This is a genomic window from Candidatus Omnitrophota bacterium (assembly GCA_028707125.1).
Taxonomy (GTDB): domain Bacteria; phylum Omnitrophota; class Gorgyraeia; order Gygaellales; family JAQTUX01; genus JAQTUX01.
Window position 1 is genome coordinate 1 of sequence record JAQTUX010000001.1, and the last position, 55364, is coordinate 55364.

The 55364-nt window shown below is 49.4% G+C and carries 64 protein-coding genes, 3 tRNA genes, 1 other RNA gene and 1 riboswitch (1 of these 69 running past the window's edge); of the genes, 5 read left to right on the forward strand and 63 right to left on the reverse strand.

The features are described from left to right. Positions 1–993 precede the first annotated feature (993 nt). The 21 genes from PHR44_00005 to PHR44_00105 form a co-directional block, all read right to left on the reverse strand. Positions 994–1068, reverse strand: a tRNA-Gln gene (locus PHR44_00005). Between the two features lie 5 nt (positions 1069–1073). Then, entirely contained in the window at positions 1074–1268 is a 195-nt protein-coding gene (locus tag PHR44_00010) for a hypothetical protein (GenBank protein MDD4909059.1), read from the reverse strand. After that, on the reverse strand, positions 1265–2581 hold the full coding sequence (gene gltX / locus PHR44_00015; protein MDD4909060.1) for a glutamate--tRNA ligase: 1317 nt from the start codon (positions 2579–2581) through the stop codon (positions 1265–1267). Before gltX ends, PHR44_00010 begins: the two co-directional genes overlap by 4 nt. Next, positions 2578–3111 (reverse strand): 2-oxoacid:acceptor oxidoreductase family protein, encoded by a 534-nt coding sequence (locus tag PHR44_00020; protein MDD4909061.1) that lies wholly within the window; start codon positions 3109–3111, stop codon positions 2578–2580. Before PHR44_00020 ends, gltX begins: the two co-directional genes overlap by 4 nt. Positions 3112–3146: 35 nt before the next feature. Beyond that, on the reverse strand, positions 3147–3875 hold the full coding sequence (locus tag PHR44_00025) for a thiamine pyrophosphate-dependent enzyme (protein ID MDD4909062.1): 729 nt from the start codon (positions 3873–3875) through the stop codon (positions 3147–3149). Beyond that, positions 3872–4915 (reverse strand): 3-methyl-2-oxobutanoate dehydrogenase subunit VorB, encoded by a 1044-nt coding sequence (locus PHR44_00030; protein ID MDD4909063.1) that lies wholly within the window; start codon positions 4913–4915, stop codon positions 3872–3874. The genes PHR44_00025 and PHR44_00030 overlap by 4 nt, the downstream gene beginning before the upstream one ends. Further along, entirely contained in the window at positions 4908–5117 is a 210-nt protein-coding gene (locus tag PHR44_00035) for a 4Fe-4S dicluster domain-containing protein (GenBank protein ID MDD4909064.1), read from the reverse strand. The genes PHR44_00030 and PHR44_00035 overlap by 8 nt, the downstream gene beginning before the upstream one ends. Beyond that, positions 5114–6976 carry a 1-deoxy-D-xylulose-5-phosphate synthase gene (gene dxs / locus PHR44_00040; GenBank protein ID MDD4909065.1) on the reverse strand — a complete coding sequence of 621 codons (1863 nt, stop codon included), beginning with the start codon at positions 6974–6976 and terminating at the stop codon, positions 5114–5116. The genes PHR44_00035 and dxs overlap by 4 nt, the downstream gene beginning before the upstream one ends. 5 nt (positions 6977–6981) lie before the next feature. After that, positions 6982–7227 carry an exodeoxyribonuclease VII small subunit gene (xseB, locus tag PHR44_00045; GenBank protein ID MDD4909066.1) on the reverse strand — a complete coding sequence of 82 codons (246 nt, stop codon included), beginning with the start codon at positions 7225–7227 and terminating at the stop codon, positions 6982–6984. Then, a complete protein-coding gene (gene xseA, locus PHR44_00050) occupies positions 7220–8437 on the reverse strand; it encodes an exodeoxyribonuclease VII large subunit (protein MDD4909067.1) in 1218 nt (405 codons plus the stop codon). Before xseA ends, xseB begins: the two co-directional genes overlap by 8 nt. Beyond that, on the reverse strand, positions 8418–8786 hold the full coding sequence (locus PHR44_00055; GenBank protein ID MDD4909068.1) for a PilZ domain-containing protein: 369 nt from the start codon (positions 8784–8786) through the stop codon (positions 8418–8420). The genes xseA and PHR44_00055 overlap by 20 nt, the downstream gene beginning before the upstream one ends. Before the next feature lie 14 nt (positions 8787–8800). Next, on the reverse strand, positions 8801–9580 hold the full coding sequence (locus PHR44_00060; GenBank protein MDD4909069.1) for a TIGR00282 family metallophosphoesterase: 780 nt from the start codon (positions 9578–9580) through the stop codon (positions 8801–8803). Between the two features lie 60 nt (positions 9581–9640). Further along, positions 9641–11194, reverse strand: coding sequence for a ribonuclease Y (rny, locus tag PHR44_00065; GenBank protein ID MDD4909070.1), 1554 nt, complete (start codon positions 11192–11194; stop codon positions 9641–9643). A gap of 35 nt (positions 11195–11229) precedes the next feature. Next, complete coding sequence (locus PHR44_00070) at positions 11230–11787, reverse strand: 5-formyltetrahydrofolate cyclo-ligase (GenBank protein ID MDD4909071.1); 558 nt, start codon at positions 11785–11787, stop codon at positions 11230–11232. Continuing rightward, positions 11756–12160 carry a Fe-S cluster assembly scaffold protein NifU gene (nifU, locus tag PHR44_00075; protein MDD4909072.1) on the reverse strand — a complete coding sequence of 135 codons (405 nt, stop codon included), beginning with the start codon at positions 12158–12160 and terminating at the stop codon, positions 11756–11758. Before nifU ends, PHR44_00070 begins: the two co-directional genes overlap by 32 nt. A 3-nt stretch (positions 12161–12163) precedes the next feature. Next, positions 12164–12820, reverse strand: coding sequence for a methylenetetrahydrofolate reductase C-terminal domain-containing protein (locus PHR44_00080; GenBank protein ID MDD4909073.1), 657 nt, complete (start codon positions 12818–12820; stop codon positions 12164–12166). Further along, the gene (locus PHR44_00085) at positions 12792–14147 is read right to left on the reverse strand and encodes a replication-associated recombination protein A (protein ID MDD4909074.1); all 1356 of its coding nucleotides are present in this window, start codon (positions 14145–14147) and stop codon (positions 12792–12794) included. The genes PHR44_00080 and PHR44_00085 overlap by 29 nt, the downstream gene beginning before the upstream one ends. 121 nt (positions 14148–14268) lie before the next feature. Beyond that, positions 14269–14427, reverse strand: a non-coding RNA gene (gene ssrS, locus PHR44_00090) — 6S RNA. A 96-nt stretch (positions 14428–14523) separates the two neighbouring features. After that, positions 14524–16683 (reverse strand): ATP-binding protein, encoded by a 2160-nt coding sequence (locus PHR44_00095; GenBank protein MDD4909075.1) that lies wholly within the window; start codon positions 16681–16683, stop codon positions 14524–14526. 6 nt (positions 16684–16689) lie between these two features. Then, positions 16690–17706: a class I SAM-dependent methyltransferase gene (locus tag PHR44_00100; GenBank protein ID MDD4909076.1), complete on the reverse strand. Its 1017-nt coding sequence runs from the start codon at positions 17704–17706 to the stop codon at positions 16690–16692. Between the two features lie 108 nt (positions 17707–17814). After that, positions 17815–18087, reverse strand: coding sequence for a response regulator (locus tag PHR44_00105; GenBank protein ID MDD4909077.1), 273 nt, complete (start codon positions 18085–18087; stop codon positions 17815–17817). 89 nt (positions 18088–18176) lie between these two features. Here PHR44_00105 and PHR44_00110 point away from each other — a divergent pair, with 89 nt between their 5' ends. Continuing rightward, positions 18177–18392 (forward strand): helix-turn-helix transcriptional regulator, encoded by a 216-nt coding sequence (locus tag PHR44_00110; protein MDD4909078.1) that lies wholly within the window; start codon positions 18177–18179, stop codon positions 18390–18392. A 14-nt stretch (positions 18393–18406) separates the two neighbouring features. Here the strand turns inward: PHR44_00110 and radC are convergent, their stop codons facing one another. The 3 genes from radC to PHR44_00125 are packed head-to-tail and all read right to left on the reverse strand — an operon-like array spanning position 18407 to position 20909. Further along, a complete protein-coding gene (gene radC / locus PHR44_00115) occupies positions 18407–19093 on the reverse strand; it encodes a DNA repair protein RadC (protein MDD4909079.1) in 687 nt (228 codons plus the stop codon). Between the two features lie 53 nt (positions 19094–19146). Continuing rightward, positions 19147–20556: a ComEC/Rec2 family competence protein gene (locus PHR44_00120; protein ID MDD4909080.1), complete on the reverse strand. Its 1410-nt coding sequence runs from the start codon at positions 20554–20556 to the stop codon at positions 19147–19149. Further along, positions 20553–20909 carry a ComEA family DNA-binding protein gene (locus tag PHR44_00125; GenBank protein MDD4909081.1) on the reverse strand — a complete coding sequence of 119 codons (357 nt, stop codon included), beginning with the start codon at positions 20907–20909 and terminating at the stop codon, positions 20553–20555. Before PHR44_00125 ends, PHR44_00120 begins: the two co-directional genes overlap by 4 nt. Before the next feature lie 55 nt (positions 20910–20964). On the opposite strand from PHR44_00125, the gene PHR44_00130 reads away from it, so the two are divergent. Further along, positions 20965–21369 carry a type II secretion system protein gene (locus PHR44_00130; protein ID MDD4909082.1) on the forward strand — a complete coding sequence of 135 codons (405 nt, stop codon included), beginning with the start codon at positions 20965–20967 and terminating at the stop codon, positions 21367–21369. Here PHR44_00130 and leuS read toward each other — a convergent pair. Next, positions 21366–23813: a leucine--tRNA ligase gene (leuS, locus tag PHR44_00135; protein MDD4909083.1), complete on the reverse strand. Its 2448-nt coding sequence runs from the start codon at positions 23811–23813 to the stop codon at positions 21366–21368. The genes PHR44_00130 and leuS overlap by 4 nt on opposite strands. Beyond that, positions 23810–24658 (reverse strand): deoxyribonuclease IV, encoded by an 849-nt coding sequence (locus PHR44_00140; protein ID MDD4909084.1) that lies wholly within the window; start codon positions 24656–24658, stop codon positions 23810–23812. Before PHR44_00140 ends, leuS begins: the two co-directional genes overlap by 4 nt. A 97-nt stretch (positions 24659–24755) precedes the next feature. On the opposite strand from PHR44_00140, the gene PHR44_00145 reads away from it, so the two are divergent. Further along, positions 24756–25322: an ORF6N domain-containing protein gene (locus tag PHR44_00145; GenBank protein ID MDD4909085.1), complete on the forward strand. Its 567-nt coding sequence runs from the start codon at positions 24756–24758 to the stop codon at positions 25320–25322. Between the two features lie 128 nt (positions 25323–25450). Here PHR44_00145 and PHR44_00150 read toward each other — a convergent pair. After that, positions 25451–25523, reverse strand: a tRNA-Ala gene (locus PHR44_00150). Positions 25524–25596: 73 nt separating this feature from the next. Next, positions 25597–26019: a peptidoglycan-binding protein gene (locus PHR44_00155; protein ID MDD4909086.1), complete on the reverse strand. Its 423-nt coding sequence runs from the start codon at positions 26017–26019 to the stop codon at positions 25597–25599. Positions 26020–26120: 101 nt separating this feature from the next. Between PHR44_00155 and PHR44_00160 the strand changes: the two genes are divergently transcribed. Together PHR44_00160 and PHR44_00165 are read left to right on the forward strand one after the other, a co-directional pair. Further along, positions 26121–26203, forward strand: a tRNA-Leu gene (locus PHR44_00160). Positions 26204–26216: 13 nt separating this feature from the next. Then, positions 26217–26909 (forward strand): LAGLIDADG family homing endonuclease, encoded by a 693-nt coding sequence (locus tag PHR44_00165; GenBank protein ID MDD4909087.1) that lies wholly within the window; start codon positions 26217–26219, stop codon positions 26907–26909. 49 nt (positions 26910–26958) lie between these two features. Here PHR44_00165 and PHR44_00170 read toward each other — a convergent pair whose 3' ends face one another. From PHR44_00170 to PHR44_00340, 35 genes are all read right to left on the reverse strand, one after another. After that, complete coding sequence (locus PHR44_00170; protein ID MDD4909088.1) at positions 26959–27300, reverse strand: DUF190 domain-containing protein; 342 nt, start codon at positions 27298–27300, stop codon at positions 26959–26961. Beyond that, positions 27301–27696: a fluoride efflux transporter CrcB gene (crcB, locus tag PHR44_00175; protein MDD4909089.1), complete on the reverse strand. Its 396-nt coding sequence runs from the start codon at positions 27694–27696 to the stop codon at positions 27301–27303. 19 nt (positions 27697–27715) lie between these two features. Continuing rightward, positions 27716–27780: riboswitch (Fluoride riboswitch) on the reverse strand. Between the two features lie 66 nt (positions 27781–27846). Further along, positions 27847–28935, reverse strand: a complete 1089-nt coding sequence (gene arsB, locus PHR44_00180; protein MDD4909090.1) for an ACR3 family arsenite efflux transporter — start codon at positions 28933–28935, stop codon at positions 27847–27849. A gap of 9 nt (positions 28936–28944) precedes the next feature. After that, a complete protein-coding gene (locus tag PHR44_00185) occupies positions 28945–29634 on the reverse strand; it encodes an aromatic aminobenezylarsenical efflux permease ArsG family transporter (GenBank protein ID MDD4909091.1) in 690 nt (229 codons plus the stop codon). Next, positions 29631–30059, reverse strand: a complete 429-nt coding sequence (locus PHR44_00190; GenBank protein MDD4909092.1) for a nitrophenyl compound nitroreductase subunit ArsF family protein — start codon at positions 30057–30059, stop codon at positions 29631–29633. The genes PHR44_00185 and PHR44_00190 overlap by 4 nt, the downstream gene beginning before the upstream one ends. After that, entirely contained in the window at positions 30060–30296 is a 237-nt protein-coding gene (locus PHR44_00195; protein MDD4909093.1) for a thioredoxin family protein, read from the reverse strand. It lies immediately after the preceding gene. A gap of 13 nt (positions 30297–30309) precedes the next feature. Continuing rightward, positions 30310–31110, reverse strand: a complete 801-nt coding sequence (gene arsM, locus PHR44_00200) for an arsenite methyltransferase (GenBank protein MDD4909094.1) — start codon at positions 31108–31110, stop codon at positions 30310–30312. A 9-nt stretch (positions 31111–31119) separates the two neighbouring features. Continuing rightward, the gene (locus PHR44_00205; GenBank protein ID MDD4909095.1) at positions 31120–32226 is read right to left on the reverse strand and encodes a permease; all 1107 of its coding nucleotides are present in this window, start codon (positions 32224–32226) and stop codon (positions 31120–31122) included. 21 nt (positions 32227–32247) lie between these two features. Continuing rightward, a complete protein-coding gene (locus PHR44_00210) occupies positions 32248–33834 on the reverse strand; it encodes a DUF1957 domain-containing protein (GenBank protein MDD4909096.1) in 1587 nt (528 codons plus the stop codon). A 36-nt stretch (positions 33835–33870) separates the two neighbouring features. Then, positions 33871–34518 carry a DUF4912 domain-containing protein gene (locus PHR44_00215; protein MDD4909097.1) on the reverse strand — a complete coding sequence of 216 codons (648 nt, stop codon included), beginning with the start codon at positions 34516–34518 and terminating at the stop codon, positions 33871–33873. 15 nt (positions 34519–34533) lie between these two features. Beyond that, positions 34534–36561 (reverse strand): DUF1926 domain-containing protein, encoded by a 2028-nt coding sequence (locus tag PHR44_00220; protein ID MDD4909098.1) that lies wholly within the window; start codon positions 36559–36561, stop codon positions 34534–34536. An 8-nt stretch (positions 36562–36569) separates the two neighbouring features. After that, on the reverse strand, positions 36570–37796 hold the full coding sequence (locus PHR44_00225; GenBank protein MDD4909099.1) for a hypothetical protein: 1227 nt from the start codon (positions 37794–37796) through the stop codon (positions 36570–36572). A 45-nt stretch (positions 37797–37841) separates the two neighbouring features. After that, on the reverse strand, positions 37842–38030 hold the full coding sequence (locus tag PHR44_00230) for a DUF2934 domain-containing protein (protein MDD4909100.1): 189 nt from the start codon (positions 38028–38030) through the stop codon (positions 37842–37844). Positions 38031–38179: 149 nt separating this feature from the next. Then, the gene (locus PHR44_00235) at positions 38180–38443 is read right to left on the reverse strand and encodes a 50S ribosomal protein L27 (protein MDD4909101.1); all 264 of its coding nucleotides are present in this window, start codon (positions 38441–38443) and stop codon (positions 38180–38182) included. A gap of 21 nt (positions 38444–38464) precedes the next feature. Further along, positions 38465–39139, reverse strand: coding sequence for a GDSL-type esterase/lipase family protein (locus PHR44_00240; protein MDD4909102.1), 675 nt, complete (start codon positions 39137–39139; stop codon positions 38465–38467). 40 nt (positions 39140–39179) lie between these two features. Next, complete coding sequence (locus tag PHR44_00245) at positions 39180–40640, reverse strand: radical SAM protein (protein MDD4909103.1); 1461 nt, start codon at positions 40638–40640, stop codon at positions 39180–39182. Between the two features lie 17 nt (positions 40641–40657). Continuing rightward, positions 40658–41578, reverse strand: a complete 921-nt coding sequence (locus PHR44_00250; GenBank protein ID MDD4909104.1) for an amidohydrolase family protein — start codon at positions 41576–41578, stop codon at positions 40658–40660. After that, a complete protein-coding gene (locus tag PHR44_00255) occupies positions 41575–42351 on the reverse strand; it encodes an SDR family NAD(P)-dependent oxidoreductase (protein MDD4909105.1) in 777 nt (258 codons plus the stop codon). The genes PHR44_00250 and PHR44_00255 overlap by 4 nt, the downstream gene beginning before the upstream one ends. Positions 42352–42353: 2 nt before the next feature. Beyond that, entirely contained in the window at positions 42354–42800 is a 447-nt protein-coding gene (locus tag PHR44_00260; protein MDD4909106.1) for an SRPBCC family protein, read from the reverse strand. Positions 42801–42817: 17 nt separating this feature from the next. Further along, complete coding sequence (locus PHR44_00265) at positions 42818–43615, reverse strand: cyclase family protein (protein MDD4909107.1); 798 nt, start codon at positions 43613–43615, stop codon at positions 42818–42820. Between the two features lie 3 nt (positions 43616–43618). Beyond that, on the reverse strand, positions 43619–43852 hold the full coding sequence (locus tag PHR44_00270) for an acyl carrier protein (protein MDD4909108.1): 234 nt from the start codon (positions 43850–43852) through the stop codon (positions 43619–43621). Between the two features lie 10 nt (positions 43853–43862). Continuing rightward, on the reverse strand, positions 43863–45098 hold the full coding sequence (locus tag PHR44_00275; protein MDD4909109.1) for a beta-ketoacyl-[acyl-carrier-protein] synthase family protein: 1236 nt from the start codon (positions 45096–45098) through the stop codon (positions 43863–43865). Next, a complete protein-coding gene (locus PHR44_00280; protein ID MDD4909110.1) occupies positions 45095–46357 on the reverse strand; it encodes a beta-ketoacyl-[acyl-carrier-protein] synthase family protein in 1263 nt (420 codons plus the stop codon). The genes PHR44_00275 and PHR44_00280 overlap by 4 nt, the downstream gene beginning before the upstream one ends. 6 nt (positions 46358–46363) lie before the next feature. After that, positions 46364–46948: a TIGR04076 family protein gene (locus tag PHR44_00285; GenBank protein ID MDD4909111.1), complete on the reverse strand. Its 585-nt coding sequence runs from the start codon at positions 46946–46948 to the stop codon at positions 46364–46366. Further along, positions 46933–47934 (reverse strand): ketopantoate reductase family protein, encoded by a 1002-nt coding sequence (locus tag PHR44_00290; protein MDD4909112.1) that lies wholly within the window; start codon positions 47932–47934, stop codon positions 46933–46935. Before PHR44_00290 ends, PHR44_00285 begins: the two co-directional genes overlap by 16 nt. Further along, complete coding sequence (locus PHR44_00295; GenBank protein ID MDD4909113.1) at positions 47931–48392, reverse strand: hypothetical protein; 462 nt, start codon at positions 48390–48392, stop codon at positions 47931–47933. The genes PHR44_00290 and PHR44_00295 overlap by 4 nt, the downstream gene beginning before the upstream one ends. Continuing rightward, complete coding sequence (locus PHR44_00300) at positions 48376–48645, reverse strand: hypothetical protein (GenBank protein ID MDD4909114.1); 270 nt, start codon at positions 48643–48645, stop codon at positions 48376–48378. The genes PHR44_00295 and PHR44_00300 overlap by 17 nt, the downstream gene beginning before the upstream one ends. A gap of 9 nt (positions 48646–48654) precedes the next feature. Further along, positions 48655–50091, reverse strand: a complete 1437-nt coding sequence (locus tag PHR44_00305) for an aldehyde dehydrogenase family protein (protein MDD4909115.1) — start codon at positions 50089–50091, stop codon at positions 48655–48657. 34 nt (positions 50092–50125) lie between these two features. Beyond that, positions 50126–51121, reverse strand: coding sequence for a class II aldolase/adducin family protein (locus PHR44_00310; protein MDD4909116.1), 996 nt, complete (start codon positions 51119–51121; stop codon positions 50126–50128). Then, entirely contained in the window at positions 51118–52059 is a 942-nt protein-coding gene (locus PHR44_00315; GenBank protein ID MDD4909117.1) for an S-methyl-5-thioribose-1-phosphate isomerase, read from the reverse strand. The genes PHR44_00310 and PHR44_00315 overlap by 4 nt, the downstream gene beginning before the upstream one ends. A gap of 21 nt (positions 52060–52080) precedes the next feature. Continuing rightward, positions 52081–52434, reverse strand: a complete 354-nt coding sequence (locus tag PHR44_00320; GenBank protein MDD4909118.1) for a DUF86 domain-containing protein — start codon at positions 52432–52434, stop codon at positions 52081–52083. Next, positions 52428–52727 carry a nucleotidyltransferase family protein gene (locus tag PHR44_00325; protein ID MDD4909119.1) on the reverse strand — a complete coding sequence of 100 codons (300 nt, stop codon included), beginning with the start codon at positions 52725–52727 and terminating at the stop codon, positions 52428–52430. Before PHR44_00325 ends, PHR44_00320 begins: the two co-directional genes overlap by 7 nt. Positions 52728–52876: 149 nt before the next feature. Then, positions 52877–53731, reverse strand: a complete 855-nt coding sequence (locus PHR44_00330) for a hypothetical protein (protein MDD4909120.1) — start codon at positions 53729–53731, stop codon at positions 52877–52879. Between the two features lie 270 nt (positions 53732–54001). Beyond that, positions 54002–54745: a hypothetical protein gene (locus tag PHR44_00335; protein ID MDD4909121.1), complete on the reverse strand. Its 744-nt coding sequence runs from the start codon at positions 54743–54745 to the stop codon at positions 54002–54004. A gap of 16 nt (positions 54746–54761) precedes the next feature. Beyond that, positions 54762–55364, reverse strand: partial view of a class I adenylate-forming enzyme family protein gene (locus tag PHR44_00340; GenBank protein ID MDD4909122.1) — the 3' end only. The gene runs 834 nt beyond the window's last position; only the last 603 of its 1437 coding nucleotides appear in the window; its start codon lies off the right edge, out of view — the gene reads right to left on this strand; the stop codon is at positions 54762–54764.

Below are 55364 nucleotides of genomic sequence, written 5' to 3' on the forward strand. Positions count from 1 at the left end.
CTTACGCAGGTAGGCCTTGAACTACATAGGCGCGGGCTAAAAACTCTAAACGGCAAGGAATGGCGCAGGCAGGTTATCTCAAGGATCTTAAAGAATCCCTTCTATAAGGGCTACATCCAGTACAGCGGAGAGTATCATAAAGGCACTCATCCTCCAATTGTAGAAGAGTGGCTATGGGAAAGGGCCAACAAGATATTAAACGCAAGACTCCCCGGCCACAACTTTGTGCAGAAGGAAAGATTCTACGAATACCTACTTGCAGGGATCATCAGATGCGGCGATTGTGGCAGCCATATGGTCTGCAATTTCTCGGGCGGCCGCGGCCGGAGAAAGTTCTTTTATTATGAATGCAGCCGCGCTAAGCAAGCCCTGGGATGCAAGGCTGCGCGCATCTCCGCAACCACTTTTGACAAAGCCATAATCGATTATTTCAGGCGGGCATCCAAGGACAAAAGCATTATTATAAAAGCCCTTGGCGACGCAATGCTCGAGTCGCAGGCAAAGCTTGAAAAGATAGAGGCAGACCTTAAAGAAAAGGAAACCAGGCTAAACGGGTTCCGGCACCAGGCAAATAAGCTGCTGGAATTAGCCCTGGGTAATGCCGTCACCAAAGGCTCCACCTATAAAGACAAGATGAATGACCTGGAAGCCGAGATCGCAAAACTTGAAGACGAGATAGACAAGCTGCAGGCCCAGAAGCGAGTTGCCAGCATAAACGCCTGCTCCGGTGAGCTCGTATACCGAACCATGGGCTTTGCCATACAACACCTCGAAGATGCCTCTCCGGAAACCCAGAAAAGCCTCATACAAGCCCTGATCAAGGATATCTACGTGTATAGCGACCGGCTGGTAATCAATATGTATGTTGACGAACCTCTTGAAGGCATCCTCCCTACCGAAATAGCCTCTATAAACGAAAAGCGCCCTACAGAAGCCTGTAAGGCGCTTGCATCCACTGTATCGCTACCCGAAGTTTCGGATAGTTGTCAACAATGGCTGCCCCGCATGGACTCGAACCATGATAGTCAGATCCAGAATCTGAAGTCCTACCGATTAGACGACAGGGCAAAAACCTACCAGTAATTTTCCTGGAACCACTTGTCTGCCTTATTAAGCGCCTTTACCACGGCAGTTCCGTCGCTGACAGCGCCTTCCACTGTCCCGCCTACTGTGGTGGCTACGCCGGTAGCAAACCCTCCCAGGGTGCGGCAGCCGGACAACAAAAGAACAGCGCAAACGACAGAAATACAGATCAATACGCGGGTCATCTTTTCCCCTCCCATCTCTCTATCCAATACTGCAGACGCTTAAGCGTCTTTTCCCTGCCTAAAAGGGCTATGGTCTCAAACAGGCCCGGCCCTACTGTTTTTCCGGTCAGGGCAAGCCGGACAGGATGCACCAGCGCCCCCGCCTGTATGTTCAATTCTGCCACAAGCGCTCTAAATGCCTGCTCTATTGCCGCGTCGGTGAAATTATCCAGCCCTGCAAAGCGCTGGCAAAGCAAAGAAAACTCTTTTGATAGACCACTGCTAAGGTATTTCTCTACGCCCTCTTTATTAAAGTCGATTTTATCCGTAAAGAAGTAGTCCGCCCAATCAAGGAAATCGGGCAGGACATCCATACGCGGTTGAAATAATTTTACTAAAAAAGCCAGTTGTTTTCTATCAAAATCTGCTTCTTTTATAAACCCCTTCTCGATCAACAGGGGGATAATAAACTCCGTAAGCTTTTCCGGGTCCTCTTTCTTAATATATTGGCTGTTTATCCACTTTAGTTTATTGATGTCAAACGCGGCCGCTGTCTTATTGGCGTTTTTCAGAGAGAAGCTTTTTATCGCGTCCTTTATGCCTATGACCTCCTGATTATTTCTGGGAGACCAGCCGAGGAGTAAAAGGTAATTAACGATACCGGCGGGCAGATAGCCCATCTTCCTGTAATCACTGATAGCGGTAGCGCCCGTGCGCTTGGAAAGCCGGCCCCCTTCCATTCCCAGTATGAGCGGCAGATGAGCGAATTTAGGCAGCTTGAAACCTGATGCCTCATACAGCACTATCTGTTTCGGCGTGTTGGAAATATGGTCATCCCCCCGGATTATATGCGTAATATTCATAAGCGCGTCGTCTATAACGCAGGCGAAATTGTATGTGGGGCTGCCGTCTGATTTTATCAGCACCTGGTCTTTTATCAATGAGGCGTCAAATTCGATCTCGCCCCTGATAACGTCGTACATCTTGATGGGCTGCGGCTGGAGCTTAAATATTATCGCCTCACCGTCTTTGTATGCCTTGCCTTCCTTTAGCAGCTTTTCAGCGTATTCCCTGTAGATATTGAACCTCTGGCTCTGATAGTAGATCTCATCCCAGTCCATACCCATCCACTTTAAGCTGTTCAGTATCTCATCAAGATATTCCTTTTTTGAACGCTGGGTATCGGTGTCTTCTATCCTCAATATGAACTTGCCGCCTCTTGACTTGGCGAAGACCCAGTTAAAAAGGGCTGTCCTTGCCCCGCCTATATGGAGGTAGCCTGTCGGCGACGGGGCAAATCTTACCCTGACTTCCGGCTGAATATTTTCGTTCATCCTAAAGACATCCCTTTTCTCAAGGCCTTCTCATTTATCTCTATCAAATCTTCTCTGCCCTTTGGGGCAAGTTCTTTAAATGTCTTAAGCACCGAATCAAGAGAGACCGCCTTGTTTTTTGCCAGATACGCCCCGAGGGCGACCATATTAGCCACCTTGACGTTACCCATATCCGCGGCAATGGCTGTAAAAGGTAATTTTACCACATTGATGTGCTTTTCGGCAACGGATCGATCGACAAGCGTGCTGTTTATAATGATCGTCCCGCCGCGAGAGACCCTCTGTTTGAACTTTGCGAACGACGGCTGGTTAAATACAAACACCGCGTCTGCCGACTCAAACAAGGGAGAGGAGATCGGATCGTCGGAGATCGTCACCAGGCAATGGGCTGTTCCGCCGCGGACCTCCGCGCCGTAAGAAGGGAACCAGCTGACCCTTCTGCCTTCATTCATTGCCGCGATGGCGATGACCTTACCCAGAAGCATTATCCCCTGTCCGCCGAAACCGGCAATTATTATGCGTTCAGTCATATTATATTCCCCACACGTAAGTGTGGGGTCCACCCCTATTTTATCCTTCCTAACGGAAACTCCTTCGTCATTACCTCGTCTATCCATTTCAAAGCCTCAGCCGGAGACATTCCCCAATAAGTAGGGCAAGGCGAAAGCAGCTCAACCAGCGAAAACCCCACGCCGTCAATCTGGTTCTGAAATGCCTGCTTTATTGCCTTCTTCGCCTTTATTATGTTGGACGGCGAAGATAAGCCGACCCTCTCTATATATTTTACCGGCTCAAGCACTGCCAGCATTTCGCTTATCTTCAAGGGATAGCCGCTTGTCCTAACATCCCTGCCCTGGGGGGTAGTCGCGGTCTTCTGCCCGGCGATGGTCGTGGGCGCCATCTGGCCGCCGGTCATTCCGTAAATCGCGTTATTCATAAAGATCACGGTGATGTTCTCTCCCCTGTTTGCCGCGTGAATTGTTTCGGCTGTGCCTATGGCTGCCAGGTCTCCGTCGCCTTGATAAGTAAACACTATATTTTGCGGCCTTACCCTTTTTATGCCGGTGGCCACTGCCAGCGCCCTTCCGTGCGCTGCCTCTGAACAGTCAAAATCCCAATAATCGTAAGCAATCACGGCGCAGCCAACGGGCGCCACGCCTATTATTTTCTCTCTTATGCCCAATTCATCTACAACTTCAGCGATCAGCTTATGCGCCATCCCGTGCCCGCATCCGGGGCAGTAGTGAGTGGTGACGCCGCGTAATGACTTAGGATGAGAATATATTTTTGTCATACAATATCTTTCACTTTGTTTATGATCTGCTCCTGGGTGGGTATCCCTCCCCCGGAGCGCCCAAGGAACTCAACCTTTGCCTTCCCATTCACAGCCAGCCGCACGTCCTCTACCATTTGCCCGTAAGACATCTCTGTCACTAAATACCTTGCCCTCTTCGCTGGCCTGAAAGCCTCAACCGGAAAAGGCCAGAGCGTTATAGGACGGATAAGGCCCGCTTTTATCTTATCCTTCCTTAACTGTTTAACCGCCTCTTCGGCGATACGCGCCATTGTGCCGTAGGCGACCAGTATAATACGGGCATCATCAACGTATTTCTCCTCCCACCTGGTTTCTTTGCCTTCTATCTTTTTATATTTTCCCTGCAGTCCTAAATTAAATTTCTCCAGATCTCCTTCCTTCATATAAAAAGACCTCGCGATATTCGGCTTCCTGCCCTTACATCCGGTCAATGCCCAGGGCTTCTCGACATTTTTCACTTTGCGCTTTTTGCTTTTTGCTTCCAACGGCTCCATCATCTGCCCGATTATCCCGTCTCCCAGTATCATGACCGGCATGCGGTAGATGTCCGCCAGATCAAATGCCAGCGTTGTCAGGTCAAACGCCTCCTGGACAGAATATGGGGCCAGCACTATAAGCCGGTAGTCGCCGTGCCCGCCGCCTTTTGTGGCCTGAAAGTAATCCGACTGCGCGGGCGCTATGTTGCCCAGGCCCGGCCCTCCGCGCATTATATTGACGATCACCGCGGGCAATTGCGCTCCGGCAAGATATGATATGCCCTCCTGCTTCAAGCTTATGCCGGGACTGGAAGATGAAGTCATGGCGCGCTCACCCGCCGCTGAAGCGCCGAAGACCATATTTATCGCGGAAATCTCCGATTCTGATTGGATAAAAATGCCGCCTGTTTCCGTAATCCGCTTCGCCATATAGGCGGTAAGTTCATTCTGCGGAGTGATCGGGTAGCCGGCATAAAACCCGCAGCCCGCCTGGACAGCCGCCTCGCCGATCGCCTCGTTACCGGAAATCAGTATCTTATTCATCTTTATCGATCTCAATGCAGGCATCGGGACAGATCAACACGCAAGATCTACAGCCGGTACAATTACCGCCGCCAAATACGGCGTGTCTGACCCCCATCTTATTTAATGCCTTTGACAATTTAAGCGACTTGGCCGGGCAAAACACCACGCACAGGCCGCAGCCCTTGCATTTCTCCCGGTCTATCCTGACGTTGAATTTCACAGGTACCGCCTTATCTGTTCTGTTATGCCGGCCTTGTCCAGTTTAAAGCCGGCAAGCAATTCTTCTCTGCCGGCATGAGCGATAAATTCACAAGGCAGGCCGATATTCCTGACCGCGCATTCTGACTGCCCTCCTATTGCCCGCGCGAGGCGCGCGCCGAATCCGCCTTCGGCAATTCCCTCTTCAATAGTAAATACCTTTGCCGCGCCCTTTATTTGCCCTGCGTAAAATTCCGCGTTGATCGGCTTGGCAAAACGCGCGTTGATCACCTTAACGCTTACGCCCGAGCTCTCCAGATCAAGCGCTGCTTCATATGAAACAGCGGCCATGCTGCCCAACGCTATGATGACGACATCTCTGCCCTGCTTGACAACCTCGGGCATGCCTAACTTGATCTCTTTTTCTTCTAAAGCATATCGCGTTGCCGGTGCCGCGCTCTTAGGATACCTTATCGCCACGGGGTGACCGAAACCCACCGCGAACTCAAGCATCGCTTCCAGTTCCGCGGCGTCCTTCGGCGCCATAACCGCCATACCGGGCACGCTGCTAAGATAAGAGATGTCAAATATGCCTTGATGCGTCACTCCATCGCCTCCTACAATACCCGCCCTGTCCAGCGCGAACACAATACTTAGATCCTGCAAAGCCGCGTCCATGATCAACTGGTCAAACGCCCTCTGTAAAAACGTGGAATATACCGCCACAACCGGGATCAGGCCCTTCTTAGCCAACCCGGCGGCAAAACATACGGCGTGCTCCTCGGCAATGCCTACGTCAAAAAACCTTTTGGGGTATTTATCCCTGAAACGGTCAAGGCCGGTGCCCTCGGGCATTGCCGCTGTAATGGCGACTATCCTGTTGTTACGGCCGGCGATATCAATGAGTTTCCCGCTGAATACTTCCGTGTAATTCGGCAGGCCGCTTTTCTTGGCCGGCTCTCCCGTAGCAATATCAAAAGGCGGGGCGCTATGGAAATTGACCGGCTTATCTTCCGCCGGCTTAAACCCCTTTCCCTTCTTGGTAATAACATGGAAAACTATCGGCCCTTTCAAATTCAGGATATTTTTGAACGCGGGTATGAGCGTATTAAGATCGTGGCCGTCAAAAGGGCCGAAGTACCTGAAGCCCATTTCTTCAAAAAACGCGCCCGGTATGAATATGCCCTTTATCCCTTCTTCCAGCTTATCGGCAAGTTTAAGCAGGCGCCTGCCCCCTTTTACCCTGTTCTTCAGGAAATCCTCAAGGGAATCCCTGAAGCGGTTATACAACGGCAAGGAGATTATTTTATTCAGGTAAACGCTTAAGGCGCCGACGTTGGGGGCGATGCTCAATTCATTAGTATTAAGCACGACAATTATGTCTTTACCAAGATGGCCCGCGTTGTTCAGACCTTCAAAGCACGGACCTCCGCTTAAAGAGCCGTCGCCGATAACAGCGACCGCCTTGGCAGGCGCGCCGTCGCCCTTGATATCCCTGCCGCAGACAACTCCCAAGGCAAGCGAGATCGCCGTAGAGGAATGCCCGGTGGTAAAGGCGTCGAATTCGGATTCATTCCTGCAGGGAAAACCGCTTAAGCCGCCCTTTTGCCTGAGTGTGTCAAATCTTTTGTTCCTTCCCGTAAGGATCTTGTGAGGATAGGACTGATGGCCTACGTCCCATATTATGATATCATCCGGGGTGTTAAGACAATAATGCAGGGCGATAGCCAATTCCACCGCTCCTAAACTTGAAGCAAGGTGGCCTCCCCGCCTGGATACCACCTCTATTATCCGGCGGCGGATCTCCTGCGCCAATTCAGGAAGGTCCTTAAGCGGAAGCTTCCTTAGTTCTTGTGGCGAATTGATCTTTTCCAGCAACATCTTGCCTATTTAGCCTCTTCTTCTTCGTAATCGTCTTCTATCTTTTCGGCCGTCAGTTTCCCTTCTTTCTTTATCAGCATCTCCGCCTTCTTCTGAGCCGACTCAAGCATCTTGGAGCATTCCCTGGCAAGGCGCACGCCCTCCTCATACTTCTTAAGCGACTCATCCAGCGTGAGTTTACCGTCCTCCAATTCCGCCACTATCTTTTCAAGTTTTTTGAATGATGCCTCAAATATGTCTTTTTCAGCCATTGCTATTGATCTCCTCCACTCTACTTACCAGCGACCCCTTACCCAAAAGCGTCTTGACCTGTTCGCCCCTGCTTACCTGCGCCGCGTCTTTTATTATACCGCCGTCCGCGTTCAGGCTCAAACTATAACCCCTGGAAAGTATTGCCGTGGGATTAAGCGTTGAAAGCTTCCCTGAAAAAAGCTTAAGCCGCTCTCTCGCCATATCCAGGCGGTGCCCTATCTTCAAACGTATGTTTGATATTATATTATCGAGTTCCTGCTGGTATTCCAGGATCTTATCCAGAGGGTGCCTCAACGCCCTGCTTGAGGCAAGTTCCGCGAGCCTGTGCTTCAAAGAATATATTCTCTCATTCAGGGCGGAGCTAAGCCGCAGCATATTGTTATGTATCTCTTTGAGCAGCTGGTTCTTTCTGTTAACTATGAACTTTGCCGCCGCGGACGGGGTTTCCGCGCGCAGGTCTGAAACAAAATCGGCTATAGTCCAATCGATCTCATGGCCTACGGCGGAGATCACGGGTATTCTGGAAGCGGCGATCGAGCGCGCCACCGCCTCTTCGTTGAACGCCCAGAGATCCTCTAAGCCGCCGCCGCCTCTGCCTACTATCAATACATCCACATTCTTATATTGGTTAAATTCTTCTATGGCGCTGACAATGTCGGCCTTTGCCCCGTCGCCCTGCACTATCGTGGGGCGGATGATCACGCGAAGGAACGGCGCCTCTCTTTTGAGGATCTGCATGATGTCCCTTATGGCGGCGCCGGTGCCTGAAGTGATTATGCCTACGGAAAAAGGCATAAGCGGAATCGGCTTCTTGCGGGACTCCTCAAACAGCCCTTCCTGATAGAGCTTTTTCTTTAACTGTTCAAAGGCAAGCTGCAGCGCGCCTATGCCTTTGGGTTCGGCCTTGTTTATGATAACCTGGTACTGCCCGCGTTTTTCGTAGACGCTCACCCTGCCGAAACAGACGACCTTTATGCCGTCCTCAAGCTTGAATTTCATCCCATCGGCGGCATTACGGAAGATCACCGCCTGAATAACGGAATTCTCATCCTTAAGCGTAAAGTACATATGGCCTGAAGAGTGGTGCGTAAAATTGGAGACCTCGCCTTCTACCCAGACCTCAAGAAACGTATTCTCAATTATTATCTTGATGTCCCGCGTTAACTCCGTTACCGTGTATATATGCGCCTTATCCTTCGTCTGCGTCATTCATATGCTCCTTGACAATACCCTCGATCCGCGCCTTATCGGCCCCGCTCAAACCTGTAAACTCAATGCCTGTGTCAAACTGCTCTGACTTTAAGGGCCTGGCCGATGTCTTCTTGATGACCCACATTATTTTCCCCTCGCATTTTATCGGTGTCAGGCCGTTATTTATGAATATCTCGAGCGAAACCTCGGTAAAACGCTCAAAGCCCTTCTCCAGGATAACGCAGACGCCTCCCACGCCTATGTTCTCCGTCTTCGTATTGAACGGCGCCCCCTGCTGCTGCGTTACTACGATCTTGCAGGGATAATTGACACGGGGAAACTCGCGTTTATCTACGCCTTGCCACATTATGCCACCTCCGTCTATAATTTTTCCTGGACGCGTTTTATGCTTCGCGCCTTGCCTGTATTTTCGTCTATATCGATCAGGACTCCGTGAAGCTGAATATTGCCTTCCGCCACATTCAAATGCACGGGCATTGCCGTAAGGAACCTCTCCAGCACGTCCTCAACCCGCCTTCCCAGCACGGAATCAAACGGGCCGCACATACCTGCGTCGCTGATATAGGCCTCTCCCTTGGGCAATATGGTCTCGTCGGCGGTCTGGACATGCGTATGCGTGCCTACAACCGCGCTCGCCATCCCGTCTAGAAAGTAACCCATGGCGATCTTCTCTGAGGTGGCCTCGGCATGGATGTCCACTACGATCATATTTGTTTCTTTGGACGCGGCCGCGACTAATTCTCTGGCCGCGGCAAAGGGGCAGTCAAGGGCGGGCATGAACACCCTGCCGGCGATGTTGATCACAGCGACCTTTTTGCCGCCGCCGGCATCAAAAATGCCCATTCCGGCTCCCGGCGCGCCTTTAGGAAAATTTGCCGGCCTGAGCAGCCGCCTTTCCATATTGAACGCCTCTAACGATTCTTTCCTGCGGAAGATATGGTCTCCGCCGGTCAATACGTCAATGCCGCAAGAGAGCAACTCCGCAATGGTTTTAGGTGTCACGCCGGATCCGCCAGAAGCGTTTTCGGTATTGGCGATAACAAAATCAATGCCGCGACTCTCCTTTAGCCGTGGCAAAATCTCTTTGACCGCTTTTCTGCCCGGCGAACCAACGATATCTCCTATAAAGAGTATATTCATCTTCCTCTACTACAGGCTTACGCCTGTAGAATAGTCATTCCCCACACGTAAGTGTGGGGTCTACTTCGCGTACTCGATCGCCCTTATTTCGCGTATCACGGTCACCTTGATCTGCCCGGGATATTCCATGCCCTCTTCCACCTTCTTGCGTATATCGCGCGCCATGGTAACCGCGTCGGCGTCGGAGATCTTATCCGGCTGCACGATGATCCTGACTTCCCTTCCCGCCTGTATGGCGTAGGACTTTTCCACTCCTTTAAACGCGTTTGCTATTGTCTCAAGCTGCTCAAGGCGCTTGATGTATGTCTCCAGCGTCTCTCGCCTTGCTCCGGGGCGCGCCGCGCTTATGGCATCGGCGGCGGCAGCCAGGACCGCGTAGATACTCTTGGGCTCTACCTCCTCATGATGCGACTCAATAGCGTGTATTACCTCCTGCGACTCGCCGTATTTCCTGGCTAATCTCCCTCCTATGCCGGCGTGGGTGCCTTCTACCTGATGGTCAACCGCCTTGCCGATATCATGCAGCAGGCCGATGCGCCGCGCCAGGCGGAAATCAGCGCCTAATTCCGAAGCCATAACGCCAAGCAGATAAGCCACTTCTTTTGAATGCTGCAAGGCGTTCTGCCCGAAACTGGTGCGGTATTTGAGGCGGCCAAGGAGTTTCACGAGTTCCGGATGAAAGCCGTGCAGGCCCAGTTCAAAAAGCACCTTCTCTCCCTCCTCGCGTATCCTCTCTTCTATTTCCTTCTTCGTCTTCTCCACTACCTCTTCGATCCTGCCCGGGTGGATCCTTCCGTCGGCGATAAGCCGCTCAAGCGAAACGCGGGCTATCTCCCTTCTTACCGTATCAAACCCGGAGAGGGTAACCGCTTCGGGCGTATCGTCTATTATAACGTCTACGCCGGTGGCCATCTCCAGCGCCCGTATGTTGCGGCCTTCCCTGCCTATGACCCTTCCCTTCATCTCGTCGCTGGGCAGGTTTACCACGCTTACGGTCGACTCTGCCGTATGCTCGGCGGCGCAGCGCTGTATCGCCAGGCTTATTATCTCCTGCGCCTTCTTATCTGAGATACCGCGGACCTCGTCCTCCGCCCTTCTTATGATCGCGGCCTTCTCATTGCCTATTTCCTCATCCATGCGCCTGAGCAGCACCTGTTTTGCTTCTTCCGCTGAGAGCGAAGAGATCTTCTGCAGGCGTTCCTTTTCCTCTGCCACGAGGGAGGTAAGCTGGCCCTCCTTTGCCTTCAGGCCATCCTCCATCCTCCTTATGTTATCGTGCCTCGCGTCTATCTCTTTCTCTTTTTTCTCAAGCAGGCCTACCCTGCGCTCCAGGTTCTCTTCTTTCTGGGAGAGCCGTTTTTCCATCTGCGCGAGCTCTTCCTTGCGGGCCTTTGTCTCGTTCTCAAAGTCCTGCCTCATGCGGAAGAGGAGGTCCTTTGCCTCGATCTCAACCTCGCGCTTTCTGTTCTGCGCCTCCTTCCTGGCCGACTCAATTATCTGCTTTGACTGCATCTGCGCTTCCTTGAGCTGCTTTTCCGTGATCATTTTCCTTAGAAAATAACCCAGGCAGGCAGAGATAACCGCCACTACCAATGAAATTATTATGGTCAACATTTATAAACCTCCATTAAATAACTATGTGTCTTTGATTAAGCGAAGATGACTCTGTCTACGGGCACATCCAGGCTTTTCAGGTGGGGGATACTTTTATGGAGTTGGAAAGAAAAAGCGAGGCCTATCTTGCAGGCCTTAGGAGGAAGCCCCTTAAGGAAACGGTCGTAGAACCCCATGCCTCTGCCCAGGCGCATTCCCCGCTCGTCGAACGCCAGCCCCGGAACAACTACCAGGTCTATCAGTTCCTCGGGGATCTCTCTGGGGCGCGCGGGTTCCTTTACACAATAAAGACCGTTCTTTAATCTCTCGTTCAAGCCCATCAATACGGGGCGTAGTGTATTCCTCTTGTTATCGCAAACAGGCACTGCCACTATCTTGCCTGCCTTCCCTGCCTCTTTGATCATCTCAGAAGTATCCACCTCTCCGTCAAAGGTCACGTAGAACATTACCACCTTTGCCTTCTTAAACAAAACCGAATTAAGCAGCCTTGACTTAATAACCCTGCTTTTCTTCTTTCGTTCTTCCTCCTTCTGATTGGAAAGTTTTTTAAGCATCTCTTTTCTAAGACGCGCTTTCTCTTGGCTTACCTTCATTTCTCTTTCTGTAGTCTTCGATCGCGGACCTTAAGGCCTCTTCGGCTAATACAGAGCAGTGCATCTTGACCTTGGGCAGGCCGCCCAACGCCTCTGCCACCGCCTTATTGGAGATCAGCAGCGCGTCCTCTATTGTCTTGCCTTTGACCATATCCGTTACCATGGAGCTGGTGGCTATGGCCGCGCCGCAGCCAAAGGTCTTGAACTTCGCCTCAACTATAACGCCGTCTTTCACCTTGATATACAACCTCATCACGTCCCCGCAGATAGGATTCCCCACGTTCCCCACGCCGTCGGCGTCGGGGATCTCTCCCACATTATGCGGGTCGGTGAAATGCTTCATTACTAAGTCCGAATATTGCCCTTCCGCCATAATTCAGCCCTTCATAAGCGTCAACGCCCGCGGCCTGTTGGAAAGCGAATAGTCCCTGGCAGGCTGCCTTGCCTTCATCAAATCCAGTTTTTTCTTTTTATCAAGTTCCTTGTATATCAACACCCAGGCGCAGTCCCTTTCCCTGTCTAATTCGCATTTGCCCTCGTCAACTCCGCCGCAGGGGCCGTTTAAGAGCCCTTTAGAACAGCGCGTAACAGGGCAGATGCCGCCTGTTATATCCAATACGCATTCGCTGCAGGCCGAGCAATACTCCTGAAAGTCATTCTTCGCGTCTACGGCGGCGATAAATTTCGTATCGCATCCGGGCAGGTAATCCTTGCCCAGCCGGTCGTTCTCCTTTGCCGACTGAACGCCCAGGCCGCAGGCGGCCACCAGCACGGCATCGGAGCCGCTTATCTCTTTTCTGTTTTTGGCAAAGACCGTCTTTATCTGCGAGGCGATGCAGGGCGCGTCGGGAATGGCCATGCCTGTTACCTGTTTGCCGAACGACTCCAATTTCTGTTTCAACTCAAGCAGCTCTTTTTCTCCGCCGGTCTTACAAGTCGTGGCGCATTCGCCGCAGCCGATAAGAAACACGCGTCCGCGATCCCGCAGCATTTCCTTTATCTTATCATCGCTCTTTCGCGTTGTTACTATCATCTTTGATCCTTTTCTCCAGCTCTTCCAGCCGCTTCTTTATCTTCGCCTCAAACCCTATATCCGTAGGCAGATAATACCTTTTTTTATCGGGCACATACTCCTGTTTTACGTAGTGCCCCTCATAACTGTGCGCGTACTTGTAACCCTCGCCGTGCCCAAGCTTTTCCGCCCCGGGATACGAGGCGTCTTTAAGGTGTTGAGGTACTTCTTTAAGGGCGTTCTTTTCTACGTCTGATAAGGCGGATTCTATGCCCATATAGGCGGCATTTGATTTTGGGGCGCAGGCAACATATACGGCTGCCTGTGCCAAAGGTATGCGCGCCTCGGGCAGCCCTACGAATTCGGCGATCTGCAGCGCCGCCGCCGCGACAACGAGCGCCTGCGGGTCGGCGCAGCCCACGTCTTCACTGGCGCAGATACATATCCTTCTGGCGATAAAACGCGGGTCCTCTCCGGCATAAAGCATCTTTGCCAGCCAGTATAAGGCCGCGTCAGGGTCGGAGCCGCGCATTGATTTTATGAACGCCGATGCCGTATCATAGTGGCCGTCTTCCGCGTTATCGTAGAGAACGACCTTCTTCTGGATGGACTCCTCGGCATTCGCCAGCGTGAAATTTACGCGGCCGGCCTTGTCCTTTTTCGTGGTCAAGGCACCGATCTCCAAGGCGTTGAGCGCGCGCCTGGCGTCCCCATCAGATACCCTTGCCAAAAAGTCAATGGCCCGTGTTTCGGCCTTAAATTTCAGAGAGCCAAAACCCCTTTCCTTATCAGTAATTGCGTTATTTAGTATAGCGGAAATCTCCTCCTTAGTCAAAGGTTTTAACTCGAACACAAGAGAGCGGGAAAGCAGCGCTGAAACGATGGAGAAAAACGGGTTATGCACCGTTGCCCCGATAAGTATTATATTACCGTCTTCCACATCCGGCATAAGCACATCCTGCTGGAGCTTGTTAAAACGGTGTATCTCGTCAATGAAAAGCACGGTCCTTTTAGGGGCGCTGCCAAGGCGCGCCTTGGCGCGGGCGATTATCTTCCTGAGGTCATCAACCCCTGAGGTAGTGGCGTTAATTGAAACAAAGTCGCTTTTTGTGGCATTGCTTATGCAGTAGGCGAGGCTGGTCTTGCCTACCCCGGGAGGGCCGTAAAGTATGATAGACACCAGCCGATCCGCCTCTATGGCGCGGCGCAGCAGCTTGTCCTTGCCCAGTATGTGGGACTGCCCCGCGAATTCATCCAGCGACCTCGGCCGCATGCGCACTGAAAGGGGCTGCTTCCTGGATATCTTGGGGGCCTGTTCGAGGAATAAGTCGAATGTGTCGGAAGGCATGATGTTTATCCCCGTCTCGTAAGATGTGCCAAAATTTTCTTCGATAATTTTGGCACACTCGGCGGGATTAATTCGCACAGCGGCTTACGTCACTATAGTTCCGTAAGCCGCGTGCTCATTAAAAATCCCCGCACTGTGCCGTCGGGATGGAAGCGTTGAACCTGATCGTTTCAGGTGGGCGCTCTCTCAACAAACCCTCGGGCCTGCTGAAGTCTAAGCACCCTTTATGTTGGTGTTGGCTCAACTATTTTCCGCATCCCGGCGAACACGGCAGGGATTTATTTACTCTCCTTTAATGTATCGCCATAGTAAGTATACCACATTCTAAGCAGAAATTCAATGCCCACGCCTATTTTACCGTCCCGCGGCCGAGCGGTCAAGAGAATAAATCGCCTCCCGTCTTCGCGGCCATTGGCAGGTTTATTGTGAACAGGGTGCCCTGGCCGTATTCGCTTGAAACCCCTATCCGTCCCTTATGGGCGGCTATTATCTTCTGTATCGCGAATAACCCCAGGCCGCTGCCTTTCTGCGTGGTCGCCTTGGTGGTATAAAAAGGCAAAAAGATGTGTTTCTTCCTCTCTTCGTCCATCCCTATGCCGTTATCTTGTATCTGGATCGTTATATATTGATCCGACTTGAACATCCTTATGATTATCTTCCCTTTGTAATCGTTAAAACCCTTCAATTCATTCCTGGCTATGGCGCCCTGCTTTACCTTAAGCGCGTCCATCGCGTTATCTATAAGATTGAAGAGCGCGTCCTGAAATAAGGCGGGGTCGCCTTCGATCCGAGGAAGGCCGTTTTCTATATGCTTCTCTATGGTCTCAACTGTTACGACGGCCCTGATCCTGGCCATCTCAACGGCGCGTTCGATCGCCTCCCTCGGATCGAATTCCCCCGCCTGCTTCAACTGCCGCGGCTGGGAGAAATCCAGGAAGTCGTTGATGATCTTTCCGCCGTGTTTGGCGTTATCCTGAATGCGGTTCAGGGCATACGATATGTCTTCAAATATCTTCTTTAATTCGCTTTTGGTAGACCTTTCAAAGTTGGTGAGCTTTATCGTGTCTATCGTATCCGATGTCGCCAGCATTATGGCGTGAAAGCGGTTATTGATCTGATGGCTCATCCCGCTGGCCATAACGCCCATTGAACGCATACGCTCGGCGGCGAACAACTGCGCCTGGCTCCTCTGCGATTCTTCTATAAACTCGGTATTCTCAATTGCCAAAGCCGTCTGATTGGCAAGCATGCCGAAAACCGTAATATCGTCCTGCGTGTAGATGGCCCCCGATGCCTTGGGCCCCAACACAAGAAAACCAAGAGATTTGTTCTTTACGAAAGAAGGGACAATAAGCCCGCACCTGATGTTGAATTTACCGTCCATGTCTCTGTCTATCTCCTCGGCAAACAGGGGCCGGCGCCTGACCTGAAGGTATTTGATCAAAGGCGCCTCAAGCGGCAGTTCCCGCGGGAAATCGGGGAAAAACCCTTTGACCGTATAGGGGTATTTCTGAATAAACCGCCCTTCCTCTTCCTCTGCCAGGTATATGCAGGCAAAGTCCACCTTTACCGCCCTGGCAACCTTGTAAACAATTACTTTAAGCAGGCGCTCTAAATCCTTTATCAGGGTCATCGTGGCGGACAGCCGCCTGAGAACTTCCTGATAGCGGTGCTGTTCTCTAAAGATAACTCCTTCCGCGTGGCGGCGAAAGCAAGTATAAACGAAGGGGCCGAGGGTGGCAAGAAACAACGTTACCCAGGCCGCCTGTTTCCATAAACCGTATCTATAACCCAGCAAAAAAGGGATGCCAAGGACTAAAATATAGACAAACAGGAATATGCCGGCACGGGTAACAGCAATCCTGATATCCATAAGTTGATGGCGGAATATAGCGTAAGACGTTATTATAATATAAATACTGGCTAAAATGTTTCCATAAGGCAATATTGGGATATCATACCAAAGCGGATAATTAGTCGCGCCGCCGCCCCATCCAATGGCGGTTGCCAATAAGAGATATTTTAGTTGATTCCGTTTAAACCCGGTGGCTGTCTTATAGGATTTTACTATTAGAGCTACGCCGTATAAAACAATCGATATCCAGATGGCGAAAAATGGATGAAATAATATGCCGGCGTTCGGCCAAAATCGGAAAACAGTTTTTTCTTCCACGCCGGGGATAAAATACGGAGAAAAACATGCCGCCAGAGAAACAACGGCAAACATATAAGCAAGCTTGATAACCCTCCTTTTCTCGAGGGAAATCCCTATCAGCTCCAATATATAATGCAAATAAAATACAGGAATAAATAGTGCCCCTGCCATTAAACCGCGGCAATACATAAGCGCCCTTAATTCATTGTCGGCAATTTGCCAGGCAAAATAGAAATAACTCCAGACGCTTATGCTGAAGCAAAATAAAGCGTAGGCGATCCTCAGGGTATCTTTTAGCGTTTTTATGCGGCTCAAAATAAAAAGCCCCAGAACAGTGCTGGTTATGCCGTTGATCAATCCGCTTAAAGCGAAGAAACTCATATCAAATTATTCATTTTTATTCAATGCGATTATGTATTGCATTATCCCCTGTTGTTCATACCGGATATCAAGATCGCTTTCTTCAAATCCCGCGCTAATGAATATCCTCTTGAATTCCTCCTCGTCGCGATAAACAAGATCCCAATCTCCTCCCCATTCCATAAAATGCACGGATGGATTGCTGTATTTATCCCTCACATTCGCGATAACCATATTCCCTTTGGGTAAAAGAAACCTCTTGAGGCCCCGGACTACATATACAGCGGTCCTTTCGCTAAAGTAATCAAAAAGCCCCGCGGAATAAATAAGGTCGTATTTCCCGCGAACATCTTTATCTTTCCTGGCGGTTATCCTTAAGGCATTCTCCCTGAGAAAATTAACATTGGTAAATCCGCTTAAGGCATCCCTCGCGAAATGTATGGCATTGATATCATTGTCATAGCAATCGAATATCGCTTTCTTGCACAATCCCTCATTTGAAAACAGGATCTCTCTCAATTCACGGCACGGCCCGGAGGCAAGATCCATAATCCGCAGCTTACAATCCTGCCGTCTTTTAATAAAATCGATGATCAGCCGCTTAAAATCCTCCTTTCGGTTTCTTACCGCTACCGATATGGCCGACATTTGAAAATAGTTATCAAATAGGCGATCAAATCCGGTTGTGGCGGGATTATTCTCATAGATATCTTCTATGATCTTGAAATCTCCGGTATAGCCAAAAGGTTTCCTGATGCTCCAATCGCAATAAACCCCTCTTGCGAATATCTGCCTGAATCTCTTAATAAACAACCGCTTAAGCTTGTAAACTTTATCTTCATTTCCCGCGGCCAGATTGGATCTTTCAAAATTCATGATATCCCGGAAAACCTTGTTGATCTCCGAGTTGAACTCGCTCTGAAACCTGCCCCATTCATTGGGGCGCAGGGATAGATACGACTCGATCTCCCGCGCCCTCTTTTTATAGAGCTTAACGCTTGCCCTGAACGGCATCTCTATTTCCGATCTCAAAACAAGGCTCATTTCTCTAACCCTAACCCCAGGTTAACGGCGTCAAAAAAACTATCCAGGTCAAACGGCTTATGCAGGAAAGCGATACAACCCAGTTTTCCCGCTTCGCCCTCTGTCTTTTTATCCGTGAAACCCGTGATAAAAATAACCGGGGGGGATATTCTTTCCCCGCCCCTTCAACGTATCCCTGATCTGGCTGACCGTATCAACGCCGCTCTGCCCCGGCATACGGATATCGGAAATGATCAGGTCAAAATCGCTTTCTTCGGCAAGAATGAGGGCGTCGTCGTACCTCTTAGCGATCAGGACCTCCAGGCCGCTTTTCTCAAGCAATTTACAAAACGTCTTCGTGATCAGTTCCTCGTCATCGATCACCAGGATTTTCTTTCGCATCCGCGGGCCCTCCTTACCCTGTTCCTGCGGATATTATATCACCTTACTGGTAAGGTGTAAATAATATTTGTTTATGTTAGAGTAATAATATGGAAAGAGACATCAAGGCGAGTTATTCTCAGCGGCTGCGGTCGTTAAGAAAGCAATACGGCTACACCCAGCAGGAGCTTGCCGAGAAGGCAGACATAGAATATAAGCACATCCAGCGCCTGGAAAGCAAGAGGCCCTGCGACGTAAAACTCTCCACGCTGGAAAAGATAGCCAGGGCATTCAATATCTCCCTTCCTGAATTACTGGATTTTTAACCGCCCCCGCCCCTTCAGAGCATTCCCTTATCCGCGAAACTGAAATAAGCGTCCTTACCTATTATTATGTGGTCAAGCACCATGATCTGAAGCGCGGCGCCTGATTGCGCCAACCCCGACGTAAACTTCTTGTCTTCGCTGCTGGGATTGACATGGCCTGAGGGGTGGTTATGCACGCAGATGATCGCCGCCGCGTAATGCTGCAGCGCCTTATGAAAAACCTCCCTTATCAGGGGCCGCACGTTATTCACGGTGCCTTCCGCTATCTCCACAATGTCGGTTATACGGCTCTGCGAATTAAGGAATACGGCCTTGACCACCTCTTTTTTCAGGCTTCCCATGCGCGGCGTTAAAATATCCGCTATGTCTTTTGAAGACCTGATCTTAAGGCTGCTTCTGTCCGCCCCCTGCTCCTTAAACCTTCTGCCTATTTCGATCGCGGCTTTGATCCGCGCGATTTTGGCGGCACCCAGCCCTTTAAATTCCTTCCAGCGGGAAAAATCAACGTCGGCCATATCGCGGAATACGCCGAATTGCTTCAGGATCGCTCTTGCCAGGTCTATCGCGCTCTTCCCCTTCACCCCTGAGCCCAAAATGACGGCCAAAAGCTCTGTGTCGGTCAGTTTGTGTTCGCCGTAGCGCAAAAGCCGTTCCCGCGGCCGGTCGTCCTCAGGCCACGAGTTAATCCCCTGTTCAGCCATTTTTACCCTCTACTATATAGACGTAAAAAGCGGCGTTTTACTTGCAAAAAAGTTTAAGAAAAATAGGCGTGGGGAATCCCTGATAGACAGGAGTTAAATATGAGGAGGGCTGATATCAGCAGCTCGCATGTCGCGGCTACGATGCCACAGAGGGCGGGGATCATAAAACTGAAGGCAAGAAGCAGGAATCCCGAGGCAACAACGATACTCAAATAAGGCACGACAACCATATTGGCAAAAATGGCTATGGGCGAGACAATGCCGAAATAATGCCAAACCGGCAGGGCAGTGCCCAGCCAGGCAGCCAGGGATACGCAAAACGCGAGTATTGGAAACTTCACTATCCTCTTCTTCAATAACACCTCCGGAAATAGCCGGCGTATCCTGGGAGACAGCCAGACAATGGAAAGCACGCTTATAAACGAGAGTTGAAACCCTATGTCAAATAACTGGTTAGGATTTATAAGCAGTATGATAAACGCGGCGATGGCAAGGGAATTATAAATATTCACCTCCCGCTCCAGCACATAACCCAAAAGCATAACCTCCGCCATCAGCGTTGCCCTGACAACCGAAACCCTGGCACCGGTAAGCAGGCAATAAAATGCCAGCAGGGACATCGTGATAATGAAACGCGGCTTTCTGGATATCCTAAGGGACTTAAGCAGCGATAAAAAGATGAAAGCGGCTATCCCTGTATGCAGGCCCGATACCGCGAGTATGTGGACTGTGCCGGTCCTCATAAACAACTCATTGACCTGCCGCGGCGGCGCCCTTCTTTCGCCAAGCAGCATCGCGCTGTACAGATTGGCTGAGACCGGAGAAAGATAATCGTTCAATATAGCGATCAGCCTGTTTTTCAAAGATACGGCTGCCTGCTTTATAATGCTGCCCCGGTTATGTGAAATCACTTTGATCCCCGATCCCGTATTAACAGTCGCTATTGAATATATGCCATTCCGCCTCAGATACGCCCGGTAATCAAACCTTCCGTCACCGAAGTTATACGGCCAGTCGATCTTGCCTGTTATTGAGACCTCGTCGCCAAAACGCGCGTTCATATCGGCGGGCATCCTTACCAGAGCCTTGCCTGCGACAGCAAATTCCCTGCTATTGAATATAATCCTTTTAGCATCCAACACAAAGGCCTGCCTTTTATTGCCGATCTCGCGCGGCTCTTCCGCGACTATGCCTACTATATCTATGGCTTCGGTAACGTAATTAAAATTGCTGACGTGATTATGGGGCAGGACTTTTGTGTTGGCGTAAAGCAGCGCGCCCAGGAAGAAAAACAGCGCCTGCGCCGGAACGGCTGAATATGCCCGGCGCCTGAAGAACACGAAATTAGCGGCTAAGGCGGCGGCTGTCAATATTAAGAACGCGGATAGAGGAAGGGGAAAAAAATGCGCGGCAAGAATACCGGCGATCAAAGAAACGGTTATGCCGATCAAGGGATACTTCATTCCATTACGATAAGATCCTTGAACCTCGCGTACTTACCGGGCCCTACGCCTTTTACCTTTCTGATGTCCTCCTCAAAGAAAAACGGCCCCTGCGATTTACGGTATTCGATTATCCTTTCTGCCAACGCCGGCCCTATGCCGGGCAAGGATATCAGCTGCTCCCTGGTGGCAATATTTATGTTTATCTTTTCCCGCGCGCGCTGTGTCCGCGACTCTGGCGGCTTTGAGAAGATCACGCCGCGGGGGATTTCAGGAGAGAGGCCCTTTACAAAAATACTTATCAGCAGCCCCGTCAAGATCACGGCGCCGATAAATAATAAAATTCCCCGTTCCTGGCGGGTAAGATTCAGCATATCTGGTAATCTTCAAATATTTATGTTATTATAACATACGCAACGGAGGAGAAAAATGAAAATAAGGCGCGGTTTTACGCTAATCGAAGTTTTAATAGTTGTAATGGTCATTTCTATCGTGGCGGCGCTGGCCATACCCAATATACTAAGGTCAAAATTGACCGCCAATGAATCGGCCGCCCAGACAACGCTGAAGACCATCGCGGTTGCCTGCGAGAACTACGCGACGGCAAACAACGGCCTTTACCCCGCATCTGAAACACAACTCCTTGAAGCGGAGCCGCCATATCTGAACGGCTCATACGACGGGCAGACGATCCAGGGGTATAAATACGCCTTTAATCTCACGAACGCGAGTTATCTTGTCATTGCCTCGCCTGCCAGCTGCGGGGCGAACGGCTCAAAGACCTATACGATCGTAACCGGCGGGATCCTTACGGGGGCGGACTGCGGCGCCTAAACCACTATATTGACTAATTTTCCGGGGATAATTATAATCTTCTTGAGGGGGGAATCTTTGACCCACTGCCTTACCTTCTCATCAGATAAAACGGCTTTCCTTAAATCCTCTTCGCTGATATCCGGGCTCACTTCAACTTTAGAACGCACCTTGCCGTTCACCTGCACTATTATCGCCGCGATATCCGCCTTAAGCATGCCTTCCTCATAGGAAGGCCAGCCCGACTTAAAAACACTGCCTTTCTCGCCTAGCATCTGCCACATCTCCTCTGCCAGATGCGGGATAAACGGCGCCAGCAGACATACCAGAGCCCTTACAGCGGCTGATTCTGTCTTGCTCTTTATCTCCACCTTATCGCCCACGCTTTTATATATCTCATTGACCAGTTCCATGCAGGCGGCGATACAGGTGTTGAATTTAAAACCGCCCTCCATATCATCGGTTATCTTCTTTATTACGCTGTGCGTCTTGCGGGCCAGATCCTTGTTATCCGGTCCTGCCTTGACGCGCGCCTGGCTTGAGGCCTCGACTAATCTCCAGAGCCTGCTCACAAATCTGCTGGAACCTTCTATGCCCCTGTCATCCCACTCAAGCTCTGCCTCAGGAGGCGCGGCAAACAAAATGAATAGCCTTAAGGTATCTGCCCCGTATTTCCCGATCACTCCGTCGGGGTCAACAACGTTACCGCGCGACTTGGACATGACCTCGCCTTCTTTCAAGACCATGCCCTGCGTAAGCAAGTTAACGAACGGTTCATTAAAATCTATCAGCCCCAGGTCCTTGAAAAATTTAGTGAAAAAACGGGAATAAAGAAGATGCAGTATGGCATGCTCTATGCCTCCGATGTACTGGTCAACCGGCATCCAGTGTTTGGCCTCGCCCTTGTTGAATATCTCTTTTTTGTCTTTTGGCGAGCAAAACCTCAGGAAATACCAGGAAGAATCAAAGAATGTCGCCATTGTGTCGGTCTCGCGGCGGGCAGCCGATCCGCATTTGGGGCATTTTACCTCAACAAAACTCTTCACCTTTCCTAACGGCGAACCGCCCTCGCCGCTGATCTTGACCTTCCTGGGCAGCTCAACCGGCAGGTCCTTCTCGGGAACCGGTACAATGCCGCATTTTGAGCAGTATATAATCGGGATGGGCGTGCCCCAGTAGCGCTGGCGGGAGATCAGCCAGTCGCGCAGGCGCCAGTTTACCACGCGCCTGCCAATGCCTTTTTGTTCCATCCATTCCGCGATCTTTACCTTTGCCTCGTTGTTGGGCAGTCCGTCAAACTGCGCTGAATTTACCTGAACACCGTCGGCCTCGTATGCCTCAGAAAGATCTTCTGCTCTGATATTCTGATCCTCTGATCCTCTGATAACTATCCGCATGGGCAGATTGTGTTCTTTAGCAAATAGAAAATCCCTCTGATCATGCGTAGGCACCGCCATGATCGCGCCTGTGCCGTATTCCATAAGCACATAATCGGCGATCCATATAGGTATCTCCTCGTTGTTCACCGGATTTATGGCGTAGGCGCCTGTGAATACGCCTTCCTTTTTTACGTCCTGCGAGGCGCGCGCGACCTTCGTCTCTTTGGCTACCTTACTAATAAAGTCAAGATCCTGCTTCTCCTGCTGCCTGCCTTTTATGAGCTGTTTTACCAATGGATGCTCCGGAGCAAGCACGATGTAGGTCGCGCCGAAAATAGTATCCACGCGCGTGGTAAATACCGGGATCGTCTGGCCGCTGTCTTTTGCCTTGAAATATATCTCAACCCCCTCTGAACGGCCGAGCCAGTTTTTCTGCATCGCCACAACCCGCTCCGGCCATCTGCTCAACTGGTTTAAATCCTCTAATAATCTCTCCTGATATTCGGTGATCTTCAGATACCACTGCTCAAGCTCCTTCTGCGCCACTTCATTCTTGCAGCGCCAGCATCCTCCGTCTATCACCTCTTCGTTGGCAAGGGTTGTCTCGCAGGACGGGCACCAGTTTACGCTTGAGGCCTTCCTGTAGGCAAGCCCGCGCTCAAACATCTTCAGAAATATCCATTGGTTCCAACGGTAATATTCCGGCAGGCAGGTGGAGATCTCCCTGCCCCAATCGTAGGAGAAGCCCATGCGCTTAAGCTCCGCCTTCATCCACTCAATACATTTAAGCGTCCAGGCCTCCGCGTCGGTATTGTTTTTTATGGCGGCGTTCTCCGCGGGCTGGCCAAAGGCGTCAAAGCCGACAGGATGCAGGACGTTAAAGCCGCGCATCATCTTGTAGCGGGCGATCACGTCGGCAATGGTGTAGTTGCGCACGTGGCCCATATGGATCTTCCCCGACGGATAAGGAAACATCTCCAGGCAGTAATATTTCTTCCTTTTACTATCCGGCCTTACGGAATATGTCTTATCCCTCTGCCAGCGCCTCTGCCATTTTTCTTCGATCTTTTTAAAATCGTATTTCATAGCGAAACCAGCCTGCGCACCGCCTCTACGTTGCGCCTGTCTTCCCCTTCTTTTCTTTTTGGAGTTTCCAATATAAACGGCACATCTCTCAACTTGGGATGATTGACGATCCTGGCAAAGCCCTCCAGGCCTATCCTGCCCTTACCTATGTGCTCATGCCTGTCGTAATGAGAGCTCAGCTTATCCTTCGTATCGTTAAGGTGTATCAATTTTATCTTGCGCGGGCCTATCAGGGAATCAATTTCTGAAAGCATCATTTCCAACCCCTCTTCGCTGGCGATATCGTATCCGGCGCAATAAGCGTGACAGGTATCAACGCATAAGCCGACGCGGCTTTTCTGCGCCACAGATGATATAACCTCTGCCTGATGTATGAACTTATACCCCAGCCAGCTGCCTGAACCCGACGTGTTCTCGAGCAGTATGGTTACGCCCGTATCCTCGGTGGACTCAAGTATCCTGTTTATGCCCCTGATAAGCCGCTTCAGGCCCCGCCTCTCCCCTGACTTCTTATGGCTGCCCATATGCGTAACAAGATACTGCGCGCCCAGGGCCTCTGCTTCGCGAATATCCGCTATATATGTCTTTATCGACTCGTAAAAAAGCTTATTAAAAGGTGAGGCCAAATTCGCCAGATACGGTATATGCACAAAAACCGGCCTGATCCGGCTCTGCTTGACCCTCTTCCTGAACTCCTCTATATCCTCTTTAGCTATGCTGCCGCGGCGCCATTCGCGGGGCGAGCGGGAAAATATCTGCATCGTGTTGATTTTAAGCGCGTTGGCCCTGTCAACCGCCTCGTAAATCTTCCCCGCGATAGAAACGTGAACCCCCAGCCGCAGCATTATGGAACAATTATATCACGCCGTCACAAGAAATCTTAAACTTTTTTGCAAGTAAAACGCTGATTCTTACGTCTTATATAGTAGAGGGGGTGAAAAAATGGTTGATTATGCTACAGAGGCTGTTTCTGGAATGATCCTGGAAGCAAGAGGCCAAAAGGTAATGCTGGACAAGGATTTAGCGGTGCTTTATGGTGTAAAGACAAAAAGGCTGAATGAACAAGTCAGAAGAAACAAAGACAGATTTCCCGAAGATTTCATGTTTCAGCTTACAAAAGAAGAGGCCCTGAACTTGAAATCGCATTTTGCGACTTCAAGTTTAAGGTCGCAATTTGCGACCTTAAACAGTATTAAACCGGAGGACTCTAAAAGAGGCAAACATATCAAGTACCTACCACTAGCCTTTACAGAACAGGGTATTGCTATGCTCTCAAGCGTGCTCAATAGCAAACGAGCAATACAGGTTAATATATTGATTATGAGGGCATTTGTTCAGTTGAGACGCGTGCTTCTAACTCATAAGGAATTGGCGGTAAAGATTGAGGCATTGGAAAGGAAATACGCGGAACATGATAAAACCATCAAATCAATATTTGAAGCAATTAAACAATTATTGGAACAACCTGGGGAGAAAGAGAAAAGAAGGATTGGTTTTCATGATACTTAACGAACCCGTTGCCTTGTGCGGATGAAAGGCACTACGCTCGCTATTTTGCTTGTTGGATAGGTCCTTCGTCGCTCGCTTACGCTCGTTCCTCAGGACCATTTTTCCCGATGGGTAAACTAGAGGAAAAATGGAGCTGGAGGGATTTGAACCCTCGACCCCTTGCATGCCATGCAAGTGCTCTCCCAGCTGAGCTACAGCCCCAAAAATTCTACCTGTATAAAATGCCGGAATTTTTGGATTAAATAAAGCGGAACTAAGATTTAAGAGCTAAGAACTAAGATAAATTCAGATACTTTACCAGCTTGTCCCAGGTGCGGCTGCCCATTACTCCGTCGGCATTCAGGCCGTTTGCCTCCTGGAATTTCTTTATCGCCTCTTTGGTGGCCGTGCCTATCTGGCCGTCTATCGGGCCTGTATAGAAGTTGGCGTTCTTTAATGCCTGCTGGATTTCCGCTGCCGTGGGCATTTTTATAACTACCTCCTTCTCTATTTTGGGCACGGCAGTCAATTCTTTCTCTATGGCCCCTATCTTGTCTTTTAAGGCGATATTCTCTGCTTCCATCTCTTTTATCCGCGCCTGCAGCGAGGCCATTTGCTCCGATTGCGCGGCAAGCTGCTCCTCTTTTTTATTATCCAAAGTAACACAACCAGACATCAATAAAGCCAAAATAAACAGGAAAAAAGCGCTCTTTTTCATCGATCTCCTTTCTTTGAAAAGCTTATTATATCTATTTTTTACCTGTTTGACAAACGGTATTTTCAATGCTATATTCCTATTTATCTCGTATATTTTATGTTGCCGAAGTGGCGGAATGGCAGACGCGGTAGCCTCAAAAGCTATTGAGGGCAACCTCATGAGAGTTCAAGTCTCTCCTTCGGCATTAACAAAATAACATGGCAGAAAATAAAACAACCTACCAATGGAGCCCAGAATTAGCCTATATTGTAGGCCTGATAACTACTGACGGTTCCCTCTCTTGTGATAGGCGCCATATTACTATGGTATCGCGTGACTTACAACTGCTTAAAACTTTTCGTAAGTGCCTCAACCTAAGAAACCGGATAAGCAAACGCAAACAATACAAAAACCGCCCAAACCCTAATTATCAAGTCACCTTCGGTAATGTATCTTTTTATCACTGGCTACAGAAAATTGGATTAATGCCTAATAAAACCTATAATCTCAAGGAACTTTTAGTGCCAAAAAATTACCTTGCAGATTATCTTCGCGGGTTTATAGATGGTGATGGTTCAATTTTTACTTATGCCGATCGATATATGTGCTATAAAGGAAAACACTATACATACAAACGCCTTTATGTCGCATTTAATTCCCTAAGTAAAATACATCTATCTTGGATAAAATCCAACTTAGAAGTACTGTTGGGATTGAAGGGCGGATTCGCTAAGTGGAGCAATAAACATAGCACCGCGCCTCTCTGGACTCTGCGGTATGCTAAAAATGATTCGCTTAAATTGCTTCCCTGGATTTATTATAAAGAGGATTTACCTTGCCTTAAACGCAAAAGAAAAATTGCCGACAGATTCTTAAGAAACTTGCGAGTTAATTCCGATTTACAAAATTAATCCTGATTCTCTCCCTCGGCACTAAATTGGGTAAGGCAGGCTGATAAATTCATTTACCCTGGCTGTGTCTGTATTTTATTACTCTTACTTTCTCCAACGTAACCAGCCCCTCCGTTACCGCTTCATCAAGGAAAGGGATAAGTTTATTAAGGTTTTCTTCGGTATCTACCAGTTCAACGACTATCGGCAGATCTTCAGAGAGGCGTAATAGCTTTGCCGTATGCATGCGGCTGTCCGCGCCAAAACCCATAATTCCACGGATCACCGTAGCGCCTGCCAGATTAAGTTCCCTCGCCTTAAGGACGATCTGCTCATAGAGCGCTTTGCCCTTGTATTGATCCGTCTCTCCGACAAAGATACGCAATAACATCCCTTCTTCAGGCAGTTTCATTTACGCCACCCCCTTCAGATTAGCCATCAGGAACCTGGCCGCCGCAAAACCGGCAAAGACCAAAGCTATGCCGATAATATTGGATGCCAGGATATTGATAACGGCGATCTTGAATTCGCCATCCCGGATCAGATTAAAATTTTCCAAACTGAACGTTGAAAAAGTGGTGAACCCTCCGAGGATGCCGATAAATATGAACATTCTTACGGTCGGCGCGACTGCCAACCGCTCAAAAATACCCCATAAGAATCCGATCACCAGAGAACCCGCGAGATTTACTACGAGCGTGCTTACGGGAAAGACTCCGTTTGAAAATCTGTAGTCAATGCCGGAAGCGATATACCTGAGAAGCGTCCCCGCGGCTCCGCCTAAAGCGATAAAAAATAACCTCAACATAAGTTGACCCCTCCTTCTTTATCCGGTAGGAGTTATCAGCCCTGTTGAGGCGGTTAAGAGGCAAACCCCATTGCCTGCTTTTGAATGCCTTGGAAAAAATCAGATATCGCTCATTATTATATTATTTCTTTTCCGGATCGCAATACAAATTTAACAACCTGTGGCAAACCACTCCCTTGTTCTAAGGCAGACCCTGACCAGCAACAACATGACAGGCACTTCTATAAGCACGCCGACTACGGTTGCCAGGGACGCCCCGGACGACAAGCCGAATAATACCGTAGACGTGGCTATAGCCACTTCAAAATGATTGCTGGCGCCGATAAGCGCGGACGGGGCAGCGTCCCGATATCCCAACTTCAGCCATTTCGCCAGCAGATATGTGATCGCGAATATCAGGCAGGTCTGTATGAGGAGCGGCACGGCGATAAGAAAAATAACCTGCGGCTGGCTGATAATCAAATCACCCTTAAATGAGAATAAAAGTATCAGCGTAACCAGCAGCGCTGCTATGGATACCTCTGTCAAATAATGTATAAATCTTTCCTCAAACCATTTAAATCCCTTTTTGGCAATAATCCATTTGCGCGAATAATACCCTAAAAGCAGGGGCAGGCCCACATAAATTACTACCGATAACACTATTGTCTGCCAGGGTATGGGCATCTTATTCACCCCTAAAAGCCAGCCGCCCAGCGGGGCATAGAGGAAAAGCATGGTCAGCGAATTGATCGCCACCATAACCAGCGTGTGGCCGCCGTTGCCTCTGGATAGATGGCCCCAAATAAGCACCATCGCGGTGCAGGGGGCGATGCCCAGCAGTATGCAGCCGGAGATATACGAACGGTAAAGTTCAACTCGCGAGCCGTCTTTGATAATTTCCAACCCGGGAAGCCAGCCCTTGAAGATCCCGCCTAAAAACAGCGTGGCGATGGCAAGCATGGTAAACGGCTTGATGCACCAATTGACAAACAATGTCAATATAACCGGCTTCGGCGCCTTGCCTGCCTTGACAACCTCGGCAAAATCTATCTTTACCATGATCGGGTACATCATAAAAAACAGGCATACCGCTATAGGGATGGATACCTGGTAAACAGAAAAACTGTCCAGCCGCACTGCCAAAGCCGGGAACAACCTTCCCAGCAGGATGCCCGCGCCGATACATCCGGCAACCCACAAGGTAAGATATTTCTCAAAAAAACTTAAACGGCGCTCTTCATGGATGATGTGCTCCATAAGACCTCCTTAGAAGAACTTTAATACGTAGGCCACCATATAATATACTCCCACTAACACGAATGTTAATCCGGTAACTATTCGCATATAATGCTCTAACCTTGTCAGCTTATGGAACCAATGGCTTAATGAAGTAACGCCCGCGGCAATGGCAACAGCAAAAATTAACACCGGAATTCCTGTGCCAATTCCATAAATAAAGGGCAACGTTACCCCAAATTTAGATTGAAGCGCAAGCGGAATGAGACTGCCGAAAAAAAGCGCCGCTGATACCGGACAAAACGCGAGGGCAAATATTGCTCCTAATAAGAATGCTCCCGGGACACCGGCTTCAACAAGTTTATTGTGATGCTTTTGGGACAGCGATAACCCCGGAAAATTTATCTTAATTACATCCAGCAATATTAACCCCGTAACAATCAGAATAGGCCCTAAGGCTTTGACCATATATTTCTGTAAGAACTGCGCTACCAGAGGAATACTCAAGATTGAGTTGATAAGAATAAACCCGAGTATCGCATAGGTGATCATTCTCCCTAATGTATATGCGATACCGGAAAGTAAAACAAAAAAGGGGTGGGCTATCTTCTTGGATAAAAACGATATGGCTGCCACATTGGCGGCTAAAGGACAAGGGCTGATAGATGTCAAAATCCCCAGCCACAATGCCGATGCAAAACCTATAAATATCTCTGTCATTCAGCTTCCTTCAAAAAAACGGCGACCCCGCTCTTTACATAATCTATAAATCTCTGCTTATTGCCGGCATACTCCCAAATCTTATCAAGATTTTTCCATTTAATTTCCTTGCCGTCTTTGACTAGAGATAAAATAAGCGATTTGGTGTAAAGCTTGTATTCGCTCGCGTAATGCTCGTTGCCTTGGTTTTCTACATTTATAACCTTAAACTCCAGCTCCCCGGAGGAAAGAGCATCCTTAAAATTATCCTCTATGGCTTCCTTTGAATACTGTTCCAACTTATGGCAGGTAGGGCAGCGGAAGTCCCCATGGAAGTAATACGCGATAACGCGGCCGGCTGGTTTATCGCCGGCACCCTGCGCAAAAGCAGAACTACCGTAAAGAAAAACCGATAAAATAAAAAGTAGCGTGCAAATCTTGCGCATTTAATTCACCGAGATCCATTTTTTTATTTCATCCGGAGCGGGAATCCTGCCCGCGGCTTTTATTTGGCCATCTATGGCAATAGCCGGGGTTGACATAAGCCCGTAATCCGTAATTTTCTGTATGTCTTCTACTTTCACTACATCTGCCTGCGCATTTGCTTCTTTTACCGCGGTTTGCGCGTTCTCATAAAGTTTCTTGCATTTTGGGCAACCCATACCTAAAATTTCGATTTTCATCTTATCCTCACTTCTATTTTTTCACTGCCGAGATTTTTATGCTTACTATCGCGTCTTGAGCAGATTCAAGATTATTAAACATTGCATCAACCGGATAACTTGACTCGCTCACTACCTTTATATCTTGAAATCCTGCCTGTTCGATAAAACGCAGATATTCGTCCTTCTTAATCGCTCCGGCAAGGCATCCCACATACGCCTCAACGGACTCTTTAATCTCCTTTGGTAAATCCTTTGCCAACACCAGATCTGAAACCATCATCCGGCCGCCCGATTTCAGCACTCTATGCGCCTCTCTGAATACCATCTCTTTATCCGGCGAAAGGTTAATAACACAATTTGATATGATCACATCTATTGAATTATCCTCTACCGGCAGTTTCTCGATCTCTCCCAGCCGAAACTCCACATTGGCATAGCTGCCTTTCTTGGCATTCTCCTTGGCTTTAGCGATCATTTCAGGCGTCATGTCAACGCCGATGACCCTGCCGGTTTTGCCGACACGCTGAGCCGACAAAAACGCGTCAAACCCGGCGCCGCTTCCAAGATCCAAAACAATATCGCCTTTTCGTAATGAAGCCACGGCAACCGGATTCCCGCATCCGAATCCTAAATTCGCTCCTTCCGGAACAGTGTTCAATTCAACATCGCTATACCCCACTTTCTTACTGATATCTTTCGTCTGCGTTACGCCGCCACAGCAAGAACTTGAAGAACAGCATGAACCGGTCGGGCAGCAAGATGTTCCCTGTTTGGCTGCTTTAGCATAGCCTTCTTTTACTATCCGCTTTATGCCCCTTGGCTTTCTTTCCATCTCCCCTCGCTATTTAACGATAAATCCAAAAATCATACCACTAAGGGTTGCCATAACAATAACCAAGCCAGCATAGACAACGGTCTTTTTCGTCCCTATGATCCCCCGGATAACCAGCATGCTCGGTAAACTCAAGGAAGGGCCTGCAAGAAGAAGCGCGAGCGCAGGCCCCTTGCCCATGCCAGAGCCGATCAGCCCCTGTAAAATCGGCACTTCGGTTAAAGTGGCAAAATACATAAACGCGCCCACTATTGAAGAGAATAAATTGGCAAAAAGGGAATTGCCGCCCACCAACTCCGCTATAAACCGCGAGGGGATCATCCCCTCTTGACCCGGCCGGCCCAGCAGAAATCCCGAAGCCAGAACACCGAATAGAAGAAGCGGAAAAATTTGTAAGGCGAAATTCCAAGTAGCCGCTGCCCACTCTTTGATCTCGCCTTTTTTAAACCATCTGACAATGGTAAAAGCAAGCATCAGGAAAAAGAAACCGGTGATCCGCCATTTATGGATATAAATATCGGCCCAGAGACCTGAACTGCCATCTAAGGGCTTCCCCCAATTGGCAAATACAAGTATGGCTACCATGGAGAAAAAATATATGATATTTTGCCATAAAGGATGCCTCTCCTTATCGTCTTCAAATTGCAGACAACCGCTTTCATGGCGCTCGCGCTCTTCCTTAAGAAAGATAAAGTGCATAATAACGCCTATAATAATACTGAACAGGACCGAACCAACGGCGCGCGCCAGCCCTAACTGCCATCCCAGGACACGAGCGGTGAGTATTACAGCCAACACATTTATTGCCGGGCCTGAATAAAGAAAGGCGATGGCCGGGCCAAGCCCCGCGCCGCGCTTATATATCCCTGAGAACAGAGGCAAGACAGTGCAGGAACATACCGCTAAAATAGCGCCTGAAACAGAAGCAACCCCGTAGGCAAGGGCCTTGTTTGCCTTGGCCCCGAAATACTTTATTACGGATGCCTGGCTTATAAAAACGGAAATGGCTCCGGCAATGAAAAAAGCCGGCACAAGGCATAAAAGCACATGCTCTCTCGCGTACCATTCCGTAAGCGCCAATGCCTCGAAAATCGCGTTATAAAAACGCGCTATCATTGCCTGACTCCTTTCCTGAAATTATCTCGTGCGGTAGACGCGGTAGTCAACTTCGGGGAAGAGATTGTAGTGCTCCATCCGCTCATTCAGCCACTCAACGTCAATGCTGTTGCCGTTGATCATATCATAGAGCGAATTGAAACTCTCTATGTGGTCCTTTATGCGCTGCGAGGCGTAGCCGATGAAGACGTTCGTCTTCATCATGAACGGCCAGTCGCTGGCGCCGGCAAGAAGCAGCTCGCGCGCCAGGTGATTCAGCGCCTTCTTCAGGTCGCCGGATGCGTGGGAAAACTTATTCGCCATTTCACTCATCCGCTCGATCATCATATGTATGTGGGGATAGATCCAGTCATTAGATCCCTCAAGCCAGACCTCACTGTAACCCTTCCAGCCCCAGCTGGAGAAAGACGGCGTCACCACCTGGAACCTGTCGTATAACTTCAGGTATTCCGCGGGCGTGATCAGCTTAAAGACCTTCTGGTCATAACAGGTCTTGCGTATCACGAAATTAAGCCAGTCAATGCCCTCAAACCACCAGTGGCCGAACAGCTCCGCGTCATAAGGAGCGACTATGACGGGTTTCCTGCCTAACCTGCCGTGCAGGTATTCGATCTGCTTCTCCCGGTTGAACACAAAATTACCGGCGTGAGAAGCGGCTGTTTCTCTCGCCCAACCGGTATCGTAAAGGTCTTTGGAATCTGTCTTGCCTGTGATCCTGTGGTATTTGATCCCGGTATGCATCCTTGTGCCGTCGCCGTTGAGGTAGGGCCGGATATAGCCATAGTCCAGGTCGTAGCCGATATCCCTGTAAAAATCTCTGTAATTAGCATCTCCCGGGTATCCCTCTTTCGCGCTCCAGACCGCCTTGGATGTTTCCATGTCCCTGCCGAAGGCGGCAACTCCGGATTTGCAGAAATAGGGATTATACACGCCGAAACGCGGCCGCGGCCTGGCGAACAATATGCCGTGTGTGTCAAGGATAAAATACTTTATGCCGAACTCCTTCAGAATATCATCCAGTCCGGGGTAATAACCGCATTCGGGCAGCCATACCCCGCGCGGATTGTGGCCAAAGATCCTGCTGTAAGTATCAACCGACGCCTTTACCTGCGCCCTTACCGCCTGCGGATACATCTCTATTGAAGGCAGGAAAGGATGCGTGCCGATGCAAGACATGATCTCCACTTTACCGCTTGAGTCAAACTTCTTGAATGCCTCCAGCAGCCGGCCGTGGTATTTATCCTTGTAGATATATATGGAATCTTTAAATAAATCGTTATACATCCTCGCCAGGCGGTTAAGCCGGCTGTCGCCTTTTGTGCGCTCTATTTCCTTGTAAGAAAGATCGATCAGCGACTCAAGCTTATGTCTGTAGCGCTCGTTTAAGAGCGTGTCTTCCATCATTGACATAAGCGTGGGGCTTAAGGAGATCGTGAACCGGAAGTCAACGCCGTCCTGAAGAAGGCCGTCCAGCATCCTTATCAGGGGGATGTAGGTCTCGGTGATGCCTTCGTAAAACCAGCTCTCCTCCAGAAAGGACGCGTGCTCCGGATGCCTTACAAAAGGAAGGTGCGCGTGCAGTATGAATGATAAGTAACCCTTTTCCATATTTATTATACGAGTTTAAGAGGCAGGATGATCAACCTATCTCAACATATGGCTTGCCAGGCTGAATACACCGCCGGAGGATATCCATTCCTCAATACGCTTATGAAAAAGCTCTTGTAACTCAAGCGAACTCTTGCCCACCACGTCTATGCCGCAGGAGGCGCCGAAAAGCCGCATATATTCTTCTTCGGAGAGCATCCATTCTTCATCAAGCATGTCGGATATGCCGAAACGCGGCGTGTTTACGATGTTGGAACGCGCCAGCGCGTAAAAACCCCCTTCCCGGCTGACAATGCCTATTTCAACCAACACCCGCCTTTCGGGGGCGCCGACATCCACGTACCAGTTACGCGCCATATTCTTGAGCGTTATATCAAAATATTTCGCCCTGGCTAAGGTATCAAGGCTGTCCAGGCCAGTGATGTCGTATACGCGGATAACAGACCGCTCAAAATGCTGGCCCTTTTTCTCGATCTCTTCCCTTACGGCCTTCTCCCTCTGAGGCGTTATCTCCCAGTAAGCAAAGATCCACCAGGGGTCCCTGACCATTGCCACGATCCTGTCCTTGCCGTATTCCCAGGGAAGATCGATCTTGCGCGAGATATGCTTCTGTTTACGGAAGGTCTTGAATTTGGCGATCTCTACCTGCGTCTGATCCTGATTAAAGCCGTTTTGCTCAGCCATATTTATCACCCTCTCTCATTTAAGTATACACCATTTAACCCTTAAATTCCAGTCATTACCCCTGCTGAAGTCCGGCTTCCATCTGGGGAATATGCAGGAACACTGGTAGTTCAGCTCGTATGCCTTCTCCGACTGAGAAACTGTCTCAACAGGAAAATACCAGACATCCAAGGGTTTCTGGGAAAACAATAAGCTGACGCTGAATCCTTCCTGAAAATCCTTAATGCCGAATCTCGCGGGCGCGTAGGCCGCGCCTGATGCCTTGATGCCCGCGCAGGCGTTATCGTCAGAAACATACTGATATCTGTCCGCGTTCAGATAGGGCATGGTAAGGTTAAGCTCCAGGCCGAAAAGCGCGCCCACATCAAGATCCCCCGTCTTCTTAAGCGTATAGCAAACCTCTATTTCCGCTCCGGATCTGACCTCTATCCGCTTTGACAGATCTATCTTTGAAGACAACACATCTGACCCGCGCTTTAAGATAACTGCCCTGTCCTTCTTTACGACAGTATAGGCACCCCGGGCAAAATCCCCTAATTCCTCATAGTTAGAATTCATAAAATCGTTTAATCGAAGGCCGTCCCTGACAAAATAATTTCTCAGGGAGTATCTGGGGAATTTATCGTAAACAAGATGCTCTGTGACGCCCGCGTCGACTGTCTTGTAGTCCTCATGGATCGTCGCTACCTTAGCGCTGCCTTCCTTATGAAGCGCCTCCAATATCTTATGATGATACGCCTCCTTCTTCCTTGAAAGCGTATTGAGCAGATTGAAGGAAAGCGGCTTATAATCCAGCTCCTTGATAACGGCTCCCTCGTCCGGGTCAAGGCAGACAAATAGATCCCTGTCTTCTATTATAACCTCCTTCTTCCCGTCTGAATCAAAATCTATCTGTTTAATATCAAGCCAGGGCGCGCCTTTCGGGTGCAGGATGCCGTCGGTGATCTTCTCCGCCGCTATAAGATGCTGGTATACGGCGCTCCTTAAATGATAGAGATAAAGCCCGCCGAACACGCCGTGCCAGTAGCCGCAGTTGCACTGGCCCTTATACAGTTCTTTCTTTGCCTCCTTCAACTGCCTGGCGGCATCGCCTTTGCATTTCTTCTCCAGGCCGTTGATCCTGGCGCTTACATAAAGCATCTTTTTGTGCATCTGGTTTGTCTCGGGATACTTGGAGAGAAAATTAAGCCAGGAGCCGCCCGACCACTCCATCATCTCCTCGTATGAACCAGGGTTGATCTTGAGCGCGCCCAACGGCTGATTGTTATTGAGGTGATCCGAGAGTTTTATCGTCTCTATCCAATCACGGTTCTGAAGAAGCGCCTTGAAAAAGTTTTCCAGCCAGAACTCTTCAAAAACCCATTTATGCGTGCCCGGCCATTCGCCGAATTTCTCGCCGTCATCTCCGTAGACAAAGATGATCCCTTCTCTGCCCGCGGCTTTAGACCTGAAGTAATCTATCGCCTCCTGCGGAAGCCGGAAAGGTATCATATAACGCAGCTGTTTATCGGAGGGATAAACGGCTATGGCTTCCTTTGCCCTGCCCGTCAAAAAGAACCCGAATGTATCTTCCTTGCCCACGCCTGAATTCAGGAAATGATTGTCGTCCAGGATAGAATAACGTATGCCGGAATTATGGATAGGGCCGGCGAGCGACGGCTCCCATACGCGCTCCGGTATCCACATCCCCCGTGGATCCGTCCCGAACCTTGACTTTATATAATCGGACATCATCCGTATCTGGCCGGTGATGTCTCTCTCGGGTATGGCCGTAAGTATGGGCTCGTAATATCCGCCCGACATCATCTCTATCTGCCCGGATGAAACCATGCCCGCTATCAGGTCAAGGATCTCGCTGTGCTCCTCTTCAAAATAATCCAGGAGGCATCCGGAGATATGGAAAGTCATTTTTATCTCCGGATAACGCGACAGGGTGTTTAAAAAAGGCGAGTAACAGAGCCGGTATGCCCTCTCGATAACATACTTAAAATTACCTGTCGGCTGATGGAAATGGACAGCCATGCCGAGATAGACCTTAGCCATAACACTCCCTACATAAAAAGCAATTTATCCCGTATTTTATCGGCGATATCCCTGGCGACAGGCACTTTGCGGTAGAGCCGTTTTTTGGTCTGCTCGGAGGCGTCTGAGGACTTTATGGCTTTGTAGGCGTTAAGGATGACCTCTTCCTGAAGCATAAGGCCCCTGTTGATCATATTGATGTCCCACATGCCGCGGCCTCGGCTGGCCCACCAGAACTGACAGCTGTGCAGGGCCTTGTCCAGGACAGCCCTTGCCACCTCATAGAAACGCCTGCCGGCGTCCTTATCTGCCATGTCAAAGGCGCGCCCCGTTAATTCAAAGCATATCTTAAGGTGCTCCCACTGCAGTTCATGGACGGGATTATGATGGTCTTTCCAGAGGATATAATAATTCTTATGGTGCATGTCTTCCTTTGTCGTGCTCCAGGAAGACGGGTGAGGCGGCCTTGACTCCTTCGCGGGAAACTTCTCCATGACCTCGCTTACGCTGACGATCTTAACCTTATCTTTAGCGGCGCCTGACTCTGTCATGGCGAATACCTCCGACAAGAACAGCTTTTCCCAGTCGCGGATATGATGGCCGAATGTCTCGGCGTCCATCGCTGTTATAACATAGGTATCTTCTTTATCTCCGGATAGATTGATCAGCTCGGCGATAAACCCCCCGGCATCCAGGTTGCGGAAGCTTATCTTATTGCTTATAATATCGTCCCTGTAAAACACGCTGATCTTAGACGGGCCAAAGCTAACCTCGGAGACAAAATCCATGGGCCACTCTCCCGGACAGGCGATGCCGCTGATCAGCATCCATTTATAATCCATGTCGCAAAGCAGTTCCGCGACCGCGTCAGAATAGCACATCTCCGGCGGGAAAAATCCGGCGGGACGGTATGACTCGCCGAACAACCTGAGGTTGGCGCTGTTGTTTAATTCTATCTGCCTTTGCGCTTCTTTGGGCGGGATGAGAGGAAGTATCGCGTGGTATTTTGACGAATCCACAAACTCGATCTGGCCCCGTTCGGCCAGGCGCCTTATGGCGGCTATGACGTCGGAGGCGCCGTGGTCATCCAGCATCTCTGTGAGCACGCCGCAGATATTTATCGTGAGTTTCGCGTGAGGGTGCGCCGCGAGCACCTTAAAAAGAGGCCGGTAGGACTCATCGCATATCCTTTTTAAGACCTCATGGAATTGAGTAGGCGGCTGGTAAAGGTGCAAAAAGGGGGCCCAGTATATCATTTCTCCTGATACCTGTCTGATAGTATCAAAATATCCTGAAGGCCTTTACTTTATGGAAAGCTCTCTTTTGACCTGACGCTCGGCTTCTAACCAGTCCTTCATATCGTTGCCGTGGGTAAAGCCCCTTTTCTCATAGATCTGGTATGCCCTCTGCTGGATCTTTGAAAACAACTCGTTCTGGTTAGTGCTGCGGTTGTTCGTTTTGCTCCTTCCGAACATTCTTCTGTTACCCATATCCATTTCCCCCCTCCTTTTCCTCCAATGGCATTGATTATAATGCCACGCGCTGCTTGTTATACGACAATTTTACAGATTTATTATATCCCTAAGCGAAGTATTATCAAGTATTTTTTTAGGGATGAAACGCCATTATTTGCTACCGGTTAGCCCTTTTTTTCCTTCTTCTCCTTTATGTTGATAAAGGTCTGGCATTTATTATGGCCGCCTTTCTTGTATTTAAAATAAACCTCGCCGCTTGTCAAGGCATAAAGCGTATTCCTGCCGCTGACATTGATCCCGGCCTTCCATTTGTTCCCTTCGCGGGTGAGGATCGTCCCTGTTTTGACGAGCTGCCCGCTTGTGACCTTGAGCCCCTTTATATCCGTGTAATGCTGTGAATGTTTGGTCTTTCCGACTCCTATTGACATCTTGATTGCTCCTTTCTTAGTTTACTTCGTTAAGCCCGGCTGCTCCCTCAAAATTATGTTCCTGTTCAACACCGGCCTTATGCCGCGGTAGACGCGCTCAGCTATCGCCTTATACCCCTGGGCGTTGGGATGGACAAAATCGCTTTTCAAAGACGGATCGGCGATTATCTTGTCTAAGATAGCGGATATAAGTATGCAATTATGCTTCCTGGCAAGCTGCCTTATTTCCTGCGAATGCCTCTTCATAATGTTCCTTGTGCTCAATTCTACCAGCGCCACCATCGCGCCGGCGCCGTTTACCGCCTTTACCATATTTTCTATATTGGCGACCGTATTTTCGGGCGGCACGCTTCTTAAGAAATCATTGCCGCCGAATTCTATGATCACAAGCAGCGGGTCGCGGCTGAGCACATCGGAATAGATCCGGAACATCGCCTGGGTGGACGTATCCCCCTCAACTCCGGCATTGAGCACCGGTATGTCTATTTTCTGGGAGAGGAAATCCGGGTAACTTTGCCCTGCCGGCGCACCGAAGCCAAAGGTTATGCTGTCCCCGAAACAGATGATATTCTTTCCCCGCGAATTAATATTCGCGTAGTCCTGCCGGAAATACTCGGGGAGCACGGAGATCAAAAGCAGACATACCAGAATAAGCCCGATCACTGCCCCGCCCAACAATCTATGTTTTTTTGCCATGCTCATCCTTTAGCCCGGCCACTATTATAGCAATATTTTGCTAAATATGCACCTCTCCTTTTGTCGCCCCTGCCTCCCATTTACCGACCCCCGCCATAACGTCCTGGAAACACAACTTGGCGAGTATATCAAAATTGCTCTCCATGATACGGTTAATGCGCCCGGGTTTGGAGAAGAACTCGCGCATGCACCAAGAACCCAAACGGCCCAACTCTTCAATAGAAAGGTGGTCTGTGGGAATGACCGGATGAAGGAAATCCCAGGTGCTGAAGTCCACCTTCCTGGGGTCTATCCAGTTTTTCTTTAACGCTATCTTCCACATCGGAGAATTCGGAGCGGGGGTGACATATCCGACCCATAAGACATCCGGGTCAACTTCGTCGGTAAATTCATACCTTTGCTTGATTATCGCCTCCGTGTCATAGTCAAACCCCATCATGATATCGGCGACGATCGCGATATCGTTCTTGCGCAGTATCTCAATGGTCTTTTTGATCTGATCTATCGTCGTGCCTTTAGCGATCCTCTTGAGCTCTTCCTGCGTGGTAACCTCTATCCCGAATACGCCCATAAACAGGCCCGTCTCTTTCATCAAAGGAAGGATAGATTCGCAATTCACCCAATCAACAGCCCTGCCTAAAGAGACCCATTTAATCGGTATGTTCTTTTTCTTCTTTAATTCACAGAACCTTTTTACGCGCGCGGGGTCAACATTAAAATTATCGTCCTGTATGACCACGACTTTAACGCCGTATTCTTTGTGCAAAACCTCCAGCTCTTCAATGACCCTCTCCGGGCTCTTGGCGCGCCATTTCAGGAAATCAGACGGCGAGCGCGGGTCGAACTGGTCCCATTCATAGCAGAAAGTACAGGCAGAAGGGCATCCCCGCGAAGTGATCATATCGACAAACGGCTTCCAGTGGGTGTGGCCCACGTATTTATCCATGGGGAACAGATCGTATGCCGGAAGCGGCAGCTTATCCAGGTCAGCCATCAGCGCCTTATGCGGGCCCATTACGATCTTGCCGTTAATACGCGAGGTGACCCCGCCCACGCCTGACGGATCTTTTTTCTTATCTATAGCTTCGAGCAGATCCGCGAACGACTCCTCTTCACCCATAACCACAAAATCCACGGCGGAATTCTCCTCAAGCGTGGGAACAGGCATAGCCGAATACCATAATCCACCCAATATTATCTTTACATCGGGGAGCGCGGCCTTTATTCTTTGGGCTGCTTCTTTGAAGTGGCGTAAAACGCCGTAGCCGCCATAGCCATGTATCTGTTCGCCCATGACCACAACATCGGGTTTCTTGGCCTTCACCTGTTCGATCAACTGGTCCATGGGTATTTCCAGGGCCCTGCCGTCAATAACCGCGACATCGCTGTATCCGCGCTCACGCGCGAAACTGGCCCAATGCGCGTAGAGTTGATTCGGCGACCTGTGGATCCCGTGCGTTGCCCATGCCCCGACCTTCGGCATAACGAATAATATTTTCATATTCTTGATCCTCCTCCCTATTTAAGGTTCAATATATCCGAAAAATTTTTGGACAAAACCTTCTCTTTTTCTTCTTCTTGTAATCCTGAATTTCGAACAACATCAATAGAGCCCTGCAGGGCCCTGTTCGCCGGCCAGTCAGAGCCGAAAAGCATACGAGCGCTGCCTGACATTTCTAAGGCGCATTGTAAAACAGAGGCCGACTTGCAGCCGGATGTATCAATATAAATCCTGCTCAATATCTCAGAAGGCATCCCGCCTAAATCCTTAACGAGATTAATCCCGCGCAGCATATTGTAGGTCGTATCAAACCTCTCCTTGATAAACGGCAGCACCCCGCCAAAATGGGCAAATACGAATTTCAAGTCGGGGAATTTTGTAAATACCCCGGACATCATAAGTTTACCCGCGCACATTGTCAGGTCAAAAACATATTCAATAACAGGGCCAAGCAGCGGGTCGTTAACGCGCTCTGAGCCGATGGGCTCTATGATCTGTGAATGCACAAAGATGGGTATCCTGTTCTTCCGGCAAAACTCATACACGCCAAAGAATATCTCCTCATCCAGATAAGCGCCGTTATAACTGGAGGCAAGAGACAGGGCCTTCAGGCCCAGTTCCTTATACGCGCGCCTGCATTCCTTAAGCATCAACTCCGGCTCGCCGAAAGGCAGGATAAATGAGCCGATAAACCTGTCCGGATATTTCTTTACTATATCCGATACGCCGTTATTAAAAATAGCGGCTATACCCTGCCAGCCGCCTTCCGTATGCAGGTGCGCGTCCGTGGTAGGATAGGTAAGCAACGCCTTTTCTATGCCGGCTGCGCCCATCGCCTTGATCTGCGTCCCGATGTCTGACCAGGCAGGATGAAAGAACGAGGCGTTCTCTACTATCTCTTTCGGCAGCCAGTGCGAGTGGCCATCGTTTATGCTCATTTATCGGGATGCTCCTGCTTAAACGGTATCACCGGAGCGGTCCAGGGCGTCTGCTGGTTTATCACCGCGATCTCCAGCGGACAGACGTTTGCCGGCACAGTCAGCGCAAACCTCACCGCGTTTTCTATGGCTTCGGTAGTCATAAGCCGCGAGGTATTGGCGGTCACCTCTTTCAGTTTACCGGTAAGGTCTGTGTCGGTCACGCCCGGCAGTATTGAGGTTATCTTGATGCCGTGGTCGCGCAGCTCCCAGAATAACCCCTTGGAGAACGCGCGCAGGCCTACCTTAAGCGAACTATAAACCAGAAAGTTCCTCGGCAAAGGGTCGCAGAGCGTTGAGCCGGATACCATGTTAATGATGGCGCCGGATTTATTTTTAATCATATCGTTGATAACTAAACGGATCATCCGTACATAACCTAAATAATTCGTGTGCACCAGGCGCTCAAAGTCCTCAAAGGGCTGTTTTTCAAAGGGGTATTGGCTGGAAACCCCGGCGTTGTTTATCAGGATATCTATCTTGCCGAATTTCTCTTTTGTCTTGTTCACCAGATTTTCCAGGTCCTCTAATTTAGTCACATCGCAAGGCACGGCCAGGACCTCTACCTTGTATTTCTTCGCCAGTTCCGCGGCGGTTTCCTTAAGCGGCCCCTCTCCGCGGGCGGCGAGGGCTAAATTAACGCCTAAACTTGCCGCGGTTGAGGCCAGTGCCTTACCTATGCCGCGGCTTGAGCCGGTAACTATGGCTGTCTTTCCTTTCAACTCTGCGCTCATATTCATCTCCTGACTTTGGCTTCCTTTTCTATGACATCTTTAAATATCAGCAGGTTATCTTTGGAATGCTTATTAATAAAGCCCTCCACCTGCTCATCGTTGAACTTCGCCTTATCGTCCATCTCAAAATGCTGTATCCAGGTCAGCAGGGTGCCTGCCTGCTTCGGCGTATAAAGCCAGACGATCTTCATATATTTAAAAGGGAATTTCGGCTCTTCTCTCTCGGAATAGGTAAAGTATTCATCTTTGAACAACAGCCGCCAGGACTGCCAGGACTTGCCTTCGTCATCGGTAAGCCGGAAGGTGATCTTATTGCCTTCTCTTTTGAGCACCTCTGCCTTCTTGTATTCTCCTCCAAACAGCTCTGTCCAGCGTTCAATGTCGTTGGAGATCTCGAATATCCTGTCATAAGGCGCGTTGATCACGATCGAATTGCATGTATGCCCCATAATTGTCCTCCTATGTTTTATAATATCGCTACGACGCGCGCCCAGGCAGCGCCGGCGTCTTTGATCTTAACCGGAAAACACGCCACCTTAAAACCCGACGCCGGCAATTCATCCAAATTGGCCAGCCGCTCAATGTGCGCGTATTCCCGTTTTCTGCCGAAAAAGTGCGCCGGCCATAAATGCCTCGCGTCATGGGTGCGCGTAAAATCAGCCATCATGAATTTATACGGCCGGTCAAAGCCCAAAGTGTCGATGCCCACTATCTTCACTCCCGCGTCCAATAAATACCCTATGGCCGCGGGATCTACTCCGGGATAATTCGTCAAATATTCTTTTGAGCCGAAAAATTTATCCGCCCCCGTATGCAGCAATACGATATCGCCGGACTTAAGTTGATAATTTATCTTTTCCAGGGCAAAACGCGCGTCGTTCTTGGATATGACCTCTCCCGGTTTCTTGTCGGTGAAATCCAGGACCACCCCGTCGGAAAGGCACCATTCCAAAGGAAGCTCATTTATTGTCTTTGACGGCCTTCCCTGCGACTGGCTGCCGTAATGGAACGAGTAATCAATGTGCGTGCCGATATGCACCGGAGAATGCACTGTCTCAAGCGAGAGGAATTCTCCATCAGGCAGGTCTGATGGCTTTATGACCCTTTTGCCGAAAAGAAAATCCAGACGGCCCTTAAGCGTCCTTTTCATCATTACCCAGTTAAGATGGCGCACCCCGGGCTTATGCCCCAGCCGCTCGATCCAGAAAGGATGGACCTCGGGAGCGCTGTCGTCAATGGATATGCTTAAATCTATTATGTTCATTGCCTATGCCTTTTTTGAGCCAATTATGGCGGCGATGTCCTTGATGGACTGGAATTTGCTGATCTCCTTCTCATCCAATTTTACACCAAACTCCTTCTCTAAAGCAATACGTATCTCCACCATTTCGGTTGAGTCAACTCCGATGCCTTCGTAAAGTTTCGCGCCTGTGTCAATATTGGCGTTCCTGAGCCCCAGCAATTTTACTATCATGTCTTTTACTTGCGTCTCAATCTCCATAGATACCCTCCTATGCCTTCTTTAATATCAATGCCGAGTTGATGCCGCCCCTGCCGCGGGAAATAACCAGGGCGTTATTGATCTCCCGGGCAACGCCTTTATCTCTGATAAAATTCAGGTCCGCTCCCTTAACCGGCTCCTTCAGGTTTACCATCGGAGGAAGCATGCTGTTTTCCATGGCCAGTATGGTGATTATAATGTCAACCGCGCCGGAGGCGCCCAGAAGATTACCCAGCATGGTCTTTGGCGCGCTTACCGGAATGGTTGCCGCTTTCTCGGCGAATACATCCTTTATGGCATTGATCTCGCTTGTGTCGCCGTCAACAGTAGCCGCTCCGTCAAGGCAAATGTAATCTATTTCCCGCGGCTTGATGCCGGCGCCTTGAAGCGCTATCTTTATGGCGCGCGCAAGCTGCCTGCCTGAGGCGTCCGCCTTTATCCTGTCTACCCCGTCGCAGGTCGCCCCGTATCCGGACACATACGCGCTGATATGCGCTCCTCTTTTTCTGGCGCGCTCTTCGCTTTCCATGATCATAATGCCGGCGCCCTCGCCTATGACAAAACCGTCCCGCTTTTCATCAAACGGCCTGTATGCCGCCTGCGGATCGGCGTTATTCGCGCTTAAGGCGCCGTAGCTGTTGCAGCATAACAGCGCGTAAGGCGTAACCGGCGCCTCCATTCCTCCGGCGAGGATAAAATCCAGCCGGTCTTTTTCCAGCGTCTTTTTGGCATAGCCGATGGCCATGAGGGAGGAGGCGCGGTCAGAGACGACCGTCTTGGAAAACCCCTTTATGCCGTAATAGATGGAAACCTGCCCCTGCGGCGCGGCAGGGAACCAGGCAGATGCCATATACGGGCTGACGCCTTCGCGGCCCTCCATATACAGATCGCGCAGCTCTGTTTCGGCGTAAAGCCAGCCGCCGATGGCGTTGCCCATGAATATCCCTATATTATTGGGGTTTTCCTTTTGCACGTCTATCTTCGCGTCCTGAAGCGCCTGTTCTGAGGCGATCAGGGCAAGATGGGAAAAGGTGTCTATTTTTTTCAGCAGGCGTTCCGATAGATGAGAATAGGCATCCAGGTCTTCGATCTGCCCGGCGATACGCGAGGGATATTTTGAGGCGTCAAACCTGGTGATGGCGCGCACGAATGAACGGCCGTTCTTGATATTCGCCCAGAAAGGCCGCTTGCCCGTGCCTGCGGGCGCGACAATACCTATGCCTGTAACCACTATCCTCTTCATCATTTACTCCATCTTTTTAACACAAGCGAAGAATGTATGCCGGAAAAGCCGCTTGCGGTTTTTAAAATAGTATCCACCCTTTTTTCCATCGCCTTATTGGGAATATAATTCAGGTCGCACTGCGGGTCCGGCTCCTCCTGATTTATCGTCGGAGGCAGGATATTCTTTTCAAATATCTGCGCGCATACCGTCAACTCCACGGCGTTGGCCGCCGCCAGAGGATGCCCGATCATCGATTTGAACGAACTGATGGGAAGTTTATACGCGTAATCGCCGAATATCGTCTTGTAGGCTCCGGTCTCAAAGATATCGTTCATCCTTGTGGATGAGCCGTGGGCGTTTATGTAGTCGATCTCCCGCGGCTTGACCTTCGCGTCCTTCAGCGCCATCTTTATGCAAGTAGACATCGCCTCCCCGTCTTGGGGCAGGTCGGTCATATGAAAGGCGTTGCAGCTTGAGCCGAATCCCGTGATCTCGCAGTATATATGTGCCCCGCGGTTTTTGGCGTGTTCCAGTTCTTCCAGTATCAAAACCCCGGCGCCCTCTGAAAGCACGAACCCGTCGCGCTTGTTATCAAACGGCCGCGACGCCTTTTCCGGCTGGTCATTGCGGTTGGACAATACGCTGACCACGTCAAAGGCCCCGAACGTAATAGGGGTAAGCGGCGCCTCTGCCGCGCCGGCGATCAAGACATCCGCTTCGCCGTCCCTTATCGCCTCAAAGGCAAAACCCACCGCGTCCGTGCCGGCGGTGCAGCCGGTAGAAAGGGTTTCACACAAGCCGTTCAGATGATAGCGCGCCGATATCTCGCTTGAAGGCGTATTGAACATCGCCGCGTCGTAGAGAACGTCGCTTGCCTTGGCAGGGTCGATCGGCTCTTTGCCGTGGTTTGTCACGCGCAGGAACTCCTCTTCCATATATTTGGTGCCGCAGATGGCGTTTGCCAGAACCACGCCTATCTGCTCAAGATTTTCTTTCTTAAAGTCCAGTTCTGAATCCTCAACCGCCATTTTGGCGCAGGTTACGCCGAACTGCACGTAGCGGTCCATCCTCGCCGCCTCCTGCCTGGTCAACCCCAGCTTTACGGGGTCAAATTCGTAGCAATATGCCGCGATCCGGGAATGGAACATTGAGACGTCAAACATGTCCACCTTTCTCACGGCGGACTTTCCCCGCGACATACCCTGCCAGACCCCGTCCTTGCCTATGCCGTTGGGTGATATGCAGCCGATGCCTGTAACAACTACGCGCCTATTCTTCATGTCTGCCTACTCCACTCTGGTTGCCCTGAACCTGACATTGCCTCCGTCAGGGCAGGTAATGGTGTTCAAAGAGTTCTCATCTTCCATAAAGGAAAATTTTGCCCCGAAATTAAGCGCGAACAAAACGGGAAACAGGGTATGGAACGCCGCCCCGCAGAAATTCGGAATGGTGCGCAGGCCCGTGGTCTCCCATTTATCTCCCGCCTTATAACCATAGAAGCATTTGCCGGTGACCTCCTCCACGCTGATTATCATTTTCCTGGGGCTGGGGCCTTTGTGATCGGGATTCTTAGGCACAACCTCAACCTTGCCCGCGTCATCAAGGACCTCGGTAAAAAACTCCAGTTTCCCGCCGTCGGGGCAGGTCGTATGCATAGAACGTTGGTTCTGCTCAAAAGGGAATTTAGCGCCAAAAGTCAAGGCGTAGCAGGGCGCGAACACCGAATGCGCCATCCCCAGGCAAAAATGCTTGGGCGGATGCGTGAAATCATCAAGTATCAGCTGGTCGCCGACCTTATAATTATGGTAACAATACCCGCCTTGTTTGGTAACGGTCAATCTTAACTTGGGAAACTTTACCCTGCTTTCCATATCTTCTCCTTGATCTGCTCTTTGGTGAGAAATCCGCCTGTCTTCTCTACCCTATGCACAAGTTCAACTAATTTTTTATTCAGCGGCGCGGGAACGCCGGTTTTCTCTGCTACGTCCGCTATCTGGCCGTTGATATAGTCAATTTCAGACGGCCTGCCCCGTTTAATGCTCTGCAATATTGAGCCATGGAGCGGCTCACTGCTCAATTTGGTCATAATGCCGGAAAATATCGCGGCTGCCTTATCAACAGGCATAAACGCGAGGCCGCGCGCCTTGTCAATATCAAAACCAGGCAGCGCGCCAGGTTTTATGCCTGCCCTGTCAACTGCCTCAAACGCTTCTTTCTGAAGCGCCAGCGCGAGCTTACACATCTCAATATCGGAAAACACCTCCTGCATACTCAGGCCGCAGAGCGCGGGAACGCAATTGTTGAGATTCACGAATAATTTTGTCCACTTCTGCGCCACAATATCGCTGCTCTGAACAATCTCAAAAGCAGAAGACAGCTCATCGGTTATTGTCTGTACTATTGTGCCGTTGGCGCCATAGGGTTTACCAACTATCCACTTGCCTTCAAAATTATGCACGATCGCGCCGGCTTTAAGATATGTCGCTCCGAACATAACTATGCTTGATATGATGTTATCCCGGCCGATGAACCCCGAAATAATTTCGTCCGCCTTTACGCCGTTTTGCGTAGTCAGAACGGTTGTGTCTCTGAAATAATCTTTGTTCTGGCTATATGCCTCTTCTATATCCTGCGTCTTTGTGGCAAGGATGATCAGGTCCGCGCGGCTGCCAAGGCGTGTGCCTGCATCAAGATCGATCCGTAGGTCTCCGCGCGCGCCGCTTACCTTCAGGCCGCCATTCTTGATCGCCTCAACCTGGTCAGCCCGTCCGATCAAACAGACGTCTTTGCCCTTCTGCTTAAGATAGGCGGCAACCAGCCCGCCGATCGCTCCTGCCCCTATTACGGCTATTTTCATCTCTTCTCGCTATACGCCTTAAGATTATCTAAAATGTTTTCCAGATTCCTGTCGTGTAATCCGCGAAAGACAAGTTTCCATAAGATCTTATTGGCCCATCCCCTGACCTTAAACAGCATCTCGTATTCCACCTTTACCTTATGGCAGCACATCTGCTTTAAAGAAACTGTTTCCATGCCCTCTAAAAATCCGTCTTTAAATTTGCGCGTTATGCTTTCGCCTTGCTTGATCTCAGAGACCGCTGCTTTCCACGACGGGCCGAACGGAAGCGCTACCTTCTGTATATACTCGCTGCCTTCTCGAACAGGGCCGTCCGTGGTTTTGCTGAACCTCATCAAGGAATTCTCAGGCCACCATCCGGCCTCTCCCCACCTGACTATTTCAAGGAACAGCCCTTCAATCCCCGCCTCAATTATCCTGGCGTGATAATTGGAATAATATTTATTTGCCGAAACCATATTTAGCGTAATCAATGCCTACCGCATCAAGTATCTTCTTCATCGGGGCGGCAAACGCCGCCGGCACGCCCATAAACATCGCCTTGACCACATCAACCTCCTCTATCAGCGCGCTGCCGCGCTCCGTAGCGTAAAGTTGCGCGCTTTCCCTGATGGATCCTTCGGCAATGCTCCTGTGGAACAGGGATATCTTATTGATGATCTGCCTGAATTTATCTTCTATGCCTTTTTCCCAAACCAGCTTATCAGCCATAAACCCTCCTTAAACGCTGAACCAATTTGCCACCAAAGGCCTGCCTGACAGATCCGTATTAATATGCTTCAGGTTCGTATATTCCAACAGCCCCTCCCTGCCCAGCTCTTTTCCGAAGCCGCTCTGCTTGAACCCGCCGTAAGGCGCCTGAGGATAAAACATGCCGTATGTATTAATCCAGACCGTGCCGGCGTTGATCTGACCGGCTAATCTTTGCGCCTTTGTTAAATCCCTGGCCCATATGCTGGCAGCCAAACCAAAAGCAGAGTTGTTAGCCAGGCCCGCTGCTTCATCAAGAGAAGAAAACGTGGATACGCCTGTAACCGGGCCGAACACCTCTTCCTGGAATATGTCCATTTCCGGCCTGACATCGGCAAACACCGTCGGCTCAAAGAAAAATCCCTGTTTCAGATCCGCGGGTATCTTGCCTCCGCAAACAAGATGGGCTCCCTGTTTTTCAGCCCGCTCAACGAAGGACATAACTTTTTTTCTCTGTTCCTTGCTTATCAACGGCCCCATCTGGGTTTCAGGATCAAGGCCGTCGCCTAATTTTAACGCCTTTGCCTTGCTCACAAAGGCATCTAAGAATTTATCCGCGATCTTCTTATCAATTAAAAGCCGCGACATTGCCGTGCACATCTGCCCCTGATTTAAAAATATACCGCAAAGCAGGCCGCTGGAAACGGTTTCTATATCACAATCATCCAATACCACTGCCGCTGACTTTCCCCCTAACTCCATAACCAGTTTCTTGGTATTGGCTGAAGCCAATTTCATTATTTCTTTGCCAACCTCATTGCTGCCGGTAAAAGAGATCATGTCCACAGCTTTATGCGCGGCCAATGCCGCGCCGACAGTGCTGCCCGCGCCGGTAACGATGTTAAAGACGCCTTTAGGCAGGCCTGCCGCCTCTATAATACGGCCGAGTTCCAGCGCGCTTAAAGGCGTTAAGCTCGCCGGCTTAAGCACTATAGTATTGCCCGCGGCAAGGGCGAAGGCCGTCTTCCAGCAGGCGATCAACAACGGATAATTCCAGGGGACGATCAAACCAACTACGCCTATTGGCTGGCGCGTAAGCGCGCTTCTTGCCTCTGCCGGCAGTTTTATTTCTTCATCCTTAAGCCATTCCTGTGATAAATTGGCAGCGTCCTCAAACACCTGCGCTGCCGACGGGATGTCCATAAAGGTGGTTTCCTTTATCGGCTTGCCGGTATTCAATGACTCAATCTCAATTAACTTGGAGGCATTTTCTCTTATGCCTTCCGCGATCTTGAAAAGACAGGCGGCGCGCTCCTTTGGAGACATCTTCGGCCAGGGCCCGTTATCAAAGGCATTTCTTGCCGATGAAACAGCCCGCTCCAGGTCATCGAGCGCGGCTTCCGGCACCTGCGCGATCACTTTTTCGTTACAAGGATTAATTATTTCTCTTTTTTTATTAACGTTCATTAGCGGTAATTAGCTTTTTACAAATTAGCGGCAATTAGCGTATTTTCACCTGCTTAAATAATTCAAACAGCCGGCCAAACGGCACATACCAGCGGGAAAGTTTACCTAATTCGCCTTTCAACTTCATTTTACCCTGCATAGTAGCCACAAACGGCTCGATCTTACCTAAAAATACCGACTGCCAGACATCTGCCGGAGCCGATATGATAAAAGGCGCCTCATCATCAAATTCCAGCTTTGCTATCCTTCCCTTCTCAAAATTGAATTTATATGCCTTATTATGCCCGTCCATCTTGATCGCCAGTTTCAAGGTCAGGTCCAATTCCCCGCCTTTCTTCGCGATAAACTCGTCCTTATTCACCAGGTCCACGATCGCCTGGATATGCTCCGGGGAAAACATCAAATACGACTTATCAGAAGCCAGGTTTTCTTTAAGCGCCTTATCCAGATCATCCAGTATATCCTTCTTAAACAGCCGCGCCACAGAAGCGGTCTTTACCGCCTCTTCCAATTCCTCAATAAGATACAACGCGTCTATGAATTTGTCCGCCATAGAGACCACGCCGTGATTCCTGATAAACGCTATATTGCTGTTTTTCAGGGCCTCGATCACCAGTTCCGGTTTTGTGATGGAAGGGGTATCCTGCGACACAGCGCTAATGTTGCCCAGATAGAGCCTGGTCTCAAAGGTCAGGGTCTTCAGTTCCGGATACACGGCAAAGTAGGCGTTGGCGAGCGGCGGATGGCAATGGATCACCGCTTTGCAGGGAAAATTCTTATAAATGGACTGGTGCAAAGGAAACTCCGAAGACAGGTTTTTTGCTTCTTGGGGCCTGCTCAAATCCACTTTAATGATATCTTCGGCGGTTAAATTGCCCAGGCATGTTCCGCTGGCAGTGATAAGTATATTGTTATCGTCTATGCGGCAGCTCAAATTACCGCCGCGCGCGGCCACAAGGCGCAAAGCGGATAATTTCTTTCCGATATTGATCATCTCATCCCTTAAGGCCTTGTCTTTGCCGAATATCATCTGCCGATCTCCAGAATAAAATGTTTACTGATGAATTTATCGGGCGTAATATCAAACGCCGGATAATATCCTTTTACGCCGTAAGGGGCGAGCCGCAACCCCTTATATTCCAGCATCTCTTTTTCAGGGCGGACCTCTATTTTGATGTCCTTGCCTGTTTTCGCCTTTGAGGCAGGCGGGCATAAAACATAAAAAGGTATCTTAAAATGCCTTGCCAATACCGCGATCTGATAAGTGCCGATCTTGTTGGCGACGTCGCCGTTTCGCGCCAGCTGGTCGCATCCCACAATAACCTTATTCACCTTTCCCTGGGATATGACGCTGGCTGTCATATTATCGGTTATCAGGGTTACGGGAACCTTTGCGCGCTGTAATTCCCAGGCGGTAAGGCGGCTGCCCTGAAAATAGGGACGGGTCTCTGTGGCGTAAAACCCTATTTTCTTGCCCTGCTTCCGGCAGAACTGCGCGATAAGCGGCAGTTCACCGCTGACATTGCAATGGGTAAGTATGCTGTCGCCGTCTTTTAGATGATCAGCCACTTCCTCTGCCCGCTTAATCCGCTTATGCCTCAACATCTCTAAAAATCCATGGATCATCTTTTCTAAATCTTTTCCTTGCGCCTGCCAGCCAAGGACCATATCAGTAAGGAATTTGAACGGCAATGTAGGACGAGTGGCATTAAGCGTATCAGCTACCTTCTTGAGAACTTTGCCTGTATTTTTACCGCCCCTGTTCTGCCTCAAAACCAGCAGAAAAGTATAGAAAACCAGGATCACCTGGCCAAAGGCGCGCGTCTTCATTGCCTTGATCGCCCTTGCCGCCTGCTGGTATGTCCTTACCTTTATATATGTGAGTTTCTGCGGCAGCGCTGTCTCATCAAGCACATAGATCGTGTCACCCTTCAATTCTATCGGCCAAAATAATGGTGAAAATGTCATAATTAACTCCGAAGCAGTTTATTATTTATGATTATTCAGCGACTTCCTTACCTTTAATACCAGAGGCCTGACTTCGGGCAACTCCTGCTTTATTAAATTCCAGACTATCTCGAGATCAACACCAGAATATTCATGGATAAGCTTATCGCGCATGCCCGCCATTGCCTTCCATGGTACACCGGGATGTTTCTCTTTTATGGCCGCCGGAATATTTTTTGCCGCCTCGCCCATCACCTCAACGCTTCTTAAAACTGCGTTTTGAGTTTTCTTGTCCTTTTTGAACTGCGCTAAACTCATCTCACCCACAAAATCATAAATCTCGCTTATGCAATCAACAATGTCCTGCACATAATCACGATAATCCCTTTTTACCATAGCGGCACCGCCTCTTTCAGTATGCTCCTGCCCATAATCGGCTTCAGGGCCTTTTTGGATACCAGATCAATCTTCCTGACCTTCAGTAAATGTCTTAAATATTCCTCTAATTCCATAAACGCCAGAAATCCCACGGGGCCGGAGAATTCAACCAGCATGTCCAGATCGCTGGTTTTCTTGTTTTCTCCTCTGACATATGAGCCGAAGACGGCCAATTCCTTTACTTTAAATTTGCTGTATAAAACCGGCTTGTGCTTGGAAATGACATCCCCTATTTTCTGCAATTTTGTCACGCCAAACCACCTCCTTTATTAGTGAAAAATGCCCCCTCGCCCACAATACAACTACCCACTTTCCTCTTCAGCTCCGAAACAGTTTCTTGTTCCGCCAAACTTTGTGGCGGGTCACCCGCTACGATACCCTCACCCCTTGCCCTAAATGTTTACTTTTCTATAGTAGGTTGCTTAGAGGAACGGGCACTATTTTCCACTCTCTTCTGATTCTGCGCATCAAAAGGAGTTATTACTCTAAGCACATCTTGACTCCTTATCTTGAATAATTGTTTGGTTTCCGAATCTAAAAATATGGTTCCCGTCTTTAATGTTTGAAATCCTTTAAGTTTATTCAGATATCCGAATGGGGTTTTCTTTTCATTCGCTAAATTCAGTGGTATTGCGGTCAATACTTCTGAATCTTGATCCTTCAAAATATCCTCCGAACACATTCCCATTAATACCCACAGATCAGCAACGCATATTGGGAATACAATAAGAAAGACAACTAATGGAATTGTAATTAGAGCATAAAAACTTCTATTCTTAATGTATTTTAATATAGGAGATGATGGCAGATGCGCTAATGTCCATATTATATTGGTAAGAAAAATAAGGAAAACTAACACAATGGTCCAAACACTTAATGAGTCGACAAAAATTCCAGACAAAAGACGAATTATTAACATTGCTAAAAATACAACAATTAATACGTTAACTACCTGAGCTAATATGGTAATTGTCAATTTTTTAAATAAAGAGTATATCATTTTATCTAGAAATCTGATGAATTCGTGTAGACAAATATTAAGATTTATTAATATAAAAAAGAGGAGGAAGCTAACTATGCCATAAAAAACATTCATGGACAAAATCGGTTCCTTAAAAACATAACCATGATAAATACCATTTAAAATTTTAAGGGAAGCTAGATATCCCGCATAATAAAAATAAAAGACCAAACCAATAAATATCTGAACAAAATGCTTCATTAAAATTTGTTTCCAATATGCTTTATCAAACATAATTCCTCCAGAAAATGGAGTACACTCGTAAATGAACCCGCTGGCTTTCGAGCGAATTTGAGGTTTTAGGCAAAGCAGCTCGAGCAGCGAGGGAACTTTGTGGCCTATAAGGCCCAAAGTGCGAGGACTGTCTGAGCAGTATTTGCGTATAGCGCAAATACTGCGAGTTCCGCAAGCACCGAGCTGCGAGAGACCTTTGCCGGCCCTCTTTGAATGCCATTAGGGGCAAAACCGATATGAGCGAGGAAGCCAGCGGGTTCATAGATTAGGCTATTTCCCCTCTAACTTCTTCACAGTTGCCAGGGCGATCTCGATCAGCTTTGATTCTGCCATATAATAAAGCGGGTTCATAAAGCCCATTTCGCCGGTAATCACGTTGTCGCTGACCGATAAAATTGAGCCGGCCTTGATCTTATATGTCTGCGCAATCGTTAAAAGCGCGGATGAGACCATATCCACGGCAATCGCGCCCTGCTTTCTCTTTGCCTCAACGATCTCTCTGGTCTCCCGCAGGAGCGCGTCGGTTGTCCAGCAGGTGCCGCGATGGATATTGACACCCATGCCTTTGGCGACTTCGTATAAAGTATCAGCGATCTTCTTATCGGCAAGCGTCTCAAAACCCTCATCCACATAATACGGCGTCACCCCGTCCCCGCGCAGCACCTTATCCACCACGATCAAATCCCCTACTTTGATATTCTCGTCAAGCGCTCCGCAGGTGCCGATACGGATAATGTTCTGTATTTCGGCGTTGCACATTACCTCGGAGGTGATCGCCGTATCCGCTGAAAACCTTCCGCCGTTTATGGCGCTCACCCTTATGCCGTCAATCGCGCCGGTATACATCGTATATTCCATAAAGGAAAAATTCCTTATCGGGCTTTCTAATTTCTTTATCAGGACCTCTAACCTGTCCCTGGGCCCGGGCACGATCGCGTATTTACCCACATCCTGCGGCCGTAACTGCACCATCTGCGTCAAATCCCTGCCCGTCAAATGAACCTCTTTTTGCATTTGCATAATCGTCTCCTTATTTCCTCAATGCTTCCTTATCCACTTTGCCCGTTCTATTCTTAGGCAGCGAGTCCACGAAATTTATATGATGCGGGATCTTGAAGTGCGCCAGATGCTGGCGGGAGAACTGCCTGATATCCGCCTCTTTTAATTCCGCCCCGTCCTTTGCCACAATGAACGCCGCCACTGCCTCTCCCCTTAATTCATCGGCCACGCCTATCACAGCCGCCTCTTTAACCAGCGGATGCCGCATAAGCGCTGCTTCAACTTCAGGCGAATAAACGATCTCGCCGCTTACCTTGATCATCTCTTTCTTGCGGCCGATTATATAATATAGACCTTCCTCATCCTGCCTGACAATATCCCCGGTCTTAAACCATCCGTCTTCGCTAAGGACCTCGCGGGTCAGCTGCGGCTCTTTATAATATTCCTTCATCACCGCGTCGCCCCTGATCCAAAGCTCGCCATCCACGATCTTTGCCTCTATTTCAAAATCTAATTTTCCTATACTGGATAATTTATTGATATCCTTGGGCGAATAGGCGTTAGGAGCGGCGGTCTCGGTCAGGCCCCAGCCGTTAAGCAGACAGGCGTTAGGGTATGCCTTGTGAAACCTGTT

What these genes read in the sequence shown, in the direction of transcription:
- PHR44_00125 (MDD4909081.1), bottom strand. Translation starts at nt 20,909, where the DNA reads ATGCTGAATCTTACCCGCCAGGAACGGGGAATTTTATTATTTATCGGC.
- PHR44_00300 (MDD4909114.1), bottom strand. Translation starts at nt 48,645, where the DNA reads ATGGCTGATAAGCTGGTTTGGGAAAAAGGCATAGAAGATAAATTCAGG.
- PHR44_00255 (MDD4909105.1), bottom strand. Translation starts at nt 42,351, where the DNA reads ATGAGCGCAGAGTTGAAAGGAAAGACAGCCATAGTTACCGGCTCAAGC.
- PHR44_00165 (MDD4909087.1), top strand. Translation starts at nt 26,217, where the DNA reads ATGGCAGAAAATAAAACAACCTACCAATGGAGCCCAGAATTAGCCTAT.
- PHR44_00130 (MDD4909082.1), top strand. Translation starts at nt 20,965, where the DNA reads ATGAAAATAAGGCGCGGTTTTACGCTAATCGAAGTTTTAATAGTTGTA.
- crcB (MDD4909089.1), bottom strand. Translation starts at nt 27,696, where the DNA reads ATGTTGAGGTTATTTTTTATCGCTTTAGGCGGAGCCGCGGGGACGCTT.
- PHR44_00215 (MDD4909097.1), bottom strand. Translation starts at nt 34,518, where the DNA reads ATGGCTGAGCAAAACGGCTTTAATCAGGATCAGACGCAGGTAGAGATC.
- PHR44_00275 (MDD4909109.1), bottom strand. Translation starts at nt 45,098, where the DNA reads ATGATGAAGAGGATAGTGGTTACAGGCATAGGTATTGTCGCGCCCGCA.
- PHR44_00070 (MDD4909071.1), bottom strand. Translation starts at nt 11,787, where the DNA reads ATGAAGGTAAGCCAAGAGAAAGCGCGTCTTAGAAAAGAGATGCTTAAA.
- PHR44_00020 (MDD4909061.1), bottom strand. Translation starts at nt 3,111, where the DNA reads ATGACTGAACGCATAATAATTGCCGGTTTCGGCGGACAGGGGATAATG.
- PHR44_00230 (MDD4909100.1), bottom strand. Translation starts at nt 38,030, where the DNA reads ATGGGTAACAGAAGAATGTTCGGAAGGAGCAAAACGAACAACCGCAGC.
- nifU (MDD4909072.1), bottom strand. Translation starts at nt 12,160, where the DNA reads ATGGCGGAAGGGCAATATTCGGACTTAGTAATGAAGCATTTCACCGAC.
- PHR44_00185 (MDD4909091.1), bottom strand. Translation starts at nt 29,634, where the DNA reads ATGACAGAGATATTTATAGGTTTTGCATCGGCATTGTGGCTGGGGATT.
- gltX (MDD4909060.1), bottom strand. Translation starts at nt 2,581, where the DNA reads ATGAACGAAAATATTCAGCCGGAAGTCAGGGTAAGATTTGCCCCGTCG.
- PHR44_00305 (MDD4909115.1), bottom strand. Translation starts at nt 50,091, where the DNA reads ATGAACGTTAATAAAAAAAGAGAAATAATTAATCCTTGTAACGAAAAA.
- PHR44_00250 (MDD4909104.1), bottom strand. Translation starts at nt 41,578, where the DNA reads ATGAGCATAAACGATGGCCACTCGCACTGGCTGCCGAAAGAGATAGTA.
- PHR44_00210 (MDD4909096.1), bottom strand. Translation starts at nt 33,834, where the DNA reads ATGGAAAAGGGTTACTTATCATTCATACTGCACGCGCACCTTCCTTTT.
- PHR44_00010 (MDD4909059.1), bottom strand. Translation starts at nt 1,268, where the DNA reads ATGACCCGCGTATTGATCTGTATTTCTGTCGTTTGCGCTGTTCTTTTG.
- radC (MDD4909079.1), bottom strand. Translation starts at nt 19,093, where the DNA reads ATGGCTGAACAGGGGATTAACTCGTGGCCTGAGGACGACCGGCCGCGG.
- PHR44_00155 (MDD4909086.1), bottom strand. Translation starts at nt 26,019, where the DNA reads ATGAAAAAGAGCGCTTTTTTCCTGTTTATTTTGGCTTTATTGATGTCT.
- rny (MDD4909070.1), bottom strand. Translation starts at nt 11,194, where the DNA reads ATGTTGACCATAATAATTTCATTGGTAGTGGCGGTTATCTCTGCCTGC.
- PHR44_00205 (MDD4909095.1), bottom strand. Translation starts at nt 32,226, where the DNA reads ATGATAGCGCGTTTTTATAACGCGATTTTCGAGGCATTGGCGCTTACG.
- PHR44_00270 (MDD4909108.1), bottom strand. Translation starts at nt 43,852, where the DNA reads ATGGAGATTGAGACGCAAGTAAAAGACATGATAGTAAAATTGCTGGGG.
- PHR44_00280 (MDD4909110.1), bottom strand. Translation starts at nt 46,357, where the DNA reads ATGAAGAATAGGCGCGTAGTTGTTACAGGCATCGGCTGCATATCACCC.
- PHR44_00220 (MDD4909098.1), bottom strand. Translation starts at nt 36,561, where the DNA reads ATGGCTAAGGTCTATCTCGGCATGGCTGTCCATTTCCATCAGCCGACA.
- PHR44_00290 (MDD4909112.1), bottom strand. Translation starts at nt 47,934, where the DNA reads ATGAAAATAGCCGTAATAGGGGCAGGAGCGATCGGCGGGCTGGTTGCC.
- PHR44_00235 (MDD4909101.1), bottom strand. Translation starts at nt 38,443, where the DNA reads ATGTCAATAGGAGTCGGAAAGACCAAACATTCACAGCATTACACGGAT.
- PHR44_00060 (MDD4909069.1), bottom strand. Translation starts at nt 9,580, where the DNA reads ATGAATATACTCTTTATAGGAGATATCGTTGGTTCGCCGGGCAGAAAA.
- PHR44_00335 (MDD4909121.1), bottom strand. Translation starts at nt 54,745, where the DNA reads ATGCAAAAAGAGGTTCATTTGACGGGCAGGGATTTGACGCAGATGGTG.
- PHR44_00095 (MDD4909075.1), bottom strand. Translation starts at nt 16,683, where the DNA reads ATGAGTTTCTTCGCTTTAAGCGGATTGATCAACGGCATAACCAGCACT.
- PHR44_00195 (MDD4909093.1), bottom strand. Translation starts at nt 30,296, where the DNA reads ATGAAAATCGAAATTTTAGGTATGGGTTGCCCAAAATGCAAGAAACTT.
- PHR44_00285 (MDD4909111.1), bottom strand. Translation starts at nt 46,948, where the DNA reads ATGGAAAGCAGGGTAAAGTTTCCCAAGTTAAGATTGACCGTTACCAAA.
- PHR44_00265 (MDD4909107.1), bottom strand. Translation starts at nt 43,615, where the DNA reads ATGAACATAATAGATTTAAGCATATCCATTGACGACAGCGCTCCCGAG.
- PHR44_00170 (MDD4909088.1), bottom strand. Translation starts at nt 27,300, where the DNA reads ATGAAACTGCCTGAAGAAGGGATGTTATTGCGTATCTTTGTCGGAGAG.
- PHR44_00140 (MDD4909084.1), bottom strand. Translation starts at nt 24,658, where the DNA reads ATGCTGCGGCTGGGGGTTCACGTTTCTATCGCGGGGAAGATTTACGAG.
- PHR44_00315 (MDD4909117.1), bottom strand. Translation starts at nt 52,059, where the DNA reads ATGACATTTTCACCATTATTTTGGCCGATAGAATTGAAGGGTGACACG.
- xseA (MDD4909067.1), bottom strand. Translation starts at nt 8,437, where the DNA reads ATGACGCAGACGAAGGATAAGGCGCATATATACACGGTAACGGAGTTA.
- PHR44_00145 (MDD4909085.1), top strand. Translation starts at nt 24,756, where the DNA reads ATGGTTGATTATGCTACAGAGGCTGTTTCTGGAATGATCCTGGAAGCA.
- PHR44_00320 (MDD4909118.1), bottom strand. Translation starts at nt 52,434, where the DNA reads ATGGTAAAAAGGGATTATCGTGATTATGTGCAGGACATTGTTGATTGC.
- PHR44_00100 (MDD4909076.1), bottom strand. Translation starts at nt 17,706, where the DNA reads ATGAGCCTTGTTTTGAGATCGGAAATAGAGATGCCGTTCAGGGCAAGC.
- PHR44_00260 (MDD4909106.1), bottom strand. Translation starts at nt 42,800, where the DNA reads ATGGGGCATACATGCAATTCGATCGTGATCAACGCGCCTTATGACAGG.
- PHR44_00120 (MDD4909080.1), bottom strand. Translation starts at nt 20,556, where the DNA reads ATGAAGTATCCCTTGATCGGCATAACCGTTTCTTTGATCGCCGGTATT.
- PHR44_00295 (MDD4909113.1), bottom strand. Translation starts at nt 48,392, where the DNA reads ATGGTTTCGGCAAATAAATATTATTCCAATTATCACGCCAGGATAATT.
- PHR44_00105 (MDD4909077.1), bottom strand. Translation starts at nt 18,087, where the DNA reads ATGCGAAAGAAAATCCTGGTGATCGATGACGAGGAACTGATCACGAAG.
- PHR44_00030 (MDD4909063.1), bottom strand. Translation starts at nt 4,915, where the DNA reads ATGAATAAGATACTGATTTCCGGTAACGAGGCGATCGGCGAGGCGGCT.
- PHR44_00310 (MDD4909116.1), bottom strand. Translation starts at nt 51,121, where the DNA reads ATGATATTCGGCAAAGACAAGGCCTTAAGGGATGAGATGATCAATATC.
- dxs (MDD4909065.1), bottom strand. Translation starts at nt 6,976, where the DNA reads ATGTTGCTGGAAAAGATCAATTCGCCACAAGAACTAAGGAAGCTTCCG.
- PHR44_00190 (MDD4909092.1), bottom strand. Translation starts at nt 30,059, where the DNA reads ATGCGCAAGATTTGCACGCTACTTTTTATTTTATCGGTTTTTCTTTAC.
- PHR44_00080 (MDD4909073.1), bottom strand. Translation starts at nt 12,820, where the DNA reads ATGATAGTAACAACGCGAAAGAGCGATGATAAGATAAAGGAAATGCTG.
- PHR44_00240 (MDD4909102.1), bottom strand. Translation starts at nt 39,139, where the DNA reads ATGGCAAAAAAACATAGATTGTTGGGCGGGGCAGTGATCGGGCTTATT.
- arsM (MDD4909094.1), bottom strand. Translation starts at nt 31,110, where the DNA reads ATGGAAAGAAAGCCAAGGGGCATAAAGCGGATAGTAAAAGAAGGCTAT.
- PHR44_00245 (MDD4909103.1), bottom strand. Translation starts at nt 40,640, where the DNA reads ATGAAAATATTATTCGTTATGCCGAAGGTCGGGGCATGGGCAACGCAC.
- PHR44_00085 (MDD4909074.1), bottom strand. Translation starts at nt 14,147, where the DNA reads ATGCCTTCCGACACATTCGACTTATTCCTCGAACAGGCCCCCAAGATA.
- PHR44_00330 (MDD4909120.1), bottom strand. Translation starts at nt 53,731, where the DNA reads ATGTTTGATAAAGCATATTGGAAACAAATTTTAATGAAGCATTTTGTT.
- PHR44_00025 (MDD4909062.1), bottom strand. Translation starts at nt 3,875, where the DNA reads ATGACAAAAATATATTCTCATCCTAAGTCATTACGCGGCGTCACCACT.
- arsB (MDD4909090.1), bottom strand. Translation starts at nt 28,935, where the DNA reads ATGGAGCACATCATCCATGAAGAGCGCCGTTTAAGTTTTTTTGAGAAA.
- PHR44_00110 (MDD4909078.1), top strand. Translation starts at nt 18,177, where the DNA reads ATGGAAAGAGACATCAAGGCGAGTTATTCTCAGCGGCTGCGGTCGTTA.
- xseB (MDD4909066.1), bottom strand. Translation starts at nt 7,227, where the DNA reads ATGGCTGAAAAAGACATATTTGAGGCATCATTCAAAAAACTTGAAAAG.
- PHR44_00055 (MDD4909068.1), bottom strand. Translation starts at nt 8,786, where the DNA reads ATGTGGCAAGGCGTAGATAAACGCGAGTTTCCCCGTGTCAATTATCCC.
- leuS (MDD4909083.1), bottom strand. Translation starts at nt 23,813, where the DNA reads ATGAAATACGATTTTAAAAAGATCGAAGAAAAATGGCAGAGGCGCTGG.
- PHR44_00225 (MDD4909099.1), bottom strand. Translation starts at nt 37,796, where the DNA reads ATGATATACTGGGCCCCCTTTTTGCACCTTTACCAGCCGCCTACTCAA.